29 protein-coding genes, 3 tRNA genes and 1 rRNA gene (1 of these 33 running past the window's edge) are annotated in these 46,582 nt (G+C 55.5%); 10 read left to right on the top strand and 23 right to left on the bottom strand.

Annotated features, from left to right (window positions below):
- The 8 genes from DWZ82_RS11925 to DWZ82_RS11960 form a co-directional block, all read left to right on the top strand.
- On the top strand, nucleotides 1-5,052 hold the 3' portion of the coding sequence (locus tag DWZ82_RS11925; protein ID WP_118481031.1) for an InlB B-repeat-containing protein. Its footprint begins 4,299 nt before the window's first position; only the last 5,052 of its 9,351 coding nucleotides appear in the window; the start codon falls outside the window, past its left edge; the stop codon is at nucleotides 5,050-5,052.
- Between the two features lie 319 nt (nucleotides 5,053-5,371).
- Nucleotides 5,372-6,073 carry a LytTR family transcriptional regulator DNA-binding domain-containing protein gene (locus DWZ82_RS11930; protein ID WP_243022947.1) on the top strand — a complete coding sequence of 234 codons (702 nt, stop codon included), beginning with the start codon at nucleotides 5,372-5,374 and terminating at the stop codon, nucleotides 6,071-6,073.
- 46 nt (nucleotides 6,074-6,119) lie between these two features.
- Nucleotides 6,120-7,214 carry a hypothetical protein gene (locus DWZ82_RS11935; RefSeq protein ID WP_147356934.1) on the top strand — a complete coding sequence of 365 codons (1,095 nt, stop codon included), beginning with the start codon at nucleotides 6,120-6,122 and terminating at the stop codon, nucleotides 7,212-7,214.
- A gap of 9 nt (nucleotides 7,215-7,223) precedes the next feature.
- Complete coding sequence (locus DWZ82_RS11940) at nucleotides 7,224-14,609, top strand: InlB B-repeat-containing protein (protein WP_118481034.1); 7,386 nt, start codon at nucleotides 7,224-7,226, stop codon at nucleotides 14,607-14,609.
- Nucleotides 14,610-14,612: 3 nt separating this feature from the next.
- Nucleotides 14,613-16,304 carry an S-layer homology domain-containing protein gene (locus DWZ82_RS15205; RefSeq protein ID WP_158575230.1) on the top strand — a complete coding sequence of 564 codons (1,692 nt, stop codon included), beginning with the start codon at nucleotides 14,613-14,615 and terminating at the stop codon, nucleotides 16,302-16,304.
- 598 nt (nucleotides 16,305-16,902) lie between these two features.
- The gene (locus tag DWZ82_RS11950) at nucleotides 16,903-19,350 is read left to right on the top strand and encodes a GH39 family glycosyl hydrolase (protein WP_118481035.1); all 2,448 of its coding nucleotides are present in this window, start codon (nucleotides 16,903-16,905) and stop codon (nucleotides 19,348-19,350) included.
- A gap of 215 nt (nucleotides 19,351-19,565) precedes the next feature.
- Nucleotides 19,566-20,936 (top strand): MFS transporter, encoded by a 1,371-nt coding sequence (locus DWZ82_RS11955; RefSeq protein WP_118481036.1) that lies wholly within the window; start codon nucleotides 19,566-19,568, stop codon nucleotides 20,934-20,936.
- Between the two features lie 17 nt (nucleotides 20,937-20,953).
- Nucleotides 20,954-22,723, top strand: coding sequence for an alpha/beta hydrolase-fold protein (locus DWZ82_RS11960; RefSeq protein WP_118481037.1), 1,770 nt, complete (start codon nucleotides 20,954-20,956; stop codon nucleotides 22,721-22,723).
- 215 nt (nucleotides 22,724-22,938) lie between these two features.
- Here the strand turns inward: DWZ82_RS11960 and prmC are convergent, their stop codons facing one another.
- The 8 genes from prmC to DWZ82_RS12000 all read right to left on the bottom strand — a co-directional run bounded on the left by prmC (nucleotide 22,939) and on the right by DWZ82_RS12000 (nucleotide 32,070).
- Entirely contained in the window at nucleotides 22,939-23,826 is an 888-nt protein-coding gene (prmC, locus tag DWZ82_RS11965; RefSeq protein WP_118360912.1) for a peptide chain release factor N(5)-glutamine methyltransferase, read from the bottom strand.
- 20 nt (nucleotides 23,827-23,846) lie between these two features.
- Nucleotides 23,847-24,812: a tRNA-dihydrouridine synthase family protein gene (locus DWZ82_RS11970; protein ID WP_243022948.1), complete on the bottom strand. Its 966-nt coding sequence runs from the start codon at nucleotides 24,810-24,812 to the stop codon at nucleotides 23,847-23,849.
- A gap of 5 nt (nucleotides 24,813-24,817) precedes the next feature.
- On the bottom strand, nucleotides 24,818-25,753 hold the full coding sequence (locus DWZ82_RS11975; RefSeq protein ID WP_118481038.1) for a DUF1385 domain-containing protein: 936 nt from the start codon (nucleotides 25,751-25,753) through the stop codon (nucleotides 24,818-24,820).
- Nucleotides 25,750-27,300 (bottom strand): ATP-binding protein, encoded by a 1,551-nt coding sequence (locus tag DWZ82_RS11980; protein ID WP_118481039.1) that lies wholly within the window; start codon nucleotides 27,298-27,300, stop codon nucleotides 25,750-25,752. The genes DWZ82_RS11975 and DWZ82_RS11980 overlap by 4 nt, the downstream gene beginning before the upstream one ends.
- 742 nt (nucleotides 27,301-28,042) lie before the next feature.
- Nucleotides 28,043-28,732, bottom strand: coding sequence for a response regulator transcription factor (locus DWZ82_RS11985; RefSeq protein ID WP_118481040.1), 690 nt, complete (start codon nucleotides 28,730-28,732; stop codon nucleotides 28,043-28,045).
- 67 nt (nucleotides 28,733-28,799) lie between these two features.
- Complete coding sequence (locus DWZ82_RS11990) at nucleotides 28,800-30,134, bottom strand: hypothetical protein (protein ID WP_118481041.1); 1,335 nt, start codon at nucleotides 30,132-30,134, stop codon at nucleotides 28,800-28,802.
- Nucleotides 30,135-30,797: 663 nt separating this feature from the next.
- Entirely contained in the window at nucleotides 30,798-31,532 is a 735-nt protein-coding gene (locus tag DWZ82_RS11995) for a hypothetical protein (protein ID WP_118481042.1), read from the bottom strand.
- A gap of 19 nt (nucleotides 31,533-31,551) precedes the next feature.
- Nucleotides 31,552-32,070 (bottom strand): peptidylprolyl isomerase, encoded by a 519-nt coding sequence (locus tag DWZ82_RS12000; protein ID WP_110435791.1) that lies wholly within the window; start codon nucleotides 32,068-32,070, stop codon nucleotides 31,552-31,554.
- A 650-nt stretch (nucleotides 32,071-32,720) separates the two neighbouring features.
- Here DWZ82_RS12000 and DWZ82_RS12005 point away from each other — a divergent pair.
- Nucleotides 32,721-33,419 (top strand): ClpP family protease, encoded by a 699-nt coding sequence (locus DWZ82_RS12005; protein WP_118481043.1) that lies wholly within the window; start codon nucleotides 32,721-32,723, stop codon nucleotides 33,417-33,419.
- Between the two features lie 314 nt (nucleotides 33,420-33,733).
- On the opposite strand, the gene DWZ82_RS12010 is transcribed toward DWZ82_RS12005, so the two are convergent.
- The 10 genes from DWZ82_RS12010 to DWZ82_RS12055 form a co-directional block, all read right to left on the bottom strand.
- A complete protein-coding gene (locus DWZ82_RS12010; protein ID WP_118481044.1) occupies nucleotides 33,734-34,636 on the bottom strand; it encodes a DMT family transporter in 903 nt (300 codons plus the stop codon).
- Between the two features lie 66 nt (nucleotides 34,637-34,702).
- Nucleotides 34,703-34,778: transfer RNA gene (locus DWZ82_RS12015), tRNA-Thr, on the bottom strand.
- A 2-nt stretch (nucleotides 34,779-34,780) separates the two neighbouring features.
- A tRNA-Trp gene (locus tag DWZ82_RS12020) sits at nucleotides 34,781-34,856 on the bottom strand.
- Between the two features lie 6 nt (nucleotides 34,857-34,862).
- Nucleotides 34,863-34,938, bottom strand: a tRNA-Asn gene (locus tag DWZ82_RS12025).
- A 411-nt stretch (nucleotides 34,939-35,349) separates the two neighbouring features.
- The gene (locus tag DWZ82_RS12030; RefSeq protein WP_118481045.1) at nucleotides 35,350-36,615 is read right to left on the bottom strand and encodes a dihydroorotase; all 1,266 of its coding nucleotides are present in this window, start codon (nucleotides 36,613-36,615) and stop codon (nucleotides 35,350-35,352) included.
- A gap of 24 nt (nucleotides 36,616-36,639) precedes the next feature.
- Nucleotides 36,640-38,034: an aminopeptidase gene (locus DWZ82_RS12035; RefSeq protein ID WP_118481046.1), complete on the bottom strand. Its 1,395-nt coding sequence runs from the start codon at nucleotides 38,032-38,034 to the stop codon at nucleotides 36,640-36,642.
- Nucleotides 38,035-38,060: 26 nt separating this feature from the next.
- Nucleotides 38,061-38,645 (bottom strand): dephospho-CoA kinase, encoded by a 585-nt coding sequence (gene coaE, locus DWZ82_RS12040; protein WP_158575232.1) that lies wholly within the window; start codon nucleotides 38,643-38,645, stop codon nucleotides 38,061-38,063.
- 5 nt (nucleotides 38,646-38,650) lie between these two features.
- Nucleotides 38,651-39,589, bottom strand: a complete 939-nt coding sequence (locus DWZ82_RS12045) for a DUF4268 domain-containing protein (RefSeq protein ID WP_118481048.1) — start codon at nucleotides 39,587-39,589, stop codon at nucleotides 38,651-38,653.
- A gap of 2 nt (nucleotides 39,590-39,591) precedes the next feature.
- On the bottom strand, nucleotides 39,592-40,617 hold the full coding sequence (locus DWZ82_RS12050) for an L-threonylcarbamoyladenylate synthase (protein WP_118481049.1): 1,026 nt from the start codon (nucleotides 40,615-40,617) through the stop codon (nucleotides 39,592-39,594).
- Between the two features lie 24 nt (nucleotides 40,618-40,641).
- The gene (locus DWZ82_RS12055; protein WP_147356935.1) at nucleotides 40,642-41,079 is read right to left on the bottom strand and encodes an outer membrane protein assembly factor BamE; all 438 of its coding nucleotides are present in this window, start codon (nucleotides 41,077-41,079) and stop codon (nucleotides 40,642-40,644) included.
- 111 nt (nucleotides 41,080-41,190) lie between these two features.
- Between DWZ82_RS12055 and DWZ82_RS12060 the strand changes: the two genes are divergently transcribed.
- Nucleotides 41,191-41,583, top strand: coding sequence for an HIRAN domain-containing protein (locus DWZ82_RS12060; protein ID WP_118481051.1), 393 nt, complete (start codon nucleotides 41,191-41,193; stop codon nucleotides 41,581-41,583).
- Between the two features lie 167 nt (nucleotides 41,584-41,750).
- On the opposite strand, the gene prfA is transcribed toward DWZ82_RS12060, so the two are convergent.
- The 5 genes from prfA to rrf form a co-directional block, all read right to left on the bottom strand.
- The gene (gene prfA / locus DWZ82_RS12065; protein ID WP_118286051.1) at nucleotides 41,751-42,815 is read right to left on the bottom strand and encodes a peptide chain release factor 1; all 1,065 of its coding nucleotides are present in this window, start codon (nucleotides 42,813-42,815) and stop codon (nucleotides 41,751-41,753) included.
- A 49-nt stretch (nucleotides 42,816-42,864) separates the two neighbouring features.
- Complete coding sequence (locus DWZ82_RS12070) at nucleotides 42,865-43,620, bottom strand: YdcF family protein (protein ID WP_158575234.1); 756 nt, start codon at nucleotides 43,618-43,620, stop codon at nucleotides 42,865-42,867.
- Nucleotides 43,617-45,545 (bottom strand): ribosomal protection-like ABC-F family protein, encoded by a 1,929-nt coding sequence (abc-f, locus tag DWZ82_RS12075; RefSeq protein WP_118481053.1) that lies wholly within the window; start codon nucleotides 45,543-45,545, stop codon nucleotides 43,617-43,619. Before abc-f ends, DWZ82_RS12070 begins: the two co-directional genes overlap by 4 nt.
- A 159-nt stretch (nucleotides 45,546-45,704) precedes the next feature.
- Nucleotides 45,705-46,349, bottom strand: coding sequence for an HAD family hydrolase (locus tag DWZ82_RS12080; protein WP_118481054.1), 645 nt, complete (start codon nucleotides 46,347-46,349; stop codon nucleotides 45,705-45,707).
- Between the two features lie 56 nt (nucleotides 46,350-46,405).
- Nucleotides 46,406-46,522: ribosomal RNA gene (gene rrf / locus DWZ82_RS12085) — 5S ribosomal RNA — on the bottom strand.
- Nucleotides 46,523-46,582: the final 60 nt, after the last annotated feature.

The raw sequence follows: 46,582 nt of genomic DNA on the forward strand, positions 1-46,582 counted from the left end.
CCCAAGGGCGAAGGCGCGGCAACCATCACCGCCATGTACTCCGGCGATGACGTCTACGCGCCGAGCACCGCGTCTGTGAATGTCTATTTCGTGCTGAACAAGCAAAACCGCTCGGTGCTGTCGCTGACCGCACCCGCGAACGTCACCTACGGCGAGAGCGCAAATCTCGCCGCAACGCTGACCAGTCAAAAGGGCACTTCGCAGAATGTCGCAGCTACCTATACGGTGGAAAAGCTGGTAAGCGGCAAGTACGTTTCGGCAGTATCCGCCACAGACTATACCCTCGAAAACGGCGTATTTACGCCCAAACTGGTGACGAACTACCGCATTACCGCAACCTGTCAGAATCTTACCGATTCCAAGGTTATTATCGTAAGCAAGGGCACGCTCACGCTGTCCGCTGCCGATACGAGCAAGGCGCTGAACGACACCCGCACGCCTGCCGCCGCAAAGGTTTCCGGTCTGGCGGCATGGGACAACGACACCCTAACGGCAGACACGGACTACACGCTGACCTCCGAAGGCGTTTCCGCAGCTTTGCCGGGTGAATACCCGATCTATATCGCGCTAAAGGATTCGCAAAAGATTCAATCCTTGCAGGAGAAGTACAATATCCTGCTGAAAAACGCGGTTTACACGCTTTCCGGCGAAAGCTACACCGTAAACGCCAAGGGCGATACCAACGGCACGGTTTCCATCACCTATCAGGCGGATGCCGCGAGCGCAATGCTTCCGGTTTCCAGCGGCAGCAGCCTGCCCAAAGGCAGCAAGGTGACGTTCACCGCACAGCCCAAGGCAGGCTACACCGTCAGTCGCTGGAAGGTTGGAGATTCCTACCTTGCAGGTCAGGGCGACTCCTACTACAATGCCATCAGCTACACGATTGACAGTTTGAGCGAAGACGTAGATGTTTCCGTGAATTTCACCGCCGGTACGAGCACGCTGACGTACAAAGCCGACAGCACCGCCATCGGCAGCGTGACCGCGAATTACCTGACGGACGGTGCACTCGGCAGTGCGTTTATCTCGGGCGGAAACGTCAATTACAGTCAGACCATCCGCGTGTCGGCGCAGCCCAAGGACGGCTATGCGGTCGATCGCTGGGAGGTCAACGGCGAAACGCTCAAAACCGCAGACGGCACGCACAATTACACCGGCAGCACTTATACATTCGATAAATTCACCGAGAATGTGACAGTAACCGTATATTTTGTCGAAAACAGCCATCCGGTTGTGACCATTAAGCCGGTGGACAATGACGGCAAGCCGCTGACCGGCGCAAAAGTCTCGGTCGGCGGCACCGAGCTGACCGGCATGAACGGTGTATTCACCTATACGGCACACACCGGTGAAAATCCAGTCATCACCGTAACGCCGCCGGACGGTCTGCTGGTGGATTCCTGGACGGCAACACCTGACACAGCAGGCACGCTCAGCACCGATAACCGCGTCATGGCGCTGCATGATCTGCGCCAGAACACCACCTTCGTTGTAAAATGCACCGCACTCAACCGCTATACCGTATCCTTTCAGGGCAAGATGGCGGACGGCTCCGCAATCATCGATGCGGCAGGTACGGTATCGGCGGTCAAGCTGGGCGCAGGTGCGCTGACGAGCGGCGAAAGCCAGCTTCAAGGCTCGACCATTCAGTTCACCGCCAAGGCGAACACCGGCTATGAGATTGCCGGCTGGAAGCTGAACGGCAACGCCGTTACGCCGACCGCAAGCGGTACCTATCAAATCCCCTCGCTGAACGACAACGCTACTCTGGTCGTAACCTTCCGTCAGCAGCCGAAAATCACGCTTTCGGCAGGTAAAAACGGCACGCTGACCTGCGACTCGCATACCGGCAGCAGCTTCTATCTGCCCTGCGGCAGCAAGGACGCGCTGACCTTCACTGCACAGCCGGAGAGCGGCTATCGCGTTGCAGGCTGGACGGTAAACGGCAACGATGTTTCCGGTTCGGCGGTTGTAAACTCGGATAACCAGACGTACACCTATACACCGAACGCCGACGGAATCACCGAGGATGTGACTGTTTCCGTTGCGTTTGAGAAAATCCCGACCGCGAAAATCACCTTCTCGGTTGTGGATACCACACCGGAGGACGACAATTCCGGCGAAAACGGCACACTTTCCGCTGTAGCGACCCGCTACGGCACGAAAACCGAGCTCCGGAGCGGCAATGAAGTTCTCAGCGGCTCGGAGGTTACGTTCACCGCACACCCCAATCAGGGCTACAAGGTGCAGAGATGGTATCTGGACGGCAAGGAGCAGGCAGGCGCGCCGACGCTCAACATCACGGATAGCGATACCCCGCACGAGGTCAAGGTACAGTTCACCGAAATCAGCAGTGCTGTTACCTTCGGCATTGCCGAAGACAGCGACACCGGTCATGGCGCAAGCCTGTCCGCCGCCTTCCTGCGTGCCGGCATGAGTCAACCCGATGCCATTGCCAGCGGCAACAACGTCACCGCCGAGGGCAAGCTGACCGTAACGGTCGAAAATCTGGATGACGGCTACAAAATCGCAGGCTGGACGCTGAACGGCGCCGTTTACGAGCAAAACGGCAAGCCGTATACCGGCAGCAGCCTCGCTTGTGACGTTTCGGCAACACAAGGCGCGGATATCCGCGTAAAGCTTGAGCGCAAATCCTACGAAGTGACCTTCTCGGCGCAGACCGGCGGCGGCATTACGAATGATAAATCGCTGACGAGCGGCGATACGGTCAAGGGCGATACCGAAATCACGTTCACCGCGTCCGCACCGGCAAGCGGCTACACCTTCATCGGCTGGAAGGTAAACGGCACGATGCACAAAACCGATGCAACGACCTACACCCTGACCGTCACCGAGGACACCGAAATCATTGCGTGCTACGAAATCGCGGACGCGGAATACACCGTAACCTACGGCGTGATCCCGACCAGCGACGCGGATAACGGCACGCTGACGGTTTCCGGTCCGGACGAGAACGGCAAGGCAAAATCCGGCACGCGCGTTGCGTTTACGGCAGTACCCGATACGGGCTATATGGTCGAAAACTGGTACGCAGACGCGGCAGGCATCACTGCCATCGGTACGGAGGAGAGCACAACCTATGTCATTGACCCGCTGACCGGCAACACCGCGGTTTACGTCCGCTTTGTGCCGATTCCGACACACACCGTCACCGTCAATATCAGCGGCAGTGGCGCGGTTTCCGCCAAGGTAAACGGTGCAGACGTTGCTATTACTGGCGGCACGCTGACCGTTCCGCACCATGCGGCGGTTGTTCTCACCGCGCAGCCGAGCAGCGGCGCGTATCTGACCGGCTGGAAGCTGGATGGCACAGCAGGAGGCAACGCGCTGACACTCAACCTGAACAACGTGACAGAGAACCACATCATTGACGCAGCATTCGGTGTCAGCCAGATGGTAACGCTTACGACCGTCTGCGGTGACGGCGGCAAGCTGACCGTTAAACGCGCGGATGGCACGACCATTGACACCTCCGGCGGCATTCAGGTACCCAAGGGCGCTCCGCTGACGCTGACCGCCGCACCGGATTCCGGTAAGATGGTTCAGGCGTGGACGGTAAACGGCACGGCAGCAGACGAGCTCTCCAACACTTTCACGCTCACTCCGACCGAAAACAGCAAGGTGCAGGTGGATTTTGAGAATGTAACGCTGTTTGATCTGCCTGCCGACAACGCAAAGTATACCTTCCGCACAAGTTCCAGAACACCCAATGATTACGGCACGGAACGTCAGATTCGCAAAGGCGGCACGATCGAATTTGCAATGCGCCCCGCAGAGGGATATCTGATCCGCAATCTGGATTTCCAGGGCGGTACGGTAACGCGCTGCGCATTGCAGACAGACGGCAGTTGGAGCATCCGCATGGAAAAGGTTATCAGCACTATTACGTTTAAGGCCGACATCTATTCGATGGTTCCTCTGACCATTACCGCACCGCAAAACGGCACACTGACGGTCAAGCTGGGCGACACCGTTCTGACAGACGGCGCAAAGCTGGCGGCAGGCGATATACTCACCATTACCGCAGATCCGGCAATCGGCTACACGCTCGATAAGCTGACCGTTTCCGGCGCGACCAAGCAGCCGGGCGGCACTTACAAGGTCGATGCGGCGGCGGTTTCCGTCAGCGCAAGCTTTAAGAGCACCGGCGGTACCTCCGGCGGCGGCGGCGGTGGCACCGGTGGCGGTACCGCTCCGGCGGAGGACAAACGCATTACCGTGGAAAACAGCAAAAACGGCGCTGTATCTCCGTCCGACTCGAACGCCAAGCCCGATACCAAGGTAACGCTTACGATCAAGCCGAACAGCGGCAAGCGGCTTTCCGGTCTGACCGTGACCGATGAGAAGGGCAACGCCCTTCCCCTCACCCGCAAGGACGCCGCGCACTACGAATTTACCATGCCGGACGGCAAGGTGACCGTCAAACCGGTATTTACCGACAGCAGCACCTCCTGTCCTGGCGGTATCATCTGCCCGACCCACGAGATGAGCGACGTTCCGCTGGACGCATGGTACCACGACGTCGTAGATACCGCAGTGGACTGCGGCTGGATGAACGGTACCGGAAACAGTCAGTTCACGCCGCAGGGCACGACCACCCGCGGCATGCTGGCAACCGTACTGTACCGCATGGCAGGCAGTCCCAAGGCACCGAAGAGCACCTTCGCCGATGTGGAATCCTCCATGTACTACGCGGATGCGGTTGCATGGGCCGCCGAAAACGGCATTGTGACCGGTCTGGATGCAACGACCTATGCGCCCGCGCACAGCATTACCCGCGAGCAGCTTGCCGCAATGCTATACCGCATGGCGCAGCACAACGGACAGGCTTCCGCCAGCAGTGCAGACGTGCTGAACGGCTTTGCCGACCGAAACGCCGTACACGACTGGGCAAAGGATGCAATGTGCTGGGCAATCGAAAACGGCATTGTAACCGGCAAGGGAAATGCCGTTCTTGACCCGACCGACACCGCTACCCGCGCAGAAGTTGCTGCTATGCTGACGAGGTTTCACAATCTGGTAGGCAAGTAACGCTTTTCTGCGGCAGCACTATAACAAAAAACGGAGCGCACAGCCATATTTTCGGCTGTGCGCTCTGTTTTTTTCTGTTTATCCCTGTCACCCGTGGATTTTCCCTTCCCCCCAATGCAGCTGTCCCATTTTCCTTTTTTCGATTTTCTTTAACTGGGACACTCCCTGTACTATTCGTCTGTCCCCTTCCCCCTCATGTTTTGGGATGATTTACAAGTTCCACAAGAACGGTGTACTAAGAATGGTGTTGTCGGACAGCAGTTCTCCGCCGGCTCTTATATGTCGAATAAGCATTAATATTATGCGAACAGCAATATTTATGCTTGAAACCTCCGACGGTAAGGTCTACAAGAGTTTGATCACGCTGGAACGACTGGAAAGCACACTGGGCGACTCGTTCCTCAAGGTGCACCGCAGCCGGCTGGTATCGGTGATGGCGATACACGACATTACGGACAAAGTAAACCTCAACAACGGCGAACGGCTCGGCTATGTGGCCCGCCGCAAAAAGGAGCTGACCGCCGCACTGGCCGAAAAGCGTGCTCGGCTGATCGGCACGCTGGACAGCGAAACGCCGCCTATGCCCGATGATGAGCTGCACGCACAGTATCGCTGCTTCGATGCGCTGCCGATTGCATTCACCGATATCGAAATGGTACTCGATGAGGACAAAAACGCTGTTGACTGGATTTTTCGATATGCCAATCCCGCGCTTGCGTGGCTGGAAAAGGTGCCGCTGCACGAGCTGCTCGGACGCTCGTTCCGCAGCGTGTTTCCCAACATGGACAGCAAGTGGCTGAAAAGCTACGAGCGTGCTGCACTCTACGGTGAAACGCTCGAGCTGATCGACCACAGCCCGGAGATCGACACCTATCTGAAAATCATCTGCTTTCCGACACAGCCGGGACACTGCGGCTGTTTGCTGTTCGACATTGCAGAGATGAAATTCGCGGAGGACAGCGGTGACGCGCACAACGCCAAGCTGCGGTATTTCGCCAGAATGCTGGCAAAACTGCTCTGATTGCTGCATTTGCAGTCGGAAATAGACCCCGAGAAGGAGGAAGAACATGAGAAAACGAAAATCGGCATGGGGAGCTCCCCATGTCCCAACAGAGACCCGTTGGGGCAAAAGAGGCATTGTTCTGTTTTTGAGTGCAGCAATGTGCCTCAGTATGCTGCCGACGATGGCGTTGGCGGACAACAGAGACGCCGCGACAACGGATGAATACGGATTTGATCTGTCTACGCCGAGCAGCTTTCATGCAAACGACGGCAATCAGCCGTTTGGCAACGGCGCGGGCATCAAGGGCAACCTGAACCCCACCAAGGAGATCAGTATCATGGAATCGTGCGGCGACAGCTACAGCAGCCGCGTTTACGATTTTGATGAATCGAGCATTCTGAAAGGCTCGAGCGGCGGCGTATTCAGTTCGAGCGACCATTACGCTGGTCTGGATAGCACGAAGTTTTCCACCGCAGCGGCGATGAAGAACACAATTAATAAAGGTAATACTTCTCCCTATTACTATGTCAGTGCTGCGGCATTTGAACGAACCGGCACCGGACGTGATAGCACCGTTGCATACTGGGGTACAACACGTGGCTCGGGAAACAGCGATTATAAAATGCAGCTGAATGTGTTTGCTGACAATTCGGGCAACTTTAGCAGCAGCAGTATCAAGTACGGAGGCTCTGATGCAGACGGCGCTTACAGCTGGATGAGCAAGCTGAACGGCTACAACGCCGAGGGTTATACCGCTATTGCTGCGGGTGATTTTGACGGCAACGGCAAGGAAACCGTGGTGTTTTATGATCCGGCAAAGGGCAATCTGATGCTCAAAAGCAATGATGGATACTATCAAGACGGTAAAGATGTTCTGAACATCGGCAACGACGAAACGCTGAAGAAGTATTTCGGCAAAACGCTGAATGAAATTCAGACTCTGGGCGGAACCGATCTGGATAAAATCGCAGAGAACACCGCTATGGTGCAGCTTGAAGCGGCGGATTTGGACGGCAAGGCGGACAACAAGGACGAGCTGATCGTCACGGTTTCGCTGGGCAATCTGTATGGTGAGTCCGGCATTAAAGAGCTCGGCTCGGTCGTGATGGTGCTGTCCAAGGATAGCAACAGCAGCTGGAAGACCGTCTGGTCCTATTAGTTCAGCCATGTGCTTGCCGGCAACCAGCCGACAAACAAGTACGATGCAGGCTGGCATCTGCGCGCAGCGGCAAGCCGCGCGGAGGATATCGACAACGACGGCGCGATGGAGATCATCACCGCCGGTGTCGGCGCAGACGATAACAACACTGACGATAACTTCCATAACAGAGGCTACTTCGCGGTCATCACAGATTACACCGGCAACGGCTATAAGGTGGACACGACGACGCAGAACTTTGATGGCAAGGACGTTTCCTGCCAGAGCGGCATCTATGTGAAGCAGAACGGTGACAACAACACGAACTGGGTCGGCGAGGACTCCTCGTACCTGCAATGCATGAACCCATGTTCGCTGGGTATCGTGCGGTTTGACGGACGCGGCACCGTGCCGTATATCGTCATCCGCGGTCAGATCTTCAAGTACAATTCCGCAGACAGATCGCTGAACGGTGCAGATACAAAGACACAAGGTCTGGATAAAGTCCTGCAGGACCGCAAGATCATCAACCAGCCGATTGTCGGCAACTTTGATGGCAACGCGGCAGGGCGTGAGCAGATCCTGTTTACGCTATCGTCCGGAGACGGAAAGGCCGTAAACATCGGCGGCTATTACTACAAGCCGACGGACTACGACAGCAGCAAGGCAACCGGTTCGTATCAGAGCACAGGCAAGGGCAAAAATGTGATGAACGACACCGAAAACGGTCTGCGAAGCTGCCGCTGGGGTATGAACGCATGGGGCATCGCCGAAATCGCGCTGGCGGCGCCGGATATCGACAGCGACGGCATTATTGCGGACTATCAGGGCAAGGAATACGCCTTTAACGATCCGCAGGTGCTTGCCGTTATGGAGGCGCCTCCGTATTTCGAAGACATTGAATACAGCAACGCCGGCGAAACCGCGATCTCCTTCTCCAAGGGCAGCGGCAGCTCCACCGGTACCAGCACCGCAAACCGGATCGGCACCTATGTTTCCTTCTCGCAGAATTTCTCCGTAGGCGGCATCGTCGATCTTGGCGGATTTGAATTTGAAACCGCGTTTGAAGCCGAGTGGAACAACTCCATTGAAATAGAGCAGAGTTTCACTATGACCAACAGCTTCTCCGCCGAGCAGGCGGAAAGCGCGGTGGTGCTGATCTGTATTCCGGTCACGATCTATCACTATAACACCACGTCGGCGGACGGCTCCAAGAGCACGATGGATATCACGGTAGCAGACGCGCCGACCTACAAAACAATTCCGCTGTCGGAGTATAACGCGGCGGCGGCGCAGCGCGGCGACCCCGAAATCGGAAGCGACATCATCGCCTCCACGGCGGGTCAGCCTTCTACCTACCGCAGCACGACGACCGGACTCAAGAACGCCGTTACCACCAGCAAGGGCACGAATGGCGGCTGGTTTGCAACCGAGTCCGGCGAAAGCTCCAAGTCCCAGTCGGTAGAGTTTGAAACCTCGCAGACCACCACAAAGGAGCTTACCTTTAATATTGATGCCAAGGGCGGCGGCGGTCTCGGCGGATTTAAGTTCGGTCTGAGCGGCGGCTCGTCCTCCGGCAGCAGCGCGAGCAGCATTTCCACCGAGGGAATCGAGCGCAGCGGCACCGTGCACGATCTGCCGTCCGGCACAACGGGATACAGCTTCCAGTGGCAGTTTGTCGGCTGGGAGACCACGCTGTCGACCGGTGGTCTTTCCTACAATGTTCCGGTGCTGAGCTATCTGGTGGCAAACGTAAAGCAGCCACCCAGCAAGCCGCAGAATCTGGAAGCCAAGGAAGTCACCACCAACAGCGTGACCCTGGAGTGGGAGAGCGGCTTTACCACGGCAGCGCAGTATCAAGTTTACCGCTATATGCCGAACAACACCACCGGCACGAAGTACGCACTGCTGGGCACGGTAAGCGGTCTGGCTGCCGACAAGGACGGCAAATACACGCTGACCGATACCAAAGTACAGCCGAGCACGCAGTATCAGTATGTGCTCGAGTCGGTCGGCACGGACGGAACATCCACGGATTATACCGAGCCTCTGGCGGTCACTACACTGGCGACCGGAGACAAGCCAAATATTACGAAACAGCCGGAGAGTACGAGCGTTCGCCCCGGTACCGATGCTGTATTTACCATTTCTGCGACCCCGACCGGAGAAGCAAAGGGCGTTACCTATCGCTGGCAGAGCAGAACGAACGGCGGACGCTGGACCGATTTGAACCAGAATGCGCCGAAGCTGACTGTCGAAAAGCCCACGCAGAGCATGAGCGGCACCGAATACCGCTGCATCGTTTCGCAGACCAATATGAAGACGGAAAAATCGTCGGTGGTTTACTCGGATACGGTCAAACTGACGGTCGGCAAGGCGGACAGCACAACTGTACTGAAAACCAGCGGCACTGGCGGCAGCGCGACCCATGAAACAACAGCAGGAGAAACGAAGAAAACCGTTACCGCACAGTATAATATCAGTGGTAAGACGTACCAGAAGTACGATAATGCGTATACAGGTGATAAGCATATCGAAAGCGGCGTGTACGGCGCTTCCGGCAGCACCGGCTATCACTATTACGAGATGACGCCCAGTGACCTGCAAGGACCGAACGCTGACGGCGTGTACACCGGTACGGTTTCTGCTACGCCCACAGCGCTGACCGCCGCAGCGGATCGCGTAACGCTGAATGACACGGCGTATGAAATCGGCGACAACGGTTTCCGGAAAACCCAGCAGACCGAAACAATCGGTGAAACAGCCTATACGGTTTACACCGCAAGCGGCGTTGCCGATAAAGCAGGAACGCAGGAAACGCTGACGCTGTATCGTAAGGATGGTACCTATTATCGCAAGGATGGCGATACGCCCGTTGCGATGGCAGGAAAGACCACCATCAGTGATACAGACACCAACACCTATCGTACAGACAGCTTGACACCCGTTTATGTGACTGAGAACGGCTATACGGTTCTGACCTATACTACGGAAAGCGAGACTCCAACTACGCTCACCATCTACGAGCTGCGCGGTACCTACTACTCGAAGAATGGAGACACCTACACCAGCCTGTCTCTGGTAACTGGTCTGTATCAGAATACGGACGGCAAGCTGTTCAAGCCCGGTGCAGCCGTAACGACCGAGGTCAAGACCACCGGCAACAAGACGCAGGTACCGGGCGATGAAGTTACACTGACCGCAACGGTAAACGTGAAGGATAGCAGCGCCGCAAACAACGGCACGGTCACGTTCGAGATCACGAACACGACCACCGGCAGCGTGGTACGCTATCCGGTAAGCAAGTCCTCCGGAAATTCCAAGGTTGAGTGCAAGTGGACACCGAGCGAAGCCGGCGTTTACAGCATTGTGGCGATTTTCGGCGGCAACAGCGAAACGAACGGTTCGCGCAGCGGCGCAGTTACCTACTATGCCAAGGCGGCAGACGATCTCTATGAGATTTCGGTAAGCGACTGCACTTATGGCGACACGATTTCTCCAAGCCTCAAGAGCGTGACGATCAACGGTACTACCAGTCCAGAAAAGACCGGCGTCACCTACGCCGCCTACAAGGACGGTTCGTCTGCGGTGACAAATTGGGAATCCGGAAAAACGCTTGTTCCAGGCACCTATCGCATTACCGCAACCGCAGATAACAAGGTGCTGGCAAGCAAGTACATCACGGTAAGCAAAAAGCCGATTACAATTACGGCACCCAATACGAAGAATGGTGACATTAACTTCGGCGATTTGTTGGCAGCCGACAATACTTACAAGAGCCTGTTTACCACAGAGGGTATGCCGACCGACAAGACCGCCGGTGTATACAATGTCAGCGTGGTTTATAACGAGCCGGAGAGCGGAAATAAGACCGACTTCGTGAATAAACAGGCGGAATTCCTCTCCAAGTATACGCCTACGCTGAAAAGCTCCATGGTTCTTGTGCTGGCGGATACCTACACGGTGACCTACTCCAATGGCAACAACGGCACATTGCAGGATTATCAGGGCGGTTATTCGACCTCCTTTAAGAGCGGTGCCGAGATCGCAAGCGGCAGCAATGTGATTTTTGCCGCTGAGCCGGCAAAAAACTATCAGGTTTGGAAGTGGACGGTCAACGGCACTGAAGTGACCGAAAGTACGACTAATTACACCCTTTCGGCAGACAAGAAAACGCTGACGGTTTCGAGCCTGCAGAAGAATCTGGATGTACACGTTGAGTTCTCCAACCAGTTCTACACGGTATCGGCGCAGAGCGATACCTACGGCTCTGTCACCGCCACGACAAACGGCAATCCGCTTGCAGCGACCTCTGTGCTCAGCGGCACCGAGGTTACCTTTACGGCGAAGCCGAATGACGGCTATGTTGTAAAGCAGTGGACGGTTACCCGTGACGGCAAGGTGGAAACGCAGAAGAACGCTGACGGCACTGTTTTCAGCGGCAGCGAGCTTAAACTGACGATCACTGCGAACACGGTTGTCAATGTCACATTCGAGCAGACGGCACAATTTGAAGTACATTATTCGGCGGTCGATCAAGAGGATACGAACAAGGAAATCGCTCTGAACTTCGAGACCACCGGACTGACCGACGGTAAGGGCGAAAAGGGCTCTACGGTTACGCTGACCGCAAAGCCGTCCTCCGCGATGGGCATTGCCGGCTGGCAGTACAAGATCTCCGAGAGCGGTACATGGACTGACTCGAGCGTTACCGGACTGCGCTACACGATTCGCAATCTGCAACGCAATATCTTGGTACGCACACTAGTGAACGACAATGCAACGCCGACGGAAGTAAACTTCGGTATTGTCGATGAAAGCGGCAAGGCTGTTGCAGGCGGCGGCAAGCTGACCGCAAAGTATACCGCAAACGGCGCAGAAATTGCGACTGGCGCTAATTGCACGACCTACAGCAGCATCACCTTTACCTATGAAGAGCCGACCGCGTATGAGGTCGTAAACTGGACGGTAAACGGTACCGAGGTAAAGGCAGACCGCAACGGCAAAATCTTCACCTACACCATCGACAGCCTGACCACACCAACTACGGTCAACATGGTGGTTCGCGCGAAGCCTACGGTAGCAATTACACAGCCGACAAACGGCACGATCAGCGTTGCCTACACGCTAAACGATGTAGCGGTAACGCCGGAAGATGGCAAGTATGTCTACTCCGGCACGAAGGCAACCGTAACCGCAGCACCGAACGATAATTACGTTGCAACGGATGTAACGGCGGATTCGGGTAGCAGTATCATTACTACCCCGAATACAGATAAGGTGAACGGCGTGCAAACGCTAACGGTTGCTGAAATCAAGGCAAACACTACCTTCTCCGCAACCTTCGTGGAAAAGCCGGTAGTAACGATTAAAGCGGGTGAGAATGGCTCGGTTGAAGTCAAGGGCACTGTGAACGGCAAGGCAGATACCGCGCTGACAAGCGGCACTCATGTGGACTTTGGCACCGACCTTATCGTTACGGCAACGCCGGAGAGCGGCTATGTTGTAGGTACGATCAACGGCAGCGCTGTCAATGAGGACAAGGCAAACGGCGCAAAGGACAAGACGCTTGAAAAGGTTGGCGAAAACACTGAAATTACCGCGACATTCCTTGCAAAGCCGAAGGTAACAATTAGCACCGCTACAGGCGGCACGGTTGAAGTCAAGGGCACTGTAGACGGCACGGAAAAAACGCTGACCACCGGCAACTATGTGGACTTTGGCACGAGCCTCAAGGTTACGCTGACGCCGGATAAGGGTTACGAGGTCGGCATGATGGATGGCGTTTTGCCGGCATACACCGACGGCACCGGCACTACAACCGATAACAAGTCCTACGCCATCAGAAATGTGCAGAACGATCCGACCATCACGCCTGTATGGTCAGCGATTCCGACCACTATGGTCAACTGGTCTGTCATCGACAAGACGCCGGACACGAACGGCGGCACGGACGGCACGCTCAAGGCGACTGTCACCCGCAAGAACATGGACAGCTACAAGGTGACCGACTCCACCGCTGGTACACTTACGGTTTACCGTGATTCGGTCGTTACCTTCACCGCAACGCCGGATACCGGCTATAAGACCGGCGTATGGCAGCTCAACGGCGAAAAGCAGGACAGCGAGCCGGAGCTGACGATCGACAATCAGATCACCACGCCGCAGACGGTTCAGGTTCAGTTTGACCCGCTGGGCGACAAGGTGACCTACGGCTTCAAGGAAGGCAGCACGGCGGCTGACAAGCACAATGCAACGCTTTCCGCAGCCTTCACGCCGAACGGCGATGGTTCCATTACCTTTACCGTTTCCGGTCTGGATAACGGTTACAAGGTAGAAGGCTGGTATGTGGACGGCAGCAAGCAGTCCGGCGAGACCGGTACGACCTTTACGCACAAAGTGACCCATAATATCGGCATGGATGTGCAGGTGAAAATCGTCCGCAAGTCGTATACGGTGAACTTCTCCGCAACGAACGGCACCGTAACAGCACAGGCAAACAAAGCACCGCTTGCAACGGGAAATTCCATTGTCGGTGACACGAGTGTTACCTTTACGGCAATGCCGCAGAGCGCCACCGGTTATACCTTCGCAGGCTGGACCGTGAACGGTGAAAAGAGCGAGGAAACGAGTGAAACGCTCACGCTTCCAATCACGAAGAACACCACGGTTTCTGCAGCATATACGCTGAATACCGTATCCTACGCGGTAAACTACGGTGTTATTTCTGACAGCGAGGGCACCGCAAACGGTACGCTGACGGCAAAGAACGGCACGAAGGCGTTTGACTCCGGCGCAGAGCAGCCTGCCGGCTCGACCATCGTCTTTACGGCACAGCCGAAGGACAGTTATCAGGTCAAGGGCTGGTATACGGCGGCTGACGGCACGACCGAAATTGCAGACACGGCATCCGAGCAGAACCGCTACACCATTACCAATCTGACCGATGAAGCAACGGTATATGTAGCATTTGAACCGATCCCGACCTACGAGATTACGATCAGCACGACCGGTTTCGGCCACGTCACCGCGACGGTAAACGGCACGACCGCGGATATTACGGACGGCAAGCTGACGGTCAGCCGTCACGCCAATGTAGTCCTCACGGCTGTACCGGATGACAACCAGTATCTGACCGTCTGGACACTGGACACTGAGGACAAGGGCAACAGCAGTCTGACGCTGGAGCTGAATGATGTAACCAAGGGTCACACAGTCAAGGCGGACTTTGCGGCAAGCCAGCTCGTTACGCTGAAAACGATCTGCAACGCAAACGGCACGCTGACCGCTCAGGCAGGCTACGGCGATACGCTCGAGACTGTCGACGCCTCCTCCGAATCCGGCATTCAGGTGGAGAAGGGCAAGAAGGTCGTTCTGCGCGTAACACCGAATACTGACTACATGGTGGAGAAGTAGACGGTGAACGGCACGGTTCAGGATAACCTGTCCAACACGCTCACCATCGAAAACCTGAGCGAGAATACCGAGGTTGAGGTTGCGTTTGAGCCGTATGCGGGCTTTGTGATTCCGACAAGCGATAACGGCTGGACGGTTTCCAATGTCAAGCGCACACCGGACGATACCACTCCGGTAACCGAAATTCGCAAGAACGGCACCGTCACCTTTACCGTAGCACCGGTAAGCGGACAGTATCTCACCACACTCACGGTAAACGGTACGAATTGTCTCGGTACGATCAGCAATGATGGCAATGAGAACAAGCTGACGGTCGTGAACAATCAGAACGGCAGCTACACCATCACCGTTGCGAATGTCACCAATAACATTGCGCTGGAAGCGACCTCCATGCAGTTCCAGACAGTAAGGGAAGAATTGACTGTTCCGGAAGTGCTGAAGAAGAAGTACGCCGATACCGATGCACTGAAAACCGCACTGCAAATCGCACTGCGGACGCAGGTCGACAAGGTGAACGCTTCCGTACCGGCAGCAAACATTCAGTATTATGACATTCAGCTTCAGTATAATGATGGTACTGGCTGGAAACCGGCAACTGAGAAGCACTTCCCGGCAAACGGCATCACCGTAACGATTCCGTACAGCGAGCTCAAGAGCGGTCTGGACAGCAGCTACACCTACACTGTTATCCATATGTTTACAAGCACGATGAAGAATCACGAAATCGGTGAAACCGAGCCCATCACGCCGGTTAATGGTACTGACGGTATCAGCTTCACGGTGAACAGCCTGTCTCCGTTTGCCATCGGCTGGTACAAGAACACCGCACCGATGCCGGGCGGCGGCGGTGGCGGCGGCGGAGCCGTTGCGCCGACCACCTACGATGTTGTGATCCCGTCCGCGCTGGCGAACATCGTCAAAGCGGATAAGACTAAGGCGGCGGCAGGCGACACCGTAACGCTGACCGTTTCCGACGAGGGTACGCTGACCGTCACGGACTCAAACGGCAAGTCCGTTGCGCTGACCGACCTCGGCAGCGGCAAATACACCTTTAAGATGCCGTCCTCCAAGGTCAATGTGGCATTTGCCGCGTCCGGCGAAACCAAGCCGTGTGATGGTGGCAAGGATTGCCCGTCGGCACCGTTTAAGGACGTTGACACCGGTAAGTGGTATCATGTATCCATCGACTATGTGCTGACGCACAGCATAATGAACGGCGTTTCCGGCACTTCCTTTGCACCGAACAGCAATCTGACGCGCGGTATGCTGGTGCAGATTCTGTTCAATCTGGAGGGCAAGCCGCAGAGCGCTTCGGCAAGCTTCTCCGACGTTAAGGCGGACGCATGGTACGCCAAGGCGGTCGGCTGGGCAGCGGCAAACAAGGTCGTAACCGGCTACGCAGACGGCACGTTCCGACCGAATGCAGCCGTCACCCGTGAACAAGCGGCAGCAATCCTGTACCGCTACGCACAGAGCAAGGGCATTGACGTAAGCGTAGGCGAGGACACCAACATTCTCAGCTACGCGGATGCCCTGCAGGCAAGCGAGTACGCAATTCCCGCATTGCAGTGGGCTGTCGGCGCAGGCGTGCTGAATGGCAAGAGCGGCAACCTTCTTGCCCCGACCGGCACCGCAACTCGTGCCGAGATCGCCGCAATCATGCAGCGCTGGTGCGAGAAAATCGTTCAAAAGTAAAACCCAATACGCCGGATGGCATGAAAAAGGAGCAGTTATATACTGCTCCTTTCAGCTTGTCGAAAAAGTCAGATTTCTATTTTGTGCTTCGTGCGACAGCACGCATAAAATAGAATTTGCGCAGCAAATTCATAAAAACCGGAGGCGTGGCCCAGACCACCCTCTCTTGCCGCTATGCGGCAATTCACCTTGTGTACCTCGGTTTTTATACAAGGGCAGAAAAAATGTGTCCGGAGGACGCGGTTTTTCTTCAGCATTCGATCGAAAGCGTGGTTTCGATCGAGAGGCTACTCGAAAAACGATAGTTTTTCGACAGCCTCAAAGGAGCAGTTATATACTGCTCCTTTTCGCATATAAAATCACCCCATCTGTTAGATAGTATATCATACGGTACATATCCCTTTTGTCAGCAACCCTTGTCCGGTAATTGCCATAGTATTTGTTTCTCAAAACCTGCTTTATAGACAGCTACCTCATGGGCAGCTTTTTTATAATAGACTTGTGCCGTCTCTATGCTCCGCGCGAGGCCGCACTTGTACTTTTCCGAAGCCGTATGCTACAATAAAACCACTACATTCGACAGAAAGCAGGAACAGCCATGCGCACCAAACGGGAACAGATTATCTTTCAGGCATTTCATGACCAGATCTGCCGATCAGAGTTCAGCAGCGGTTTGACGCTGTTTTTTGGGCTGCACGGAAACAGCTCAATCCGATACCAGTCCGCCGAGTACTCCATGCCCGCAGGCGCGCTGCTGGTTGTCAACCCGTTTGAATTATATCAGGTGAACTGCTCGGAAAATGCCGAGATGACCGCCATGCAGATCCCCGAAAATCTGCTGCAGCTTGCCAGCTGGAGCAGACAGAATGTCTGCTTCTGCTACGCCTCCAGCCAGAATGAAAAGCAGGAGTACCAGACCATCCGCGTATTATTTGCAACGATTTTTCAGGATTTCTTTCAGAACCCGGAGCAGAACGCCTCCGGTATTGTCCCCAATGTACTCAAGCTCGTTGATCTGCTGACAGCGCATTTTCTCATTTCCGATGTGCCAAAAAGCAATACCAAGCGAGAGGAAACCATGCGCCGCATGAAGCGCATCATGGATCATATTCATTCCAACTGGAATGAGGATATTTCCCTGCGCGAGCTTGCTGCACGCGAGTTTCTGTCCGAAGGCTATCTGTCCCGATTCCTCAAGCAGAATCTGGATATGACCTACTCCCAGTATGTCATGGGGCTGCGTCTGGAACACGCCGAAAAGCAGCTGCGCAGCACGGATCACTCCATTACTCAGATCGCCTATGACTGCGGATTTCACAACGCCAGTGCTTTCATCGAACATTTTCGTCAGAAACACGGCCAGACACCGCGGCAATACCGCCAGCATACCACCCAGAAAGCCGCCGCTGACCCATCCGGCGAGGAAACTTTACTGCAGGACGGCGTTACCTATCTGCTGCAGTTTGCCGTTCCGCCCGATCCGCAGCGCGAGCTGCCGCACGAAACGCGGTACATCACGGTTGATGAGAATGTACAGCCGCGCAGGCTTCGTCATACGTGGAAAACCCTGCTCAACGCCGGATACGCCAAGCATCTGCTGACCGCCGCTGTTCAACAGCAGATTATCAAAATCCAGCAGGAGATCGGCTTCCGCTATCTGCGGTTCCACGGCATGCTCGATCAGGAGCTTCACATCTATCAGGGTATGGAAAACGGCCAAGTGAAGTGCTGCTTCACCTACTTCGATATGGTCATCGACTTCCTGCTCGAGCAGGGGCTGCGCCCGTTCCTGGAATTCAGCTTTATTCCCCGGGAACTGGCGAAAGCACAGACCAGCATCTTCGAGACCGGCTCGATCACCGCTGCATGTGCGGACTGCACGGCATTCGGCGCACTGGTTGAAGCTATTCTGCGGCATGCAATCTGCCGATACGGCTGGGACGAGGTATCCCAGTGGAAGTTCTCTACCTTTCAGATTAACTATGTGTTCTTCGACTGCATGACCATGGATGAATATCTCGAACTGTATGACTGCGTGTACCATGCGGTCAAAGCTGTCGATACACGGCTGCAATTCGGCGGACCGGGCGCCATGTCCAGTGTGGTATGGGACCCGCGCGGTATGCGTGTCTTTCTGCAGTATGCCACAGCCCACGACTGTTTGCCGGATTTCCTGACCGTGCAAAGCTATCCGCATGAATCTTCGTCCGCCGATGCAAATTTTATGAGCTATACGCTCAGTCAGCAGTCTATCCCATCCGTATTATCCAAGGATACAAATTTCGTTAAAACCTTCCTCTATGACCTTAACGGTATATGCCGCGAATTTGAATTGCCCGACATGGACATTTTCATCGAGGAATGGAACTCCACGCTATGGCAGCGCGACCTTTCGAGCGACACCTGCTACAAATCCGTCTGGCTGACCAAAAACATCTGCGAAAATATGGATGCCGTATCCGCCTTCGGCTACTGGACAATCTCCGATCTGATGGACGAGCGTGCGAACTTCGATTCCATGTACCACGGCGGCTACGGTCTGTTCACCTATAACGGCGTGCCGAAGATCGGCTATGAGGCACTGCGCCTGCTCGGACAGCTCGGCAACTGCTGCATTGCTTCCGGTGACGGCTGGTATTTCACCCAAAGTGAACGGGAATGGCAGCTGATTCTATATAATTACACCCATTACGACAACATTTACCGCTATCGTTACCGCCGTCTGGAGCATCCGGAAGACGCCTATTCGGTATTCGAGAGCGGCAAGGTCGTGCGGTTTCAGGTCACATTTCCCGCTCTCAGACGCGGTCTGTACCAGATTGAGCAGCAGGAAATCACCCGCACCTCGGGTTCCTCGTTCGACCTGTGGCTTGCCGCCGGCGCACCGCCGTCCCCTGACCGAGCCTTCCTGCAATATCTGGCCGAGCACGCTTCCGCACACCGCACACTGACCACCGAACAGGTGGATACCGCTCTGCGGCTCGAAACAGCACTGCAGCCGCTTGAGGTACGGCTCTTCCGCATCAGAAAGATGAATTTTACATAAACCTTTTCTGAAATATCTGTTTTTTGACCTTTTTCTATCTGTCATTTCATATTATGCGACAAAAGCACTGTTTCTCCTCCGAGCGAATACAAAATATATTGCTATGTCTAAAATGAATATCCCGTATTTTCTTTGTTCTTTTCGTACTATACTATAGTCAAATCCCAAACAGAAACGCTGCGCAGCCGATTCTGAACGAAAAGGTGGTAAGGAAAATGACGAAAAAACAGCTTTCAATGAATGACACCTCATTCAAAACCAGTCTGATGGAAAAAATCGCATACGGCATGGGCGACACCGCCTGCAACGTCGTATTTGCAATCACCTCCAGTCTGATCGTATACTTCTACACGAACGTAATCGGCATGTCTGCGGCACTTGTCGGAACGATTCTGTTAGTATCTCGTGTATTTGACGGCATCAGTGACCTGCTGATCGCCCAGATTGTAGACAAGGTAAACTCCCCGAAGGGCAAGGCTCGTGCGTGGATACTCTGGATGGCCGCACCTTACGGTATTGCCTCCGTGCTGATGTTCTGCGTGCCGCCGCATTCAAGCACGATGGTACAGGCGATCTATGTATTCATCACCTATAACCTGTGCACCACCGGCGTATATACCGCACTCAACCTGCCGTATTCCAATCTGGCACCGATGATGACTCGCAATGACGATGACCTTGCTAAACTCAATCTGTTCCGCATGGCCATGTCCCCGATCGGTAACCTGATCGTTACCGCACTCACCCTGCCGTTCATCAACATGCTCGGCGGCGGTCAGAAGGCATGGATCACGGTCTGCGCGATTTACTCTATCGTTGCTTTCTTCATGCTGCTGTTCTGCTACAAGGGCTGTCAGGAGCGTTTCCACACTGATGCAGCCAAGGAAGCCGAGGCTATGCCGTTCGCACAGCGCCTGAAGGCTACCCTGAAGAACAAGTATTTCATCGTACTTACACTCACGATGATAGCCGTTGCTCTGTACCAGAACGTAAACGGCACCGTTGCTACTTACTACGCACAGTATATGCTGGGTAACGTCGAAGTCATGGGCGTTATGCAGAGTTTCGAGAACATTCCGAAGATTATTGCTATCATCTGTCTTGCCCCGTTCATCAAGAAGTTCGGCAAGCGCAATCTGGTTCTGTTCGGCGCAGTGCTCTGCGTGCTCGGTCAGGTCGTTGTCCTGTTTGCACCGCAGAATATGACCATGGTTATGGCCGCTGCTGTTATGCGTGGTATCGGCGAAGCCCCGTTCTACGGCTGCATCTTCACCATGCTGGCTGATGTTATCGAGTACGGTCACTGGAAGACCGGTATCCGTGTACAGGCCCTCATCTTCTCCGCATTCACTGTCGGCCAGAAGTTCGGCGGCGGCGTTGCAGGCTGGCTTGTTGGTCAGCTGATGGAGGTTTCCGGCTTTACCGGTCTGGAAGTGGAGATTCCCTCCGCAATAAGCATGGTCAAGAACCTTTACATTTACGGCAACATGATCGCATGGGCCTTGGTTATCATCCTTATGCTGGTTTACCATCTGGATAAGGAATACGACGGCATTATGAAGGATCTCACCGGCCGTACGGCGTAACAGAAAGCGTGAACAACATGTATACCCATAAAATTTTAGACATATGCGACCCGAAAAATCCCTACGCCCCCAAGTTCTCCGGCACGTTTGAGCTGCCGGTGGAATACGCGGGCAAAAAGCGCCGCATGCTGGCCTATGTACCGCATGATATCCGCGAATCCACCGCCGGTATTCTTGTGCTGGGAGAAAACGGCCAGACCGCCGATGATCTGCTCGAGCACAGCGGCTGGTGTGAGATCGCGGACACCGAGGAGTGCAAGGAACGTCTAATCGTGTTCTTCCTTGAGCCGGAAAACGGCGCATGGAACACGAACGAAGCCTACGGCACACCGGATGGCGATGTTGCGTATATCAACGCAGCAGCACTTGCCGCCGCAGACCGCAAGCTGTTCTGTGTCCACGAATCCAAGTTCTATCTGGTTGGCTGTAAGGAAGGCGGCGTGCTCGCCAATATGGCGGCGGCTTACGATCCGGCGTTCTTCGCAGGTGTGGCTTCGGTCGGCGGCTCGGCAGTTTCCGAGCAGTATCTGACCGACTGCGGACAGGCGTATGCCCTCAATCTGGACGGCTTTGAGGATCTGGAACATCGCAAGGACATTCACAAGCAGGATATCCCGATGCCCGCGTGGATTATCGACGATCCGACCGTATCTACCGGTACTGGCGACACTATCCTCACCTACTGGCGCAATGCATGTGAAGCCGAAGAAGGCCGTCAGCTGTCTCCCGATCAGTACGAGTATTACCGCGTGAAGGAAACACCTTACGCGCCTAATCAGGAGAAGGAAGCGTACCGTGTCTGCCACAGCAGTATTCCCAGTGCATCCGAGCAGTATGCCAAACGCCTGCAGCGCCGTATCTGGAAGGACTTTCTCTATCGTCAGCGCCGCTGGATGAGCAGTCCCGGCGGTGAACTGCGCGTGACAAAGGATCCGGTCCGCGACCTCGGCATGGAGTACCGCTACGAGGAATTTGACGGCTGGATGCGCGAATGGTATGTTTACATTCCGCAGTCGGTACGGCAAAATCCCGAAAAGAAGGTGCCGCTCGTGCTCGCGATGCATGGCTACACCTGTACCGGTGAGATCTACGCCGGCAACAGCGGTTGGTACGATGTCGCAGAAAAATACGGATTCATTGTTGTGTTTCCGTCCGCACTGCATGCCAAGGTTGACATGCCTGAGCAGGGGCTTATGCCCGACTGGGCGCCGCTCAACGCATGGAACGTGTTTCTTGAGGACGACCGCCCGGATGAACTGAAATTCTTCTCGTTCCTGCTGGACAAGATGATTGCCGAGTATCCGGTGGACGAGCACCGCGTGTTCGCAACCGGTCACTCGTGGGGCTCGCTGATGACCGAAATGCTGGCGTTGGGACTGACCGAGCGCTTTGCCGCTGTCGCCCCCTGCTCGGGTGCATTCTTCGGCGGTGCGTATGAGAAAATGACTTCCCTGCCGTATGCCGCCGAAAACGGCGTACAGCTTCCAATCTGGATGTTCTGGGGCATGAATGAGGAATGGCTCATTCCGTGTGAACCCACCCACGAGAACGAAACCGGTCTGACCGTCGAGCTGTGGCTCAAACGCAACGGCAAGGCTGATATGATTCCCGCCGATTGGGCACAGTGCGCCAACACGGTCAATGGTCGCTTCAAAGATCATTACTTCGACCGTGAGGGCACGGCTCCCGTGCAGTTCACGCAGGTGGACTACATGCCGCATGCTACTATGCCGGAAATGTCGTTCCGCATTTGGGAAGAATTCTTCAGTAAATTCTCCCGCAGCTGATAGCTAATCTACTACTTTCCTTTGCATATGATTGGATAGTCCATAGCGAGGGCCTCTGTGTTGAATTTTTGTAGCAAATTGATTCTAACACAGAGGCCCTCGCTGTGGACCTTTTATTTGACTAAATGCGCAACTTCATTTTACAACGCGCGCTTATTTATATCTTCTTTCCGCAATTCTCTAACCATAACGGCGACACTCCCGCAAATTCCGATTTACGCATCCCTCGTCAAATCCACATCCGGACGGTTATTCGTGCCGTACACGATGCGCGGCACGCCGCTGTAATCCTCGGTGATAGTGACGTCCTTGTAGCCGTGCCGCTGCATGATGCCGGCCACGTCATCGGCCTGCTGCCAGCCGCACTCGAACAGCAGCCTGCCGTTCGGCACCAGCAGTTCACCCCAGCTGTCGCAGATGGCATGATAGAAATCCAGACCGTCCTCGCCGCCGTAAAGCGCCTCATGCGGCTCAAAATCGGCTACACTGCGGTCGAGCATCTGCATTTCGTCCTCGGTGACGTACGGCGGATTGGAAACGATAATATCAAACTGCCCAAGTCCGCGCGGAGGCGCGTGCATGACATCGGCCTTCATGGTCAGCAAACGGCTGCTCACGCCCAGATCACGGGCGTTCTCGCGGGTAATGTGCAGCGCACCGTCCGACAGGTCGATCGCGGTCACGCGGGCATCCTCGACCGTGTGCGCCGCCGCAATGCCGATGCAGCCCGAGCCGCAGCACAAATCGAGAATACGAGGTGAAACCCGCTCTTTGGCCTGCTCAATAACCAGCTCGCACAGGCGCTCGGTATCCGAGCGCGGAATGAGCACCGAACGATCCACCTTGAAGGTCAGGCCGTAAAAATCCCATTCGCCGATAATGTACGCCAGCGGTTCGCCGTCCAGACAGCGGTCGCACAGCAGACCGGCGTAATCCACGGTCGCATCCTCAACGTAGAAATGGGACCAGCCGGCTGTCTGCTTTTTGTCTGCTTTGCAGGCGTAGGCGGTAATCTCCCGCGCGGTCAGCTGCGGCATCGGGTCGCCGCCCTCTTTCAAACGGCGGAAAAGCTGCATGTAAACATCGTTGATAGTCTTGGTCACACAGGGTCAACTCCTAAAATTTACGCGGGTTTGAACCACAGCGGCACGGCGTTCGCCCGCACCCTGCAATTACGGAACACGGCTGCGGCCGCCGACTGAAATTCTGCGGCATTTTTGGCTTTTTTAATCGCTTTGCCCGGTTTTTCGCTGTTTTCAAACAGATTCAGATGGTAAAACCAGATTTCCTTCATGCGGAGCATGGCAATCCGGCTGTCGCCAAAGGCTTCGCAGTAGCGCATGAACAATGTATCGTGGAAGGTCTCGATCGTTTTTGCGTCCGCGGCCTTGCCGCCGGTCAGGCGCGCCACGAGAGACGGATCGGCGATCAGCGCACGGCCGATCATCACCGCCGGTAAATCGGGATAGCGTTCGCTGACGGTGCTCACGTCCCGCTCGGTGATGAGATCGCCGTTGTAGCATACGAGCATGCTGCAGCGCGGCAGCGCCGCCGCGAAATCTGTCTCCCGGACCCTGCCCTTGTAGAAATCCTGCCGCACGCGCGGATGGATGGTCAGCTCGGTGATGGGATAGCGGTTGTAAATCTCGAGCAGCTTGTCAAACTCGCTTGCCTCATGCACGCCGAGACGGGTTTTTACCGAAATCCCCTCGCATTTTGCGAAAACTTCGTCAAAAAACCGGTCCAGCTCGTCCGGATGTGCGAGAAATCCGGCTCCCTTTCCCTTGGCCGTCACCGTGCCGGACGGACAGCCAAGGTTGAGATTGACCTCGGGATACCCGAGGTCATGCAGTGCATTAACCGCCCAGATGCAGTCCGCGGCAGACTTGGTGAGCAGCTGCGGAACCGCAGGCACGCCCTCGTTGTACTCCGGCAGGACATCGCGCTTTTGCCGCGGCGTCAGCTTTTCATTCGTGGTCGGTGTGATAAACGGCATGAAATACTTGTCCACACCTGAGAAAAATTCGTGGTGCGTCCGGCGATAGACCGCACCGGTCACGCCTTCCATCGGCGCAAAATAATAGTGCATGGCGCTTACCACTCGTCCGAACCGTCGTCCGGAATGACCGCCTTCATCGCGGTGATCGCAACCTCGATCATGGAATCATCCGGCTCAAATACGGTCAGGTGCTGCACCATCAATCCCGGCCAGCGCAGTGCACGCGAGAGCAGGCTCTCCGAGCGGCCGGCGTAGCGGTTAAACTCGTAGCTTATGCCGACAACAAGCGGCAGCAGGATCAAATGAGCGAGCATACGCAGGAACGGATTGGTAATGTCGATGATGGAAAAGACGATCGACGAAACGATAGTCGCAATGATAATCAGCACAAACATGAAGCTGGTGCCGCATCTCGGGTGATATTTTCCCTGTTTTCGGACATTTTCAACGGTCAGTTCTTCACCTGCTTCGTAACAGAAAATGGTCTTGTGCTCTGCGCCGTGGTACTCGAACGTGCGGCGAATATCCTTCATATGCGACACCGACCACATGAACAGCAGGAACAGCACAACGCGCACGCAGCCCTCGAGTACATTGCGCGCGAGCACACCCCAGGTTTTCGGCACAAAACCGCCGAGAAAGCTCGGCAGCAGGATGAACAGGCCGATCGGCAGGGCAATGCCGATGACAGTCGAAATGCTCAGGATGATCTTGTTCAGACCCTCCGAGCCGAATTTCTTTTCCAGCCAGAGTTCAAACTTGGACGGCGGCACATCGGCTTCCTCGTCCTCAAAGAAGGACGCGGAGTAGTTGATGGCCTGCATGCCCTCCTTCATAGCGGTGAACAGCGTATACGCGCCGCGGAAAATCGGCTTTTCCCAAATCGGGGCACGGCTCGGCGTCGGTTCGGTCTTGCTGACAAGCTCGCCGTTCGCCCTGCGCACAACCGTGCAGGACTTCTTAGGTCCCTTCATTACAATACCCTCGATGATTGCCTGACCACCGATGGTGGTTTTCTTTTGCGTTGTCATGAATGCTCTCCTTCGGTAAACGGGGTTTCAGATGCCTTCGGAATGGCACCGGTAATGCCGAGCGCCTCCTCGGACTTGGCAGACGGCATGGTGACGGTAACTGTCGTTCCCTTGCCGACCTCGGACGCGATATCCAGCGTGCCGCCGTGCATGGAAACGATTTCCTCTGTCACGGCAAGGCCGATGCCGCTGCCGCGCTGCTTGGATGACCCCTTGTAGAATTTCTCCTTGACGAACGGCAGCTCCGCTTCGGGAATACCCTGACCGTAGTCGCGCACAGACGCAACGATGTTGCCGCCGTCACGTTTAAGGTCAATATCAATCTGCTTGCCGTCGCCGCCGTATTTCGCGGCGTTGTCCAGAATATTCAAAAACACCTGCTTCATGCGGTGGCGATCGCCGTTGATGTAGTAGTTTGCATCCACATCTTCGTCGTACAGCAGGCGGATTCCGCTCTTTTTGAGCAGGTTTTCATACATATAAACCGCTTCATACAGCTCGATGGACATATCAAACGTCTCGATCTCCAGCTTCATGCGGCCGGATTCGATGCGCGCAAAGTCCAGCAGCTCCTCGACCATGCGGGTCAGGCGGCCCGCCTCCTTCTGGATGATCGTCAGGCCCTGCATAACCTCCTCCGGGTCCTCGCCGCCGCCGGCCAGCAACGTCTCACTCCAGCCGCCGATGGCGGTCAGCGGTGTACGCAGCTCGTGTGAAACCGAAGAAATGAAATCGTTTTTCATGCGTTCGGCGCGGCTGATCTCGTCCGACATGTAATTGATGGTATCGCACAGCTCACCGATCTCGTCATCGTAGGTCTTCTGCAGGCGCACGCCGTAGCGTCCGGCCGCGATCTCCTTGGCGATGGTGTTGATCTTGAGCACCGGATCGACGATCGACCGGATAAAATAACTGTTCGATGCCACAACCAGCATGAGGAACAGCAGGCATGCCAGCAGAGAGCAGCCGACGATTATCCAGATCTGCCGTTCGACGATACGCAGCGAGGTAATATACCGCACGCCGCCGACCAGATCGCCGCGTGCACTCAGCAGCGGCGCTGTGACACTCATCACGCGCTCACCGGAAAGCGGGTCTCTGCCGGTGAAAACTGCGGTTTTCTGACCGGAAAGCGCCTGCGAGGCATCCTCGGTCGAAGCAACGCCGCCACCGGATAAGCCCGAGGTGGACAGCAGAATACGGCCGTTTGCGTCCAAAAACTGCTGTTCAAACTTGTCCTGATCCTGAAATGTGGTGACGGTTGCCTCCGCCTGCGTGTAAAACTGATCGTAGGTGTCGGTGAAGTATTTGCGGAATGTGTCCGACGTTGTGGCCGCGCGTGACGCGAGGTTGTCGCGCACGGTGGCATAGTAATACCCTGAAACGCCGACAGAGATCAAAATGACCACAACAGCCAGAATGACGAGCACGAAGGACAAAGAGTTCACCAGCCAGCGGCCCTTGATGCCGCCCGGCGAGTGCTGTACCTTTGGCACCTCCGGCTTCGGAGGCGGTTCCGGTTTGCGTTTTTGCTTGCGATTTGTCATAGAAAATGACCTTTCTAATGCCGCTTACCAAGCGGCAGAATGTGCGCTGACGCCGCGCGGGAATTCGCCTACCCGGCGGGGCACAAGAAGGAAGCAACCTACGGTTTCCTCCTTCTTGTGAATCTTCCTCTTTCCCTTAGAGGGCACGGCGATAATTCATAACTGAGACTATAGGGGAACGGGCGTACCGTTCATCTTCCGTAGGTGCGGCCGTTGACTGCCCATTACGAAACCTCAACCGCTCAAGCTGTTTTCTGACTGCTACACATGCGGTTTACTCCACGCAGAGAGCGGCATAGCAGTGCCGCTCAAACTTTTTTGCACGTTATACCGTCCAGCACCTACGCAGATAAATGGTGCATATCAGATAAATCCGCAGGTGCTATCTATAATAACGTGCTAACGAATTGCGCGACACTGTTATCCCCCAGGGGACCTTCTCTTGCCCTTCGGGCAATTCACCTTGTGTCGCGCCTGCGCAGACCCTCCGATCTGTGTAGCAGTACACTGTCTGACACTGCGCATCGGTTAAGGCATGGGAGCACACCGTGCTTCCCTACGGTAGAAAAAAACCTGCCGTTCCCTAATTTCGAGGCCGTCGCCGGTCTCTGGTCTGCGCCAGACCATGAAACAAAGGGAAACGGGAGTCCCAAGAGGGTAGAAACCGCAGGTGTCTACCCTTTTGGTTTCCGCGGCGAAACCGCCGCCGTTCCCCCCGCCGCAGGTGCGGCGATTGGCTATATCAGCCCTCCCACATATAACCGTAGCCGCGGACCGTTACAATATGGGTCGGGTCCGCCGGCGAATCCTCGATTTTAATCCGCAGACGGCGGATATTCACATCCACAATCTTCAGCTCGCCCACATAGTGGTGTCCCCAGACCATTTCGAGCAGCTCATCACGCGAAAGCGCCTTGCCGATGTTCTGCATAAACGCCTTGAGCAGACCGTATTCGATCTGCGTCAGCTCGATCTTCACACCGTTCTTGAGCACCTCGCGGGCACGCAGATTCAGCTTGAACGGACCGGATTTGATCACATCCTCCTCGGAGAACGGCGAACCGGACACACGGCGGTACAGCGCGTCCACACGCGCCGCCAGCTCGATAACCGAAAACGGCTTGGTGACATAATCGTCCGCACCGTTCATCAGACCGGTTACCTTGTCCGCTTCCTGCGTGCGGGCGGTCAGCATGATAACGCCCGCCTGATAGCCCGCGCCGCGCATGGCGCGGCAGACCTCGTAGCCGTCGATGCCGGGCAGCATAACATCCAGCACCGCAACCGCGATATCCTGATTTTCATGGTACTTTTCCAGTGCCATTTCGCCGGTTTCGGCCTCTATTACCTCGTAACCGCTGCGTTTCAGGTTGAGAACCAGAAAGGAGCGGATATTCTCTTCATCTTCCAGAACCAGAATTTTGCGCTTCATTGTAATATCCTCCTGTACTTTTAGCGCTTATTGGTAACTGCCGCGTTTCTGCGGCGTTTGATGATTCTTAATTGTTCCACGCCTGGTTGACCAACGAGAATCGGGCTTTGATCTCGTCTCCGGTCAGCGCCAGCTCGCTCTGCTCGCCTTCATTTGTCAGCTTGGCAAAGTAGATGGCCTGCGTGGTCTGTCCCAGCTGGATCAAATCGGTGCGCTCGGCGTAGTATTCACGGTTGGAGCCGGTCGCGCAGTAAATGTTAAACAGCGGGATGGACATTTTGTTCTTGCGGTACTCAAAAAATTCCACATAGCTGAGTCCGCCGTCGTTTGCCTTGATTGCGGTGATGCGGTCATGCCATTTCTGGTCGATCAGCAGGCTCCACGCATCCGAAATGTTCTGATAAGTGGCTGCAACCTTGGCCGGAACCTTGCCGATGCCGTAGGCATACCAGTCGAGCATATACACCGCATCGGACGAGGATGTGTCCTTATAGCCCGCCATCAGCACTGCACGCGGCAGCTCGGTGATGCCGTCGCCGTTGACGTCGCTCGCGTAGACCGCCACCGGACGGTAGGTGCTGTGGCTGGCGGTATCCTCGCCGTCCAGTGCCAGATTGCGCAGCGTGTCGTTCGAGTAGACGAAAATATCCGTCGTCAGACCGGCGCCATTCGCCACCTTTTCCTCAGCGAACACGGCGGTCTTGCTGTCCTGCACACGGCCGGACTGCATGCGCTCAACCGCAGCTGTCCCCTGACTGGTCGCCGTCTCACCGGCCGGCAGCATGGAGCCGTTGTCATACTGATACAGGCGTGCCACGCGCTTGCCGGAGGTGTCGCTCGTAATCAGCAGCAGATCCTTTGCGCCATTGCCGGTCAGATCGGTCAGCTCCATAGCGGTATATTCGGTTTCAAGAATGATACCCGGCGTGCAGTTTTCGTCAAAATCGCACATGGTAAGCGCACCTGTTCCGTCTCCCGGCAGGCGCCAGGTGAGGACCATGCCGCGCTTGCCGCTCGGCTCAAGTACCGGAAATTCGACCGAACGCAATGCCGTTCCGCGGCCGTCGATCGTGCCGGTGCAGACGTAGCTGTCATCCTGCTTGCGGTAAACAGCTACCGTAAATTTGTTGCTCGTCGCCGAGGTGGCGCCGCGGAAAAACGTGATGGCCTCCTCTACGCCGTCGTTGTCCAGATCGGCAAGCTGAATAGACGAACGGTTTTCACCCTCGCTTGGCGAGGCGTAGGATACGCCCTGCGCAAGCTGCTTTTCCAGCTCAGTCTGCAGACTTTGGTAATTGCTGGATGGTTTGGGCGCGGCCAACAGCTCATCGCCCGATGGAAACACACAGCCGCCCAGCAGCAAAAGGAACAGCAGCGCCGGTAAAATTCGCAGTGATCTCATGGAGCTCTCCTACCTAAAATGATACAAATATTGGTTGACAGGTGCAGGCACCTATACATATTAAGTATAGCACATTCAGGCAGCGTGTGGTACTGAAATTTACGCAAATTTTGCAGGATTTCAAGCAGAAAGGGATAGAAAAAGGACGGACCAAAGGTCCGCCCTCAGGCTGTCGCGAAACTACAGCTTTGCCGACAAGAGGAACGGACCGTAGACCGTTCCTCTTGTCGGCCGAAATTTTCTCGCTCTATAGGTCAAAAATCCAAACGCTATCCTTGCGCGGCTTCTCGGCCGCGCTGTGTGGCACATATCCCCGGATTTTTAGAATTTGCACAGCAAATCCTATTTGATGTGCGCTATCGCGCGAATTAACTTTAAAAGGACGCACTATGTGCGTCCTTTGAGGCTGTCGAAAAACTATCGTTTTTCGAGCATCCTCTCGATCGAAACCACGCTTTCGATCGAATGCTGAAGAAAAACCGCGTCCTCCGGACACATTTTTTCTTCCCTTGTATAAAAACCGAGGTACACGCCCCCGGTTTTTATGAATTTGCTGCGCAAATTCTATTTTATGCGTGCTGTCGCACGAAGCACAAAATAGAAATCTGACTTTTTCGACAAGCTGAAAAGGACGCACTATGTGCGTCCTTTTACGGGATTTCATCAGTATCTCAGCGGAATACCGTGCGGTTCAGCCTCACCGGCAGGCAGCAGCGCCGCCGTGATGTCCGGCCGGTGTGTTTCGATAAAGTTTACGCCTTTGCGGATGAGTTCCGCAAGCGTATTGGGATCGTCCGTGCACCGGCTCATGGTGAACAGCCCCGCCTGTCGGCACGCCGAAACCAGCCGCTCGGACAAATCCTTCGGCTCGGCCCGCAGACCGAACAGGCCGGTTGTCTGCGCGGCATTGACCAGCGCGTCAACCTCGCTCGGCAGATTGGGCATCTCACCCATGATATGTAAATCCGGATTGGCAGACGCAACACGAGCCGCTTCCACCAGCCCCAGACCGATGATGATCGTGTCATCCAGACAATCCGCATACCGCAGCGTCATACGCAGCTGCCGCAGCATGGTCTGATCGTGCACGGTGATGGCAATCTTGCCCTGACAGGTGCGTGCCAGCTCGATCGCCTGACTAACCGGCGTCAGCTGCGGCGCCGCCTGATGCAGCTCCGCGTAGCTGTAATCGCTGACGGACAGCCTCGTGCCGTCGGGCGCGGCAGCACAGCCGTCCGACGAAAGCACGGCAATACCGTCTGCCGACATGGCAACCGAAAAACAGCAGCCTTTTGCGCCCTCGTCGTTGCCGGCCAGAATGGATTCCAGTCCGCCGCGTTCGGTATCCATGCAGCCATCCGCAGACAGGACAAAAGTCTCCTTATTGGTATAGTACAATACCGATCCTCTCCCTCTGTTACAGGGTCTCCGGAGCCTCGTACTCTACGCCCTGCGTATCCACGGTAACGGACTTCATCTTCTGCTCCTCGCGCGGACGGTCGTGCCAGTCGCGCTTGGTGTTGACGATGGCGTCAACAATGTCCATGCCGTCGATAACCATGCCGAAGGAAGCGTACTGACCGTCCAGATGCGGTGCGTCCTCGGTCATGATGAAGAACTGGCTGCCTGCGGAGTCCGGTGCAGCGGTACGCGCCATGGACAGAACACCGCGGGTGTGGTTCAGGTCGTTCTGGAAGCCATTTGCGGTAAACTCACCGCGGATCTCATAACCCGGGCCGCCCATGCCGGTGCCTTCCGGGTCGCCGCCCTGGATCATAAAGCCTGGGATAACACGATGGAAGATCGTGCCGTCATAAAAGCCCTTCTGCACCAGAGAAACAAAGTTGCGAACCGTGTTCGGTGCAACTTCCGGGTACAGCTCTGCACGGATTACGCCGCCGTTTTCCATTTCAATCGTAACGATAGGATTGCTCATTGGTATCAACTCCATAATTTTTGTCATTTTGCAGCATATGCACAGCCGAGCCGTACATATATGTACTTCTATTGTAGCAAATTTGGAGTGGAACGGCAAGTGGTGTTTGTCGAACAGCGGCAGCTGTCCATTATTTTGCGCTGATCAACTGGGGCACTTGAACCGTGCAGACGGTTCACCCTGTCCGGGCATGGTGTTTTTCGCTGAAATTCAGCAGGGAATTGCCGTGTCCGCGGCGGGGACAAAAAGGAAGGGACACCTGCGGTTTGCCCGTAGGCTGCTAAACCTTGTTTCCGCGCCGTGCGCGGATTAAATGAGTGCCCTTCCTTTTTGAACTCCTACCTTTTCCTTGTTAGATAGTCTGGCGCAAATCAGAGAGCGGCGACCGCTCCGCAGGATACCGCTGTAAAAACCTGTCACAAAAACTGGTAATCCACTTTATCCACAGGACTTTCCACAGGGTATCTGGGGATAACCTTGTGCATAAAGTGGATAACTTTTTGTATACACCCTCGCAAGCCGCCGTATATCTCGGTTTTTCGACTACGCATTGTAATATCGGCTGTGGAAAAACCACCGCTGCATAATCCACCGCACCTTGTGGAAAACTTGTGATCAGGGCAAATTCACCACTTCAGGAGGGATCATCTATGTCCGAAGAAACCCCGTCCATTGCCGCGCCGGAGCAGAATGCCATCGCGGAAACCGGCTCGATTACGGCAAAAACATCGCGCGGAACGATACACTGCATCACCATTGTCGGCCAGATCGAGGGCCACATGGAACTGCCCGCACAGAACAAAACCACCAAGTACGAGCACCTCATCCCGCAGATTGCGGCAGTGGAGCAGGCGGAGGAGATCGACGGTCTGCTGGTTCTGCTCAACACGGTAGGCGGCGATGTGGAAGCCGGACTTGCCATCGCTGAGCTGATCGCGGGCATGAAAAAGCCGACCGTGTCGCTCGTGCTCGGCGGCGGGCATTCGATCGGCGTACCGCTGGCCGTTGCCGCCAAAAAGAGCTTTATTGCCGTTTCCGCCGCCATGACCATTCATCCGGTGCGGATGAACGGCACGATCATTGCTGTGCCGCAGGCGTTCGAGTATCTGGCGAAAATTCAGGAGCGCATTGTGGATTTCATCACCTCGCACTCACATATCACCGCCGAGCGTCTGCAGCAGCTTATGCGCGAAACCGGTCAGCTGACCGCCGATGTCGGCACCGTGATCTCCGGCAATCAGGCCGCCGCACTCGGACTGATTGATGAGGTCGGCACGCTTTCGGATGCGCTGGAAGCGCTCTATACGATGATTGGCGAGCACAAAACGCAAAAAAGAGACGGTAAATAACCGTCTCTCAGTCTGTCAAAAAGTCAGATTGGCGTTTTGCGTTTCGTGCGGCAGCACGCATAAAATAGAATTTGCGAAGCAAATTCATAAATTCCGGGAGCATGGCCCAGGCCACCCTCTCTTGCCGCTATGCGGCAATTCACCTTGTGTATCTCGGAATTTATACAAGGGAAGAAAAAATGTGCCCGTCAGGGCGCGGTTTTTCTTCGGTTTCGCTCGAAAGCGTGGTTTCGAGCGAGAGGCTGCTCGGAAAACGTTAGTTTTTCGACAGCCTCAGAGACGGTAAATAACCGTCTCTCCGTCTGTCTTTTGCATTATACGCTCTGTTTTTTCCGTTCCGGCAGCTGTGCCAGCACGATAGCGCCAAACATCAGCACACAGCCGAAAATTTCTCGGCCGGACAGCGCCTGACCGAGAATAAGCCAGCCTGCGATAACCGAGATAACCGACTCCAGACTCATGATAAGCGATGCTACCGCCGGGTTCATGCCCTTCTGACCGACAATCTGCAGGGTATAGCCCACGCCGGACGACATCGCACCGGCATACAGGATGGGCTTCCATGCCGCGAGGATGTTCGCCCAGGTGGGATGCTCGAAAATCAGCATGCCGATGCCCGATAAGATCGCACAGAAGAAAAACTGGATGCAGGACATCTTCACGCCGTCCACCATCGGTGAAAAATGGTCAATGACTGTGATATGGATGGAGAACAGCAGCGCACACGACAGACCGATGAGGTCGCCCATCGCGAAACCGAAGCTACCGCCCGCCATGCACAGGAAGTACAGCCCGGCCATTGCCAGCGCAACGCCGCACCAATGCTTCACACCGCATCTGCGGCCGAACAGCAGGCCGAGCAGCGGCACGATCAGGATGTAGCACGCGGTGAGGAATCCGGCCTTGCCGACTGGCGTATACAGCAGCGCGAACTGCTGGGTGATGCTGCCCGCGCACAGCGCCGTGCCGCAGCACATACCGCCGATAACGAGCGTTTTGCGGGCTTTGCGGTGCTCCTCGGGCGCTTGCTTCGGATGCGGGCCGCCGCTTTTGCCCAACACCGCGATGACCGGCAGCAGGATCAGTCCGCCGATGACGTTGCGCGCGAACACAAAGGTGAACGGGCCGACATAATTCATGCCGACGCTCTGCGCCACAAAGGCCACACCCCAAATCGTGGCCGTCAGCAGCAGAAGCAAAGAGTTTCGCAGCTTCATACCTGTTTTCTCCCTTATTTTGCAGAATTTTTCATAAAAAAAGAACCGCCTATAAGCGGTTCTTCATGGAGCTGCTAACCAGATTTGAACTGGTGACCTCATCCTTACCAAGGATGCACTCTACCGACTGAGCTATAGCAGCATTGGCAGGGGCAGTAGGGATCGAACCCACGGCACTCGGTTTTGGAGACCGATGCTCTACCAGCTGAGCTATACCCCTATAAAGTGGCTCCTCAAGTTGGACTCGAACCAACGACCCTGCGGTTAACAGCCGCATGCTCTACCAACTGAGCTATTGAGGAATATAAAATGCTGGTACACGCTGTTTGGATGGTTTATCGCAATCAGCTTGTATATTATAGCGCGGATACAGCTTATTTGTCAATAGGTTTTGCAAAATTTTTTCGCAAGTTTTTTGCTTCCGCGCAGAATGTCAAAAAGGGACCCTCTCGGGTCCCTTCAGTCTGTAAAAAAAGTATTATTTTAATTTTTACGCTTCGTGCGGTAGCACGCATAAAATAGAATTTGCGAAGCAAATTCATAAATTCCGGGAGCATGTATCTCGGAATTTATACAAGGGAAGAAAAAATGTGCCCGCAGGGCGCGGTTTTTCTTCAGTATTCGCTCGAAAGCGTGGTTTCGAGCGAAAGGCTGTTCGAAAAACGATAGTTTTTTGACAGCCTCGAGGGACCCTCTCGGGTCCCTTTTAGGCTTTATTCGGTAACTTTCGTGCCGGTAACGATCGCCTTCGGCGAACCGGTGAGTTTTTTACCGGTATACGGTGTGTTGATTCCCTTGGATTTATACGTTTCGTATACTTTCTCAGTATCCCAGTCCAGCAGCACCAGACGGGCGAAATTGCCCGCCTGCACAGCACGGTCGGTCAAACCGTAAATCTCGGCAGGAGTCTTGCTCATGCGGTCAACAAGCTGCATCGGCGTGAGCTTGCCGGTCTGAACGAGGTAAGTATTGCACACCGAGAACGCGGTTTCCAGGCCGGTGATGCCGGACGGCGCCTTTGCGAACTCGCGGGCCTTCTCCTCCGCGGTGTGCGGTGCATGGTCGGTTGCCACCATGTCGATGGTGCCGTCCGCCAGAGCCGCAATCAGCGCCTGACGGTCAGCCTCCTTGCGGAGCGGCGGATTCATGCGGGCGTAAGTGCCGTGGGCGGGTACATCATCCTCGGTCAGCGACAGATGATGCGGCGTGACCTCGGCGTAAATCTTCGCGCCCATCGCCTTGCCCGCTCGAATGAGCGCGACCGACTGCGCGGACGAAACGTGCTGGAACAGCACGCGCGCACCGGTATCGAGCGCCAGCGCAATGTCACGGCCGATCATTGCAGATTCCGCGCTCGCCATTGCGCCCGGTACGCCAAAATGCTTGGCGGCCTCCGAGCCGTAGTTGACACCCGGAGACGGCACGAGTGACGGCTCCTCCTCGTGAAACGAGAGCAGCGTGCCGCGCTTAGCGGCTTCCGCCATGGCGGTGCGGCACAGCGCCGCACTCGTCAGGTTGATGCCGTCGTCGGTCAGGCACGGCGCACCCGCTTCGAGCAGTGCGTCAAAGTCGGTCAGCTCCTGCCCTTTCAGGCCCTTGGTGACCGAGCCTGCCTGCAAAACCTGCACCGGACAGTCCTTCGCCTTGTCGGTAACGTAGCGGATGATCTCGGGTGTGTCGCAGGTCGGCACGGTGTTCGCCATGCAGATTACCGTGGCGTAGCCGCCTGCGGCTGCCGCCGCCGCACCGGTCAGCACGTCTTCCTTCTGGGTCTGACCGGGATCGCGGAAGTGAACGTGCCCGTCCACAAAGCCAGGAGAGACGGTCAGCCCGCTCGCGTCATACACCGTGCAGCCCGCGGGCGCGTCGATGTGCTCAGCCACCTGCGCGATAACGCCGTCGTCACCGATCAGCACATCACGCAGCGCATCCATCTGCGTATACGGGTCGAGAACCCGTCCGTTTTGAATCAACAGCATGGTAAAACCTCCGTTTTATCTCGTTTAATCGCGGTAGAACGCACCAAAGCCCTTGTATGCCATATACAGATCCAGCTTGGCAATGCACTCGAACGGTGCGTGCATGGAGAGCACCGGAACGCCTGCGTCTACGGTGTCAATGTTGCGGTTTGCGAGGTACATGGCAACCGTGCCGCCGCCGCCCTGATCGACCTTGCCAAGCTGACCGGTCTGCCAGATAACCCCCGCCTTGTCAAAGATGCAGCGGATGCGCGCCATCAGCTCAGCGGTTGCATCCGAGGTGCCGGACTTGCCGCGTGCGCCCGTATACTTGACAAGCGCGAAGCCGCAGTTTGCGCGCGCATCGTTGCGCTTCTCGGAGACCTCCGGATAGTTGGGGTCAAAGGCGTTGCAGACATCGGCAGACAGGCAGACCGAGTTCTCGAAGCACTCGTCGAGCAGCACGTCCTGCGCACGGCAGAGGTCAGCCATAAAGGTGTCGAACGCGCGGGACTGCATGCCGGTCACGCCGTCCGAGCCGATTTCCTCCTTGTCCACCAGCAGGCATACGCCGGTATGCGCTGGAGTCTCGGTCAGGTCGAACAGAGAGGTTGCTGCCGGATAGGAGCAAACGCGGTCGTCGTGGCCGTACGCGCCGACAAACGAGCGGTCAAAACCGATATCGCAGGCATTGAACGCCGGAACGCAGCACAGCTCTGCAGACAGGAAATCCGCCTCGGTCATGCCGTACTCGCGGTTGAGATGCTCCATAATGGCGAGTTTGATCTTCTCGCTGCACTTTTCGTCCACGGTTTCGCTCGGAACCGAGCCAATGAGGATGTTCAGACCCTCGCCCTTGATCACCTCGGTCGCCTTGCGGGTCATCTGCTCGGTGGCAAGGTGCGGCAGCAGGTCGGTGATAACGAACTTCGGGTCGGTCGGCTTGTCGCCTACGCGCACCTGCACGCGCTTGACCTCGCCGTTCTCGCAGACGCAGACAACGCCGCGCAGCTCAAGCGGAATTGCGGTCCACTGATACTTCTTGATGCCGCCGTAGTAGTGGGTCTTGAAGAACGCCATGCCGTTGTCCTCATACAGAGGCACGGTGCGGATGTCAACGCGCGGTGCATCGAGGTGAGCAGCAGTCAGACGTACGCCCTCGGCCAGACTCTGATTGCCGATAACAGCCAGCATAATGCCCTTGTGGCGGTTGATGCGGTAAATCTTGTCACCCGGACGAAGCGTGTCATCGCGCGTCCAGGCACGGAAGCCCTTGCTCTCAGCCATGCGGGCGATTTCCAGCACGGCGTCACGCTCGGTTTTGCTCTCGTCGAGGAATTTTTTGTAACCCTCGGCGTAGGTCTGAATGCCCTGCTTGTCCTCGTCGGTCAAACGGTCAAAGCCGGTCTTTTTGTCGTAAAAAAGCTGTTCGGAAGTCATGTTGCATTCTCCTTTTTTAATCCGAATCACTTAATGAGTTGACTGTATAAAGCATCGGTGTCCCGATAGAGTGCATCGAGATCGCCGTTGTTTTCGATGATAAAATCGCATTTTTCGCGGTAAAACGCGTCGTTCGGCTGCGCGTCGATGCGGGCGCGTGCGGCTTCATCGGACAGACCGTCCCGCTCGATGATACGGGCAACGCGTGTGTCGTGCGGCGCGAGCACAGCGACGATTTTGTCGCAGAAGTCGTCCGCACCGGCTTCAAACAGAGTCGGTGCATCGTACAGCACGACCGGGCACTCGCTCTGTGCGTGAATCGCGTCGAGAGACGCCCTGCGGATATACGGAGTGGTGATTTCGTTGAGCGTTTGCAGCTTTGCGGGGTCGGAAAACACGATTTTCGCAAGTTTCGGACGGTCAAGTACGCCGTTCGCGTCGGTTACGCCGCCGAAGGCGGCATCGAGTGCGGACAGCATTTCGCGGTTCTCCGCACAGAGCGTGCGGTACACCGCGTCCGCGTCCACCCAACCCGCGCCGAGAGCGCGCATACGCGCGGCAACCGTGCCTTTGCCGGTGCCGCTGCCGCCGGTCAAGCCGATGATTTTCATTAGTTTCACTTCCATTGCTCTACATATGGTTTGAAAACATCATATAAAAGTATGGTATATTTGATAAACCAATTAAACTGATCTACCTTTTTTGTTTCGTCAAATATCGGAATATTTCTTTGCAAGCGAACACGACTTGCCTTCTTATTCGGCAGCGCCATCCATTCGAGTTGCATATCTATTTGAGCTTGAATATTTTCTCTATGTTTTTCTAAGTATTCAAAAAACTCTTGATCGTCACTGATATACAATTCTACACGTTGTTCATTGGTCTGTGTATTGACATTCAATGAAAGCGAATATCTCGATGCCCCAATGCTAAAAGTGTACCATGTCCTGACCGGAGGTTTTTTCAGCTTAAAATACTCGATAAACTTTTTGTTGCTTTGCGCATATTCGTTAAAATCTGTCCAGTAATTTAGTAATCGAGATTGCAATTGTCCTTCGGTTGCAGATATATTCTTTACTTGTTTTGCCCAATTATTAGGCTGTTCTAAAATATTAAAATGAACTGCCGGAGCCGAATCCCCGATTCTCCACAATTCCACTTCCACCAAGAAAAACGCCGTTTCATCGTCTGTATGCTCATTCAGCCATTCCATCGCTCGACGGTGTTCTTCTCGTGCCTGTTTGACAATCCATACAATGATTTTTGCGCTTTTACCAGCCGCATAGGTCAGCAATTGACCCAAATGTGTATGGTTGGAACTTTCCAGTTGATTTTCGATCACAACGGTATTATCGGTTCCTTCTTCAGAAGCCAATATATCCAAGCTGAACTTGCCTACGGCCGATTCACGCTCACGAAAACACAAATCAACACCGATAGCTTCGCCCAGTAAATTCAGATTATTTTCCAGCCAAGGTGTAAAATCGTATGCTTCATTAGGCCAAACCGTTCGCAAATCATATTCCCGCTTCAAATCAGCCAGTTGTATATCCATTTTTACACCTCAATAATCGAAAATCCCGCCGCTTTCTTAATCCGGTTCGCCACTGCAAGACCGAGTCCTTCATCCGATGGGCACTGCGCCCAAATCTGCGTTACCTCGGTATCATCGAACGCCCGCAGGCGGTCGAATACCTCGCGCGCCTGTGCACCGAGATCGTCCCTCGAGCCGAAGCACTCCACAATGCAGTTCGGAAACATATCCTTATACTCATCAAAGCACAGTACACCGGTTGCGTCACCGATACGCTCCGCGATGTACTTCGCCGTGTCCTGCGGGTTGCCGCGCACGACCGTTACGGGCGCTTTCGGCGCGTAATGCCGGTATTTCATGCCGGGCGCCGACACCTTCACGTCATCCCCGATCTTCTCGTACAGCGCGCGGTCAACATCCACCTCGCCGAGCACCGAGCGCAGCTGTTCGAGCGTGATGCCGCCCGGACGCAGCAGACGCGGACGCTCGAGCGCGAGTGTGATTACCGTGCTCTCCACGCCGACGCCGCACGCGCCGCCGTCCAATACAGCCGCAATCTTGCCGTCCATATCATGCATGACGTGCGCCGCCGTGGTCGTGGACGGTCTGCCGGACGTATTCGCGGACGGAGCCGCCAGCGGTACGCCGCTCTCCCGAATCAGCGCACGCGCCATCGGGTGCGACGGCAGGCGGATGCCCACGGTGTCCAGTCCGCACGAAACCTCGTCCGGAATGCAGTCGCCCTTGGGCACGATCATGGTCAGCGGACCCGGCCAGAACGCCTCGGCAAGCTGCTTTGCCTGCGGCGGAACCGCCGGACACAGGTCGTAAATCTGCTCGAAATCCGCGATGTGGACGATCAGCGGGTTATCCTGCGGACGGCCTTTCGCCAGAAAAATTTTCTTTACCGCCTCGCCGTTCAGCGCATTCGCCGCAAGGCCGTACACGGTTTCGGTCGGCATGCCGACGACCTCGCCCGCTCGAATGAGTTCTGCGGCGGTTTTTACCGCGTTTTCGTCGGTTTCCGGTGTCAAAAGAGTTGTTTTCATCAGTTTACACTTCCATTTATGATATCAATGGTCTTTTTCTTCCACTTTGGTGACGATGCCGTTTTCCAGTGTCAGGTCGAGCGTTACCTCATCAAACGGCTGTGCAATGAGGTATGAAAGGCAGGTATCGGTGTCTGTATAGTCCGGCGTGCCGAGCAGCTCGCGCACCGCAGCCGCGCTCATGCCGACAAGTTCGGTGCTGTTCTGCAGGTCGCTGACCATGAAATGCCGCTGTGCCGGTGCGGTTTTCGCCCAGTTTTCCGCAGAAAACGTCTTTGGCACGCCGATACCGAGGTCAAAATAACGGTTTGCGTTCCAGATGCCGTTTCCCACAAGCAGCATCGCTAGCACGCACGATATGCACCAGTGTACCTTCTTCGTCCTGCCCCGAAACAGCTGTACGCTCGCCGCAAGAAACACGGCGATTCCCAGAACAAGTAAAATCACACCACTTCTTAACATGAAAATCCTCCTTTTATTATAAGGGTCTGTGACCCTTGTTTCCCACCAAAGAGAGGTTTATCGGACATTCACCATGCTATACTCCAATTATAAAAGAAAGGAGTGCTTCGCATGGCAAAGAACAAGAACATTTTCGTCACGATCACCGGTTTTCAGCACTATTACGGACGTGAGCCGTTCCAGATCGGCAATCTCATCCGCTGTGCCAAGGAGCCGAGCAATCCGTACGACAGCGATGCCATCCGCGCGTTTCTGCCGTACATCGGCAAGGTCGGCTACATTGCCAACAGCCCGCAGACCAAGGCCGGCGGCACGGAAAGCGCATCGCGCATTTACGAGCGCGTGCCCAAGCGGTTTTACGTCCGCGTGCTGTTCACCACCTGCACGAAAATTATATGCCGCGTAGAGTTCGGCGATATGTCCGATCTGAATGCTGAGCTGGAGAGCCAGACCGAGGACAAGTGGGACGATTGGGACGATGAGGATGACGAAATCCAGTTCTAAGGCAATACCGCATAATTGAACAAGAGTGATTTGCGAGTAAATTTTGCGTACTGGCGAGGCACAGTTTTGCGGTAATACTCGATGTATTACCGTGAAACTGCAACAAAGTCAGGACACAAAATTTCCGCAAAGCACCGCAGCTTTAATTGTGCGGTGTTGCCCCAAGGTTACATTTCGCTCTGCTCCTTCAACTTTTCCGCTGTGTCAGCCGCAATAAGCGCATCTAAAATCTCGTCCATATCGCCGTTCAGGAACTGATCCAGCTTGTAGATGGTCAGCTTGATGCGATGATCGGACACGCGATTCTCCGGGAAATTGTAGGTGCGGATGCGCTCCGAGCGGTCGCCGGTGCCGACCTGGCTTTTTCGGTCGGCGGCGATGGCCGCACGCTGCTTTTCCACCTCGGCCTCGTACAGCCGCGAACGCAGAACAGACAGCGCCTTGTCCTTGTTTTTGTGCTGGCTGCGCTCATCCTGGCACTCTACGACCGTGTTTGTCGGGATATGGGTGACACGGATAGCCGATGAGGTCTTATTGATGTGCTGACCGCCCGCACCGGATGCGCGGAACGTGTCAATGCGTAAATCCTTCGGGTCGATGTAGAAGTCGAGTTCTTCCGCTTCGGGAAGGACAGCCACGGTGGTTGTCGAGGTGTGAACACGGCCCTGACTTTCGGTTTCGGGCACACGCTGCACGCGGTGTACGCCGCTCTCGAACTTGAGCCGCGAGTACACCTTATCGCCTGCCACGCGGAACACGATTTCCTTATAGCCGCCGAGTTCGGTCTCGGATTTGTTCATGACCTCGGTCTGCCAGCCGCGCTTGTCGGCGTACATCGTGTACATGCGGTAGAGGTCAGCGGCAAACAGCGCGCTTTCCTCGCCGCCTGCACCGCCGCGAATCTCAACGTAGATATTCTTCTCGTCGTTCGGGTCCTTGGGCAGCAGCAGGATTTTCAGTTCGTCCTCCAGACGGGCAATGTCGCTCTTGGCCTGCTGCAGCTCCTCCTGCGCCAGCTCCTTCATGTCCGGGTCGGACAGCATTTCGGTCGCGTCCGCGAGCGTGCGCTGTGCCTGCTCGTATTCGCGGAACGCGGTGACGATCGGCTCGAGTTCGTTGCGCTCGCGCAGCAGCTTGGCCGCCCGGTCGGGGTCGTCGTATAAATCCGGCGCGGAAAGCCGCATTTCCAGCTCGTCCAGCCGCGCCGCTAAGACTTTCAGTTTTTCAAACATATTCTATCTCCAAATCGTGTGAAGCACGGAAAATTCATCAAAATTGCGTTTACCAGCGTCCGGTGAATATCAAGCCCATGATGGAGCAGTATTCGCGGCACCTTACCGCCATCCACTGCCCCGGATACGGCGTTTTCGCGGGAACGCCTGCGTCGCCCAGACCGGCATGCGCCAGCAGGCGGCGTGCGCGGGCAAGATGATAATCATTTGTAATTACGGCAACCGCTGCGCCCTCGGGCAGCAGCTTTTTTGCGTTGGCGATATTCTGGATGGTCGTGCTCGACTTGTCCTCCAGGATCAGCCGTTCTGCGTCTGCACCGTGCGCGATCATGTAATCCTGCATGGCTGCAGCTTCGGTGCGCGGCTCATCGCCGCCCTGACCGCCGCACAGGATGGCCTGACTGCCCGGATTGACGTTCAGCACCGCGATTGCCGTATCGCATCGTGCCGCCAGAGCCGCCGACGGCTGTCCGTTCGGATTGACGAGCGCACCCAGCACCAGATAGCAATCCGCCTGCGGCGCAGCTGACGGGTTATCCTCGTCGAATGCTATGCCGATCACAAACACCTGCACCGCCGCAAACGACAGCACGAACAATGCAAACAGTACGCGTCCCACGCGCGACAAAATGCGGCACGCCTTATACTTTTCGCGTCCGCAAAGCATCAGCCATTCCCCCATACAGCCGATGGCGAGCGCCAGCAGAAAAATACCGCCGAACCGCGACGGCTTCCAGAACAGCTGCGGCGCGCCGATGATGGCAAACAGCGTCGCAAGCCCTATCCATACCCTTTTTTCTTTCATTGCAGTTCCTCCAGTGCGGCCGCGACGGCTTCCCATTCGTCCATTTTTGCGGCGAGTTTTTCGTCACAGTCTTCCTTTTCGGTCATCAGTTCGAGCAGCTTGCCGGAATCCGATGCCGCGTCCACCATCTGCTGTTCGAGGTCGGACGACTGGGCTTCCAGCTGCGATATTTCGCGCTCGAGCGTGTTCAGCAGCTTTTGCAGATTCTTTGTGCCGCCGGTACGCTTGGGCTTTTCAGGCGGCTTGGGTACGTCATCCAGTGTCGGGACGGCGGCCTTTTTCTTTTTGGGTGCCGGTGCGGGCGCCGCTTCCGGCAGTGCGCCGCCGCCCTTGGCGCGCCAGTCGAGGAACGCACTGTACGAGCCGATAAAGTCGGTCAGGTAACCGTTTTCGAGGTAGAGCACGCGGGTTGCAAAGCGCTCGACGAAGTAGCGGTCATGCGAAACAAACAGCAGCGTGCCGTCGAACGCCTCAACCGCCTCCTCAATCCACTCACGGGATGCAAGATCAAGGTGGTTGGTCGGCTCGTCGAGGATGAGCAGATTGAGCGGATCGTACATCAGCTCACACAGGCGCAAACGGCTTTTCTCACCGCCGGACAGCATATCTACGGTTTTCAGCTGGGTTTCACCGGTAAACTGGAACGAACCGAGCCGGTTTCGCGCCACCTGCATGGATACGTTCTTGTCGTAGATGAGCGTGTCGATGAGGTTGCGGTGCGGATTGGCAAAATACACCTGCTGCGGCAGGTACGCCGGCTTGAGTCCAACGCCCTTGCGGATGACGCCGCCATCCGGCACTTCCTCGCCGAGCAGGATTTTCAGCATAGTGGTCTTTCCGGCGCCATTTGCGCCAAGCAGCGCGACACGCTCGCGGTTGCGGATGTTGAACGATACATCATGTAATATTTCTCGTCCGTCATAACTTTTCGTAATATCGCGGACCTTGAGCACTTCCTCGGTCTCGTAGTTCGGGTCACCAAACGTGACGGTCATCTTTTTGTCGGTCTTGGGTCGGTCAGTAACCTTCATACGCGCAATGCGCTTCTCGATAGACGCGGCACGCTTCGCCAGATGCTCGGTGCCGTGCTCGTGCATGGAACGCGCGGTCGCCTCCAGACGCTTTTTCTCGGCCAGCTCATGCTCGTAGTGCTTGAGCTGCTCCTCACGGCGGCGCTCACGCTCAACTGCATAATACGAGTAGTTGCCGTTGTAGAAATCGCAGGTGCAATCGTGGATTTCAATCACGCGGTCGCAGCACTGGTCGATAAACCAGCGGTCATGCGAGATAATGAGCACCGTACCACGGTAATTTTCGAGGTAATTGCCCAGCCAGTCCACAGCGTCCATGTCGAGGTGGTTGGTCGGCTCATCGAGCAGCAGCACATCGGTCTGCTCGAGAATGATGCGGGCGAGGTTAATGCGCGTTTTTTCGCCGCCGGAGAGCAGGTCAAACTTCTGTGAACGCATTTCCTGCGCGATTTCAAGACCGTTGCACACGCGGTTGATCTCGTAATCGCGGTTGTAGCCGCCGAGGATTTCCAGCCGCGTTTCCAGCTGCGCGTAGCGCTTGAGCAGCGATGCGTCATCCGGCTTGCGCGTCATCTCGTCGGTCAGCGCGTCCATTGCTGCCGCAACTTCGTCGGACTCCTTGAACGCCAGACGGAGAATGTCCTCCACGGTCGATTCCGGCGGAAAATCCGGCATCTGGTCAATGACACCGGCGGTTCGTCCCTGTCCGAACGCAACGTGTCCGCCGTCATACGACAGCCGGCCGGTCAAAATATTGAGCAAAGTGGTCTTTCCGGCGCCGTTTGCGCCTAAAATAGCAACCTTTTCGCCCGGTTGAATGTCGAACGAGATGTCCTTGAGGATCAGGCGGTCACCATAATATTTGGTCAGGTTTTGTACGGTAATATCTGCCACGGAGAGAACTCCTTTCAATGCACTTTTATTCAGCTTATATTATAGCACAATGTGCCCCATAATAGGAGAGAAAACCTGCATAATTTGCAGATTTTTGCGCGGTTTTCTCTGCCCGAAAACACAAAAAAGCTGTCTCAAAAGACAGCTTTTTATGGGAATTCAGAGCAGCAGCGGCAGCAGCTCTTCCACACGGTCGACCACATGCTTCGCGCCTGCGTCCTCCAGCTCCTCTCGGTCGCCAAAGCCGAACGTCACGCCGATGCAGTCAATGCCGCATTGCTTCGCGCCTTCCACGTCATGCAGGCGGTCACCGACCAGCACAGCCTGTGACAGATCCTGCACCCGCAGACGGTCGAGCGCCTGCTGCGTAACCTGTGCCTTCGTGCCGATCGTGCCATCCAGCGTTGCGCCGGAAACCACGGTAAAATACTGGTCAATATTAAAATATTTGACGATTTTATCAATGAAAAACGCTGGTTTGGACGATGCAGTAGACAGGGCCTTTCCGGCGTCCGTCAAGGCCTTCAGCAGCTCCGGAATCCCGTTGTAGAGCATGTTCTCCTTCCAGCCTACTACACCGAACCGCTCGCGGTAAAACGCAATGGCCTGCTTGGCCTGCGCGTCGTCAAATCCATAGCTGCGGCGGAACTCATCGTACAGCGGAGGACCGATAAAGCGTTCCAGCGGTTTCAGCTCCGGCTCGTGGATGCCCATTTTATCCAGCGCATACTGCACCGATTTAGTAATGCCCTCGCGTGAATCGGTAAGTGTGCCATCCAAATCAAATAAAATATACTGATACATCGGCGCTTTTCCTCTCAGTAGTATAGAAAAAGCAGCAACTTTCGTTGCTGCTTAGATGTAGGCGTTGAGTTATCTTCCCGGGCCGTCGCCAGCCAAGTATTGTCACCGTAAACGAGCTTAACTACTGTGTTCGGAATGGGAACAGGTGTACCCTCGTCACCATTAACACCTACTTTTGAAGATTTGCACCCTCAAAACTGAACAATCCTACTCGCAAGCTATCTTTCGAGGTT

The sequence above is a fragment of the Butyricicoccus sp. AF35-5AC genome (genome assembly GCF_003477715.1).
GTDB classification, from domain to species: Bacteria; Bacillota; Clostridia; order Oscillospirales; family Butyricicoccaceae; genus Agathobaculum; species Agathobaculum butyriciproducens.

Bases quoted from the DNA above. Each gene is read 5' to 3' on its own strand.
- DWZ82_RS12035 (WP_118481046.1), bottom strand. From the start codon at position 38,034: ATGACTTCCGAACAGCTTTTTTACGACAAAAAGACCGGCTTTGACCGT.
- DWZ82_RS12060 (WP_118481051.1), top strand. From the start codon at position 41,191: ATGGCAAAGAACAAGAACATTTTCGTCACGATCACCGGTTTTCAGCAC.
- DWZ82_RS11970 (WP_243022948.1), bottom strand. From the start codon at position 24,812: ATGCACTATTATTTTGCGCCGATGGAAGGCGTGACCGGTGCGGTCTAT.
- DWZ82_RS12030 (WP_118481045.1), bottom strand. From the start codon at position 36,615: ATGCTGTTGATTCAAAACGGACGGGTTCTCGACCCGTATACGCAGATG.
- DWZ82_RS12055 (WP_147356935.1), bottom strand. From the start codon at position 41,079: ATGTTAAGAAGTGGTGTGATTTTACTTGTTCTGGGAATCGCCGTGTTT.
- DWZ82_RS11975 (WP_118481038.1), bottom strand. From the start codon at position 25,753: ATGACAACGCAAAAGAAAACCACCATCGGTGGTCAGGCAATCATCGAG.
- DWZ82_RS12080 (WP_118481054.1), bottom strand. From the start codon at position 46,349: ATGTATCAGTATATTTTATTTGATTTGGATGGCACACTTACCGATTCA.
- prfA (WP_118286051.1), bottom strand. From the start codon at position 42,815: ATGTTTGAAAAACTGAAAGTCTTAGCGGCGCGGCTGGACGAGCTGGAA.
- DWZ82_RS11950 (WP_118481035.1), top strand. From the start codon at position 16,903: ATGCGCACCAAACGGGAACAGATTATCTTTCAGGCATTTCATGACCAG.
- DWZ82_RS11980 (WP_118481039.1), bottom strand. From the start codon at position 27,300: ATGACAAATCGCAAGCAAAAACGCAAACCGGAACCGCCTCCGAAGCCG.
- DWZ82_RS12005 (WP_118481043.1), top strand. From the start codon at position 32,721: ATGTCCGAAGAAACCCCGTCCATTGCCGCGCCGGAGCAGAATGCCATC.
- DWZ82_RS11930 (WP_243022947.1), top strand. From the start codon at position 5,372: ATGCTTGAAACCTCCGACGGTAAGGTCTACAAGAGTTTGATCACGCTG.
- DWZ82_RS12010 (WP_118481044.1), bottom strand. From the start codon at position 34,636: ATGAAGCTGCGAAACTCTTTGCTTCTGCTGCTGACGGCCACGATTTGG.
- DWZ82_RS11960 (WP_118481037.1), top strand. From the start codon at position 20,954: ATGTATACCCATAAAATTTTAGACATATGCGACCCGAAAAATCCCTAC.
- coaE (WP_158575232.1), bottom strand. From the start codon at position 38,645: ATGAAAATCATCGGCTTGACCGGCGGCAGCGGCACCGGCAAAGGCACG.
- DWZ82_RS12050 (WP_118481049.1), bottom strand. From the start codon at position 40,617: ATGAAAACAACTCTTTTGACACCGGAAACCGACGAAAACGCGGTAAAA.
- DWZ82_RS11990 (WP_118481041.1), bottom strand. From the start codon at position 30,134: ATGAGATCACTGCGAATTTTACCGGCGCTGCTGTTCCTTTTGCTGCTG.
- DWZ82_RS12000 (WP_110435791.1), bottom strand. From the start codon at position 32,070: ATGAGCAATCCTATCGTTACGATTGAAATGGAAAACGGCGGCGTAATC.
- DWZ82_RS11955 (WP_118481036.1), top strand. From the start codon at position 19,566: ATGACGAAAAAACAGCTTTCAATGAATGACACCTCATTCAAAACCAGT.
- DWZ82_RS12070 (WP_158575234.1), bottom strand. From the start codon at position 43,620: ATGAAAGAAAAAAGGGTATGGATAGGGCTTGCGACGCTGTTTGCCATC.
- DWZ82_RS11985 (WP_118481040.1), bottom strand. From the start codon at position 28,732: ATGAAGCGCAAAATTCTGGTTCTGGAAGATGAAGAGAATATCCGCTCC.
- DWZ82_RS11935 (WP_147356934.1), top strand. From the start codon at position 6,120: ATGAGAAAACGAAAATCGGCATGGGGAGCTCCCCATGTCCCAACAGAG.
- DWZ82_RS12045 (WP_118481048.1), bottom strand. From the start codon at position 39,589: ATGGATATACAACTGGCTGATTTGAAGCGGGAATATGATTTGCGAACG.